This is a genomic window from Gluconobacter cerinus, assembly GCF_025961355.1.
GTDB classification, from domain to species: domain Bacteria; phylum Pseudomonadota; class Alphaproteobacteria; order Acetobacterales; family Acetobacteraceae; genus Gluconobacter; species Gluconobacter cerinus.
On sequence record NZ_JAOQNM010000005.1, the window covers coordinates 1 to 40,758 of the forward strand.

The following is a 40,758-nucleotide window of genomic DNA, read 5'->3' on the forward strand; positions in this document are numbered from 1 at the left end:
CCTACTGCTGATGGAACATTCTTTTGTGTTCCAACTTCTATTTTTTTGTTTGGGGATTTAATGAACTCAATAATCATTCTGTTCTCCTTTCTCTTTCCTGTATTTAGAAACAAAAAAGGGAACCTCTCGGCTCCCTTTAATGTATGTAGTAACTTTGTAGTTTTTAGCCGTTGCCGGTTCCTGTAGTTTTCGCAGTACCAATACCTGTCGCAGTTGAAACTTCGCCTGATGCTGGTTGAGCATAGAAGGTGTTGGAGTTATCAGTAGGTGTAACAAGTCCTTTAAATTCCAAACGAGTTAGAGAAACATCGTTTGTTAGAGCAGTAGCAATAGAATCAACTAGTCTATATGCTTGTCCTACTTGTTGGATAAGGTTTTGAGTACCAACTGTACCAGCATTGAAAGATTCAAAGCTGTAGAAGTTACCGTTACCTTGCCATACCTTATCTTTAGCAACGAGATAACCCGGAGCAATATCTGTAGAAGCAGTTGCGCCAGTTACCAATGAACCTTCGTTTGTTGAAAGGTTGTTAGAACCACGAATTGGAGGGATCGAAGAACCGTTGGTTGATGCGCCTGGCTCGTGATTTCAGGCTTTTGGCGATTTGATTGACGGTTTTTGGGGGAGCTTTTGATCTGCGTTTTGAGCAGATCGGGGACTGCTCTCCCGCTGGATGACTATGCGCTCGCGTTCAATCTTTCGAGGAAGAGGAAGCGGCGCATGTTGTAGACGATATTGGCCAGCCCGATCCTCATGGTGGCCCGGGTGATACCGACAGTTCGGATGAACAATCCCGTCTGTGATTTCTGGTCGGCAAAGACGTGCTCGACGCGCGATCGGATCACGGACTTTCCAGCATTCGATTTCTGGATATGTCGGGGCATAGGCTTGAGATGCGGCTTTTTTCTGTGAACCTTTGAGACAAAACCCTCTTTGTCCATGAAGTCCTCATTCGCTTTCGAGCGATAAGCTGTATCAGCCCAAACGCTTGAGGCCGTATTGGTTTTATCTAACAGCCCCTCTCTCAATCGCGCACCATCACTGGCGGCGGCATCCGTCGTCTTCCATTTTCGGATGAACCGAAACTTCCGGTCGATGGAGACGTGGGATTTGTAGCCAAAGAACGGGATGGCGAGATCGCTCGACGGTATGGTTCCATCGTCCTGCCGCTTCGCCTTCGTGAACTTAAGTGTCCATCGTGCATGACGATCCTTATGCGACATCTTTGCGGGCTTGTCCTGCCAGTCTTCTGGAATACGTCCTGCCCGGAGATCCGCTTTCTCAGCCTTCGTATTGCGCTGCTTTGGAGCAGCCACCAGTGTTGCATCCAGGATCTGGCCGGACATCGGGAGATAACCGGCGTTCCGCAGGGTCGCGTCAAATCGGTCAAACAGCCTTTCAATGGCACCCGCCTGTGTCAAACGCTCACGAAACAGCCAGACCGTTTTGGCATCCGGCACGCGGTCCGACAGCCCCAATCCCAGAAAGCGCATGAACGACAGGCGGTCGTTGATCAGATACTCTGTCCGTTCATCAGACAAAGTGTTCAACGTCTGGATGACCAGAATTTTGAACATCAGCACCGGATCAAACGGCGGACGTCCGCCTTTACTTCCGTCTGAATAGGCCAGAGCCAGCTCCAGATCAGGGCGGAACACCTCAAAATCCACAGTCCGGGAAAAGGCCTCCAGCTGATCGCCAAGCCCGCTCAGCCGAGCAAGGCGCTCTTCAACATCAAAGAAACCAGGCTGCTTCATCTTCCACCATCCCCAATCAACGCCGAAGAAATGGAATCACACAGAACAGCTCAGAGCCAAGGGTTTTTCGAACCCTCCAATTTCAATACCGAAGAAGCCACCATCAAGAATGTTTCCAAGTGAATAATCACCAGTCATCATTGCTCTTGAGCGTAGTTTACCCAAAACTGTTTCTGGAAGAATCAACACTAGATCAGAATATTCACCAGCTTGTCTCATGACAGCTTGTGCGTTCATAACCATATCTGAAAATTGTTGAACGATAGAAAAAGAAGTTGCTGTATCGTTTCCAGTTAATGAACTGAAATCAGAAGTTGAAATGTTCTGTGTTTCTGATGTGTAACCTTTAAAACCAAGTGGTGATAGAGTACCATCAGTACCGTTAAGAATGATTTGTTCAACAATCAACTTGTGACGTGTTTGCATTTCTTCTGCGATAAGGTCTTCAAGAATACCACCAGAGAAGTGCAATGCTTGAGCAGTTGTATTGATGATAGAACCGTAGAACTTACCTTCAAGGTTCTTAACGTCAGTACCGATTGAAGTAGTTGAGATCAAACCGTTTTCAAGATTGAAAGAACCAGTTGAACCACTGATCATTCTTGGAGCAATAAGGTTGTTATTCTCAAGTTGAACTTGTCTTAGAACACCGTTAGTTACGATACCCTTGTTCAAAAGTGGGATTAACATATCTGGTCTGTAGTTAGGTGCTTGGAAGTTCAAGGAACCCACTGTCATTGGAGATGCTTTGATTTGTGTATCAAATGCTTCTCTGCCGTATGATTTAATGAATCTTTCTTGTGCGCCTTTAACGCCAACAGAAGGATTTTCAGCCCATGCTCTATAAGCAAGGTGACGAGCAGCACATTTAAGCGCATTGCCCATATCTGCTTTTTGTCCGACATAATGAACTGGATTGATCTTTAAAGACTTTTCAGAAGCTTCAACTTCTTCTGGGTCGATATCATCTTCTTTATCTTCTGCGTCTTCGATCTCTTTGATTCTTTTAGCAAGTTTAGACGCTTTTGATTCTAGTTCGTCTGCTTCTGCTTCCTTATCAGCACAATCTTCACCGTTTAGAATTGCTTCGTCAATGTCGTCAGTAAGTTCTTTTCTACGAGCATTAATATCACTTAGTTTCTTCTTAAATTCTTTTATGGAAACTGCCATAAATGTTTTTCTCCTATAATGTTTTTTCCTTTTCGAAAAGGTTTTGTTTATTTAGTAGATTGAAATTTTACGTTTTCTATTGATATTCAGTTTTAGTTGTTTTTCACTTACTGAATCATCTTGAACTTTTTTATCTTCTTCTAATTCGGTTTCTTCTGAATCGTTTTCTGATATGTCTTGTTCTTCTTGTTTATTTAGTGAACGCTCTATCACTAATGCTTCTTGGTTACATGGTATTGTAACAATACTAAATTCCGTTAGTTCTGTTTTAAGGTAGTTAATTCCGCCTTCGTCATTGAACTCGAATTCAAGTGGTCTGAAACCAATTGAAACGGCGTTTAAGAATCCTTGTTTTACAAGCTGCTTAACTGCCTCTGCTCTTGGTCCTGCTAACGGAACATCCCCATCAACATATTCGATAGTTGCTTCCCACCCATTTCCAACTCTTTTTAGTTCCGTACATTTAGCAATAGGGAACTCGTCTGATTTATGGTTTTCAAGAACTACTGGATTATTCAAGTAGTTTGTTATGATCAATCCATCAGGATCAACAATATCAGCAACTCTATCTTGTGCGTCCGTTGTTATGATGAATGTTGATGTGTTGTCGTCAAAAGATGATATTTGGAAGTCTTTAGTAACTACTGGATTATCCATGTATTTTTCTTGTTTTAGATTCTCCCTAAACGCCTTTGTTGTATAGATGTTATTCTTCATCCTTTTTTGGTTCTCCTATGTTGTGTGATCCTGTTCCGTCCTGTTGGGCTGTGTAGGTAGGTGAAAGGAACGTATTGCCTTGCCCGTCTGGGATTGGTGCGTATCCTTCAAGTTCTCTAACTTCGTCCTTGCTCATAAATCCGTTTGTGATTGCGATTGCGTAATATTGTCCACGCTCAAGCATGTCTGGAATTACAAGTTCATTGAAATCAAACTCGAACTTTATCTTGTTAAAGTCTGATCTAAACAAAATCTTTGTGTTAAACTGTTGTTCAATCTGTTTTGTAATACAGCTTAAAGCACCATTTACATATGATCTTTCTTGCTGAGATAAGTTCGCTGCTTTTTCTGAATCACCAAACCCTAACTTATGAAGTGGTACACCATACATTCTAGCAATGTCTTTTGTAATTTGTTCTCTTGCTTCAAGAAGTTGAAGATCAACAGGTGATGCGCCCGTGTTAACGAAATCAACTCCGGATGGAACAACAGGTATTTTACCTGCGTTAGTTACTGATTGTTGTGACCTATTCCAGTTTTCCTGAAGTTGATCTTGTTTGTTTGAGTTAATTTTTGTTCCTTCTTGAACTTTCAAATATCCCTGAAAGTAAGAACCGTTGTTGAATGCTCGCGCTGCTGTTTCCTGCGCTGCCAATCCCAACCCAAACACTTCACCAGCAAGATTAATCGGGCTATTGCCTCTTGTTGTATCAACAATGTTGATGGACTGGATATGGATCATATCCTCTTCTCTTATTCTTCTGTTGATTCCTTTTTCTGACTTAATGGAAGTTCTGTAATCAGACAGAAGTCTTTCGGTGACATGATAAACTCTATCACCGTTGTTTTTTTCTTCTATGTTAACATTCCACGGATCAACAGGAACTAAGTTGATTGCTGCTCCTGTTTTATCTCTTATAATAACAACATATCCATTTCCAGAAACCATGTACGCAAATACAAGCGTTTGAAGCATTGTAAGTGTTGTCTGTCTTTTGTTCGGAAAGGCCAGAAGTTCTAAGTAAGGCGTGTTCTCAAGATTTTTCCATCCGCCATTGTCTGACTTCTTGACGTTGATGGGCAATCCAGAAATGTCTTTTGTTATCAGGTTGATACATGTGTAAGCCGCTGATAATTGAAGGACCGTTCTTTCTGTGACGGTCACACCGCTTGCTGTTGTCTGTCCAATAATTCCCGGCAGAAAGGACAAATTATCAAGTGGTACTTGTGGAATGGTACCCGCATCGGCTTTTGTTTTTGGCTCATGCTTTTGTGGTTTAGCCCATTCAGAAACAGCCTGTTTTTTAATTCTTTCAAATAATGCCATTTAGTTCTCCGTTTTATATTCTCCTATTTAATGTTGTTCCTAAAATACTTATGAGCAATGTTAGCATTATAATATTTGAATTCACCTTGATCATCTTTTGATCTAAGAACATCATATATGATCTGCTGTTCAAGTTCTGTGTAGTTACATTCTGTTCTGGTCCTATGGATTGTCAGAATTTCTTTCTTAAAATTTTCCATACCAAACATTTGAATATCTTGTGTAAGTGACTCACATGACCCTGAGTACGTTTTCCAGTCGCTTATTTGTTTAGTTTTTTTCTTTTTACCTTTTATAATTTTAGTTCTTTTTGAGTAAACGAACTTCTTTCCGATATACTTTTTGTTAGTGATTAGGTTTGTTATTAAGTAAACAAAACCTTCACTTTCTAGTATATCTTTTTCAGTTATATCCTTTGGTAATATCCATTCCATATAATACTCCTTTTTGGAGTATTTAAGGAATCAGACTAGTCCTGAACCCATTGTAGGTGTTCTTGCTTGTTTTATAGTAGGAGCATTAATTTTAACGCCACTAGAACTATCTGTTTTAGCCGAAGCGGTCATTCCTTGTGGTGCGTTATTGAAGTTCACATCAATGGAATGTTGCCACGCTAACGCCTTTTGTGTGCGCCATTGCTTTTCTTGTCCAAGTGCGTCTGCTGACCTTTCGTTCAGTTTGTTCACTAAACCAGCCGCATCACTAACAGACATATCCTTGTTTTTAAGCATCATCTGATATTGCTTTTGTGCGCCTCCATCGCCGTGCTGCATCTCCCATACAGCGGCCTTCACTTGGTCATTATAACCCGCTGTACGCACATCAACGCCTGTCCCTTTATAAATCTGCTCCACGCGGTCTTTGTGCCATTGCATCAAACCAAACGCTTTCCCTCCATCCCCTCTTGCTGAGGCGTTGAAGTTTGATTCCTGCGCTATGTTCCCCATAAAGCCCGTAGCTTGGTTCTTCGTAAGGCCAGCGTTCATCAGTTGCTGTTGTAGATACTGCGCTCTTCCTGCTCTTTGCTTGTCATTCAGAATTTCAGGGTGAGGTGTTGAAAGCCAGTCACCAGCCATCGCGCCAGCTTTACCACCAAGCCACGCACCCGCCGCACCACCTGCTACTGTTCCTGCTGGCCCTAGAACTGATCCAAGTGCGCCACCTGCTACCGCACCAACGGCTTGCCCTATATGCTTTCCGTATGCTTCGTGCCTGTCATAAGTGTTCTGAATTTTGGAATCTTGGAACAAGTCATATCCGGTCTTTATGACGCCAAGCACGGCGGCAATTCTGGTCAGTCCTTTCAGAACTCCACCAAGAAAACCCAACATTCCTGAACCTGCTTTTAGTCCTACGAAATCCTTTAATTTTCCAAAGACTGAAAGTTTGCCGATATTGGATAATGCGGAGAACAGTTTGATTGCGCCTATTGCTGCTCCGCCAAACCAACTAGCCAGCTTCAAGCCGATTAGGATTTCAACAATCCCTTTGAAGCCGCCAAGCCATTTGTACCACTCAGCGATTTTGTCACCGACGCCTTTCCAATCTACCTTTTGAAGCCAATCAGCCAGCTTCATCACACCATCAACAATTGCGTTAATCGCTTTGTCTGCTTGTGGTCCAGCTAACCAATTTGCGAACTTGTCGAGTAGTGGAGATAGCTTAGGAGCTAGTCTTCCTATAATTGTTTGTGTAACGCCATTTACGGCAGTCAGAACGCCTTGATATGACTCTCTGAGTTTGTTGGCGTTCTTTACGTTGTCCTCGTTATATCTTCCTAAAAATTTTGCTCTCTGTTCTGCTTGTTCAACCTGCTTTGAACTCATTCCCATATAGTCAGTCGTGCCAAGCATCTTTTGGGAAAGTTGTCTCAAGATAGCAGGATCAACATCACCCGCTGTTAGGTGGTTATGAACGTAATCAAGCGTTCTGTTTCTGACTGTGGTTGCTGAATCACGCTGTGAGAGATGAAGCTTTTGATAGATGGTTTGAAGGTCTCCATCACCGCCAAATCTCATTGAAAGTTGGTTGTTCTGAATTGTTTGAAGCATGTTCCCCATCGAACTGGAGCCAGTGCCAAGCAATCTTCCTGCGTCCTGTAATGTTTGTAGTTTGTTTGTAGCTACTCCAAGAGATGCTGCTGTTCTCTGGATTTCGTTAGAAAGGGCAGCAAACTGCCTTGTTGTCGCAATGATGCCAGCGATTGAACCCATACCAAACAAGCCAGCGAATAGCTTACCGGCTTTTTCAATGGGGTTTAGAAGTGCTGTGGTTTGCTGATGTAGCTTTGATATTCGTGTTACCTTACCGAACCTATCCATCTGCTTCTGTAGCTGATCCATAGGTTTTCTTGCTGCGGCTATTTGCGCGTTTATCTTTGCTAGTCCTGATGATGCGTTATCCACCAAACCAACAGAAAGTTTAAATGATCCTTGTTGTGCCATTCGTTACTCCATAATCTTTAGGAGTATTTAGAGACGCAAAAGCCCTCTAACCGAATTGCTAGAGGGCTTTTATGTGAAATGATGAACAGTGTGGCCAAATGTGAGAAACGCCACATTTTTATTTAGCTAATCTCTCCATAACTCTTGTTACTGCCAGTGCGATTTCATCAAGAATTATATCTCTTAGTTCTTCTTGGTCTAAGAAAGATTGCGCGTGTATGTTCAAATCAGGAAGTTCGTTTGTTCTGTTAAGTGCTATGTCCATTTCATACTGAATTTCTTCTGGTATTTCTAATGATCTTAGTTTTCTGTTTCGCTTAATAGCATTTTCAATCCATTCCGCTTGTTTTTGTGTAAGAGAGCCATAGTTAGAGAAATTTCTTTCTAGGTCTTGAGGTATCTTTCTGTAGTTCTCTTGTGTGTTGTCTATTACGTTTTTAAAAAATTCATCTACTGTCATATATGACTCCTTAAATTATCTTATTTTAGATTTGTAAGTTTTGTTCTTACTGAATTATTTAAAGTCAATATTCTTTTAGTTAACTACTAAGTTTATAAGGAATTAAATACTAGAAATCATTAGGAGTAAAAAATGGAACAACAATTAAATGCGCTATGCGTTATGGAAGTTAAAAGACTAACTTCTGAGCTATCAGGAAACAAACAAGCATTAGTATCTTTATACAGGTCTTACCCTGATTTTTCTAAAATGTATGAACAGTTCAGTTCTGATAAAACAGGAACATATGATCTTCTTTGTTCATTATGCGCTGCTTACATAGCATGTTCGAACAACTTAATCAGTGATCGAAAAGCAGTTGAGTTATATCAGGAGTTGAAAGCAGAATATGAAGAAAAAGAAGATACCAGTTTGGAAGCCAAAGAAGTTGGTAGTTCAACAGAAACCGAAAATTGAAACTGAACAAAGAACTGTTAACAAACAACAGTATGATCATAAATGGCGAGAAGTTTCTAAGACATTTAGAAAGAACAATCCGTTCTGCGTCGAATGTCTTAAATCAGGAGTTTATAACTCACAGCATTTGCATGTTGATCATATTGTTCCGTTAGTTGAAAAGCCTGAGTTGAAGTATGAATTGTCTAACTTACAGGTGTTATGTCGGCCTTCGGGTCGCCATTCTATGCGCTTCGCACCACTCCAAAAAGACATATCGAGAAACACTAGGTCAGTCTTTGGCTAAGAAAAAACCCACTTAGAATTGCTCTAGTGGGTTTCTTTTTGGCTGCATCTTTTCATATGTCTCATACCATTGGTTGATTTCTGGAAGAGGTGCGTTCCAAAGTGAAAGTGGGTCTTGCTTGTGTTGGTAAGGCCATTTCATCAGCACGATTAACTGTTGAATAGCCTGGTCGATCTCAAGCCATTGTTCAGCAGTTATTCCGCTGTAGGTGTGATAAACCCCAAAACCGCATTTGCTACTGGTTCTGGTAGTTCCATAAACTCCTCAATTGTTAAGCCAGTCTTTTTAACTGCCAGTTTAACCATTGAGTTAAATGAATCTTTTGTTGATGGGTTTTCAGGAAGTGCTTCAATCAACAAATATCTGTCTTGGAATGCTGGTGCTTGAACTGTTAAAGACTTAATTTTTCTTTGTGTGCTTTTAAATTCGACCTCTTTGAATGTAAATGTTTTTTCTATTTCATACTTAATTTCCATATGTTTCTCCTTTTATGATGTTTTTGTATGTGCTTCTCAATTCTGATTGGGACTTGTTCCTATTTTCTTTTATCTTTTCTATCCGTTTTGTTAGCTCTTTTGTTTTGTTTTGTTCTAAAACTACTTCGTTATATGTACGAACAAATATTTTTATCTTTTCTAGTTCTGAGGCAGTAGAATTTCTAACTGATTCATGGGCGCATTTGATTGGATCAAGTGCTAAAATCTGCTCGTTTATGGTGTCCTGTAAATCACATGTGTTGTACTCATCATAGTATTTTACAAGACCGCCTGTAATTTCTCTAATTATTTTTGTTGAACTTTTATATTCCATATGTTTCTCCTAGTATGGTTTGTTATGTTTTTATTTAGTATGGTTTGTTTGTGATCATATATTTTAGTTCTTCAACAAACTCACTAAAATCAATATTTGTTTGTTGATGTGTATATTCAAGTGTGTTTAAATCAAGAAGAATATTAGGGTACATTCCACATTCTAATTTTCTAATAATGTAATGGCAATTAATCTCTAAAATGGAGTTCTGTATATATGCTGTTACATCATTATTGAGTAAAATTCGTATAGTTGTATCGAAATATGGATAGTATATTGAACTGATTTTTCCTTGTGGTCTTTGCCCTTTTAGATAAACCATTTCATGGTCATGTTCATCTGTATGAACCAATCTCCATATAAGTTCGTGTAGTTCTTGATTATACAAAACAAGTTCTTCACATTTTAAGGTTTTGTAGAATATTTCTTCTTCTGTCATTTTCTAATCTCTCATGTTGTTCATCATGTGAGTATTTATTCGGTCATGAATATCTTCTGTTCAGCGAGCCTTCTTATGAGAAGTCCTTGAACTTGTTTACCACCAGCATGACACCACAAAGGGAATTGCTCAGAAGCTGCTTGCTTCTCCGATAGCTGTAGGAGCGCCCACAAATGAGACGTGAACAGCGCGTTTAATCCTAAGTTGTAGGCAAAATCAGAGAGTGCGATCAGTTCGTTCTGTGAGAGCGTGGAGTGAGCTTTCTGGGTGATGGCGCTCCATATAAGCTCTAACCTACTGGACAGCTCTGTACGAGCTTCTATGAGGGTCATGGAGGTGTCTGCTGTTATGTCAGGGCCTGTGAACCCATAGCCACATGTCCATATGCCCGTGATGTCTTGATAGGCTTGCGCTCTGAATCCTTCGTACTTCTCTACTAATTCTATAAGTTCAATTGGTATGCTCATTAAAAAACCTTCAAGTTGTTATTCATGAAGGTATTTAAGTTTCTTATTTTGCGTTCAGTGAGCCTTTGATTTCTGAAATGGTAACTCTTAAATCACATATTGCTTCTGTCATTGCTTTAGTAGCTTCCGTTGACTGTCCCATTAAATCATCTAGTTTCTTTTCTCTTTCATCTAGTTTTTTGTTAGCAGTTCCTAGATTAACTAATAGGAAAAATATGAATCCAAGTAGGAAACATACAACCACCAAAGGTCCACCTGCTAAAATTGCTTTTGCTGCTAATGCTAAAAGATCATCCATTTAAATCTCCGTATCGTTTGTTGTACAACACGGATATTTAATGGGATGATTTTGTTTTATAAGTTATGTGTTTATGTCAATAATAAAATGAACTATTTCTGTTTAAATGATACTTTTTCCAAGTGATCCATTTTCATGCTTTATAAACCTCCAGTCTTGTTGATATGGATTAGCTGCTTCCTGAATTTGTCTCTGAAAAAGTTCCTGTTCAGTCTTGAAAAACTCAATATGATCAGGGTTTACGCAGTGTTCATTATGACAAGTGTTGAAGTAAAATTCTTCACCCAACCACTTTGAAATTTCTTCTGATGATAAAGTTACATCATTGATCTGGTTCCATATCCAACATGGCGTTGATAGAACCGATGATGTTTTTACTGTGTTTTCTATCAAGAAACACAGTAGGTTACAGCGACGTGCGTTTGATCCGTACTTAACAACAAACTCTTTTTGACAATTTGAGCATATTCTAATTTGTGGTTTCATTCATTTCTCCTTGTTTTCTTTTTGTTTTTTCAAGAATTCCTTCATATCATGTATTTTTTTAATATTTTTTGGTTCGGTTTCAACTAAATCAACTAAACCGTTGTAAGTGATATAGTTTCTTTTTGAAACCGTAGTAACGGAGTAGTCAATCTTAGAATCAGTCGATAGTCTCTTAAAATCTGCAAGAAATATTCTTATGTTTGATGCTTTAGCTGATTTAGTGGCGAACTTGTTTGCCCATGTTTGAAATTCTTCAAAATAATCTTTTGCCATTACACGTCCGGTAAACTCTTGTCCGTACTTGGTATCTTCTATCCACATTTCAACATCAGATTTTGCTCTGTTTTCTTCAACTATTTCAGCAAGTTCGTTTTCATATTTCATAAGTGGAGATTCTAAGTTTTCATTAACTGAGTTCCATAGAGCAACCATGTTTTCGTAAATTATATCTCTTGCATCACGTAAATCTTTTGATATTTCTAATGTAAAGTATAATGGGAAAAATCTTCTACCACCTGTTTCATCTGAAACAACTCCCATATAAGAATTGTTTGTAGCACCAATACATGTTGTGCAATTCCAAATTGTTTTTCTTTGAGAAGTACCAAGAACACGACCAGATATAGTTGTTGATGTGATATTATCTTTTGCTTTATTCCATTCTGTTTTATCACCTCGTGCCATTTCATCGATGAACACAACATAATTGTAAAACAAATCTATAGACCGTGTATCACCAAGTTCTGACATTGAGGATTTTGTTGATAAGAAATCAAGTGGTTTGATTAACTGTTCAATGAAGTATGTTTTACCCGTACCTTGAGGACCAACAAAGATTGGCATTATAATTTTTGATGGAATTTCACCAAGAATTTTTCTTTTAACTGAGTGAATAAAGTTTTGAAGAACGGCTATAACAAGTTCTCGATTGTTTTCTGGATGATTAAAACATGAGTCGTAAAGTTTGTTCCACAAGTCTTCTTCACGAACTACTCTTGATTTTGGAGCAGAATATGCCAACTCACTGATTGTTTCAGCCATAATTTGTGTTTTACGACCCTTAACAATTTCATTTAGATATTTGATGATGATCGGGTGACTATAATGAGTAAATCCCATATCAATTGCTTCAAAAAGAATAGCATCAGCATAATCAATAATGCCTCTATCATTCGCTTTATTGCGAATAGCTTTTCCTTCTGGTGATTTTAAATCGAGATCACTAACATATGTTACATGATTGCCTACTAAGATTGGTGCTGTGCTGTGAATTGTGTCGTTAGATTGTGGAACTAAATTATACTTGTTACAATATGCTCTAACTAAGTCTCCTTCATTCGAGATTGTAGTGCCATATTTTTCTATACATTTTAGTTTGATTTTTACTCTTGATATATCTTTATCAGTGATTTTTCTTATAGTTTTAAGAACTTGAAATTGTTGAAAATGCTCTAATTCATCTGGAAATGACAAAATCATTTCTATTAAGAGTGAATTATCAGCACCATTTGCAATGCCTTCTGTTACCGATTGTGCTAATGTTTTTTCTGTCATTTAAGACTCCTTTAAATTATTTGTTGTGCAAGAAACACAAAACCCCATTCAGAGTGTGGATTTCTGAATGGGGTTTTTCACAAATAATTTAAACATGAAGAAATAATGTTTTTATTTCTTCTTCTTTTATTTAGCAATGATAACATAAAGCATTATCGTTAACTATAATCATCTGTGAAAAATGATCCAATTCAAAGTTTCCACACTTTCGGTTCATTTCGTTTTCTTATTTTTATTTAGCAGTTAAACAGTGAATTTAACTTCTATGTTTATAATTTAGCGTATTATTTAATTTTGTGTCATTATTATTTTCTTGATGTGACCTGAAATCGCAAGTCACACTAGAATTACTTCTTATTTATCCGGAAAGCGGAATATGTCTGATTTTCCCTAAAAAATGACTGTTTTGGTGTGACTTGCGATTTCAGGTCACACCTAAGTCACACCGCAAGTCACACCGGTCACATCTTCATTTTACCTAAAAAAAGACTGAAATAGGGTAATTTTAAACAATTTTGCGTACTTTTTTAGTAAATTTAACCCATTTCCACTATATTTTAAGTTAGATGTGACCGGTGTGACTTGGTGTGACCTGAAATAGTAGCTGTAGGATTCTACAAAAACTTTTTCTGTGGCACTCGATATATCGGTCACACCAAGTCACATCGTCACACCTAGCACTACGATAAAATTCTCTATTATTGTTTTCGCGCAGAAAGATGCTCGTATAGGCCGATTATACGAGCATTGTCTTATGCAACACGCATTTCCTGAACCGAGGTTTTCTTAATAAGACCGGTCTCTAAATACGATTCAATTGTTAAAAATTAAATGTTTCGATTAGTTGTTTCTGAACTTCTGGATCACTCGGATTTTTACCATCGAATGCATTCCATTTGGAATCAGCTTTTTTAAGCTCGATGATAGGATTCAAGGCATCCTTAAAAGACAACTGAGCAGATAGTTGTTCGCCTATCATAACTTGGTACTTCGCTGTAGCGTCTTTATACACAAACAGCATCTCATACATATAATCGCTGGCGCAGTGACCATCACACATTGCGCCTATAACCACACCATCCTTCTGAAAATAAATCCCCTCAGGAAATTGAGGTGAGATAAATCTTGCGTCGTCATCTGAGGGAGTAACAACCCCAGATTGCCAAGCTGATTTATAGATTTCGGGAATTTCAAAAAGCCACGTTTTAAAAGACATATTACGTCCCCTTCATTCAGAAGCTCCTATTATACCACATACTCACAAAAAAGCCCTTATGACTGGAACATAAGGGCTTTCATGTAAATTAATATCTAAGGTGACTTCTATAATGTCATTTCTATTTATCTCTCTAAATACATATAATAACTTGAGAAGAAAAATATGACAAACACATTTCTACCAGTGAATGGTATTTCTAACTTAACAGTACTATATGGGTTTGATAATGGGATAACTACAAACCCAACATTGAACACTCTTTTTTCACGAAAGAGAGAAAAGAAAAGACTAACGATATCTAGTAATAACCAAAACACTTTTAATGTTATCTATAATTCAAATCAAGAGATTGATGTTTACTTAAACGGTCTTCTTTTGGATGAAGAAACTGCATACTCTTTTTCTAATGGAGATACTCTAACTTTGGATAGTAGTTTATCTAGTTCAATTTCAACTGACGATGTACTGTACGTTGTACTATATTGAGGAATCTTTATGAAAGTGAAAATTATAAAAAGACGGATAAAAAATTCAGTTCCTAGAAAAAATTTGTACCCATGTAAAAAATGCGGAAAACTTATAGTGGGAAAAAAATTCTGCTCTATAGAATGCTCTATAAAAGAAAGAATTTACTATAAAGATGGTTGTATCTTTTTAAAAAATAAGAAAAAAAATCAGTCCGTATGGTATGATGGAAAATTTTATCAGGTTAAACAGTTTTTGTTTAGATTACACTTCTCCTACAATTTCACTAAGTCATTATATCTAAACAATACATGTAAGAACGTTAAATGTGTTAATCCTGAACATGCTAGTCACATTCAGAAATAACAACATACTCATATCCCTGTTCATCTAACAGGAACAGTTCATAATCACACATACAAACTAGAACTTCACATACTAAAACTAACTTCATCATACTGAACCCTCCAAGTTCGTATGAACAAACATATGCTCTTGAAAACACGTAATCCACCTAAAAATTACGTAAATTACGTGTTTGACTATATCTTTTAGTGATATTAGAACAAGGATATGAACTTAGATAAGTTCATACAAACCTTGGAGGGTTAGAAACTAATATGTCAGTAGATCAGAACACACTAGCGCACTTCACAGGATCAGAAGGTCTTTATAAGTGCGCTAGATGGAATGTAACTGATGGAGTTAAGTACCTAATAGACAATGGAGCAGCATGGATATGTGATGTGGTGTTCTCATATCAGGCAGAGAGAAAAGTCAGACTTGAGCCATTCCAGTCATGGACCTTCACATGTGATCTTGAAAAACAAACATGCGATGTTCTGGCTACTGATGGGAATGACACTCGCTTGGCAAAGCAGCATGTCCCCTACACAGACCTTACAGTCTCTGAGATAAAGCTTTATCTTGTGGATGGTGTTCTAATGCTCTCAAGCGAGTACTGAGCGCCGGAATAAGATGGTGAATGAATCATTCACCATCTTAATAACCCAAAAAGCATTCACTTTTTACTATTGTTTTCATCTTGCTTTTTTATTTCTTCTATACAAGAATAAAAATCATTAAGCGTCTCTTTATAACCACTTAAACTTATATCAATATTGTTTTTATACATTCCTAACATATTTGTTGTTTTTATATCTTTACTAGATATGTTAATGTTTTCATACATTTGAAGTTCGTCAACAATATCACTTAGTGTTTTTAAGCCAGAATCGTTTGATAGAGTAACTTCATTATTATCGTAACTAACTACGCTATCACTGAAAATTCTAGTTTTATCTCCATATTTTAGTAAAAATGATAAGTCATTTTTAACATAAGAAGAGTCTTTAATAGTCAGATCAATTGTTGATCCAAAACCTTCTGTATAGGCAAACCTAATCGATATATCCGCCTCTCTGTTACCTATAATAGCGCAACCATTTATATAATCGCCTTGATTTAAGGTAAAAGATTCCCATCGACCGTGTTTAACAACTGAATCGGCATAAGCAGAAGGAACGCCAAACAAGCACGCTCCTATAAGAAGTAGCTTCCTCATTCACTCTTACTCTCATACATGTCCATCAGTTCGCACAAAGCCTGCCAGTAGGTCTTATCCATCTCATCACAGATTTTGACGAACCGTTCGAACTGCTCTTCCGGCATTGAGATATTCAAAGCGCGTAGAGGCCCTTTAGTGCGCGTTCTTCTGCCTCTTGGTGTGTTGTATGAGCGCGTAAAGCCATGCTCACGCGAAATCTCATCTAACTTCTGCTCTTCCATCTTTGAGCCAAAAATCTTGTTCGTCATTTCATGCGCTCCACCAGTTCCTGGCACACTTGTTTGGCGTTCTCGATTGCCTTTGTCTGATCCCCTTCCAGTTCATCCATGAATGAGCGATGGAAGAAGATACCTTTGAAAGCTGCTCGTTCGTTCAGTTGGTTAGTGAACAACGCATATCCCGCATTCCTGATTTCCTGCTCAATGGCTTGTTCAATCTTGGAACGGATGATTGGAGACGTGCGTGTAAAGATGAATGCGTGAGGAATAGGACGCTCAAACGCTTCTTCTTCTGCCTGAATAAGCTGAATCACACGGTTAGCTTGAACAGCATCCGGCATTGAAGGCTGCATAGGGATAAGTACGAAGTCAGCTTTGAGAATGGCGCGTGAGACTAGCAGGTTTGCTGTGCCTTCAAGATCAACAAACACATAATCATACTGTTTGCGGGCATCTGCGATTGTGCGGACGATGTTCTGTTCAGAAACACCACCCTGAACCGTGATGTTTTGGTTTGTGCCTTCATGCCAGTTGAGCAGGGTTTTGTTCGGATCACAGTCCACTAGCAAAACCTTTTTACCCTGTCTGGCTAACACCTGAGCAAGAACCAAAGCAGTAGTGGACTTGGTTGATCCACCTTTAATCTGCGCCATCACTATGACTTTGCACGACATAGCCTATCCGCCTCCAAGTTTAAAGCTACATACTTTATAGCTTAAGTTTTGCTTGAGCACTAGCTGGATGTGGTGTTTGAAGGGAGAAACATTTTGAAAGAAACAAAATGAACTACCAAACAATCACTAATCTGGTTCAATACGGAAACCACTTATTTAATACATATCCAACCTTTTTTCACGCTCTTCTCCCTGTAGGAACAATTCTCACCGCCATACTTGGTATGAAGAACAGTCATAGAATTGAGAAACAGGCCAAGCGTCAAATAGATATCGAAATTAGTAAGTATAAACTTGAGCTTTTCGATAAGAGATTTAAAGTCTGGACTGAATTCCAAAGTATGGTTCTAACCCCTCCCGGACCTGTTTTTAACCCAACATATGAACAACTTGGTTGTACTTTAGAAAAAATAAATGAGAATATGAAATATACGAAAAAAGCTATACTCTTATTTTCTCCCGATAAAAATTTTAATGTTTTGCATGATTTTAATGTAACCTCTGCTACTTTCCATAGAATAATAAGCATTGTTATGGGAATACAACTAACAATGGTAAATGCAAAAAGAGAAATGGAAAAAGCACAAGAAGAACAAACTTCTTATGAAGAAGGATCTATTGGTTATATATCAAAGAAATACATATTCGAACAAAAAGAAAAGGTAATTCAACAAGCATATGAAAATATTTACGAACATAATCAAGCACTTATTCGAATTCCAAGTGAATATAACAAACTTCGATTGAAATGTGAGTTATATATGGAATCTCTACTTTCAGCGCCAAAACAGGCGTTTGAAGAGGACGAGAAGGGCTGGATCGGCACCTCATTGGATTACGTTACCAAAACAGGCCCCATACATGGACGGTTTGTAATCTGGCTAGCGCTAGCTGCTTGCGTTCTCTTTCTGGGTATGTTGATCTGTTCATAGCTGCATCCAGAAATTAACGAACAAGATTAGTGATTTGGCGTATAATCTTCATTAAGCCAACTACATTACATGTAGTTACTTTGTAGTGTTATCTTTCATGAAAAACTGGGAGAATCACACTCCCAGTCATCATTAAAAATGATTAATCTTTTTTCAGTTTTGGGCGTCCCCGTTTGCTTTCGGGTATCTGCTTCACCTGTGGTTCACTGGATTTTTTTACCGTGCTTCCCAGACCAATCTCTTTAGCCAGTGAGGATCGTCTTTCAGAATAAGAAGGACAAACCATTGGGTAGGAATCAGGTAGTTTCCATTTTTTCCGGTAATCCGCTGGCGTCATACCGTAAACTGATAGGAGATGCCTCTTGAGCATCTTCAGTTTTTTACCGTCCTCAAGGCAGACGATATAATCAGGGAAGACAGACCTTTTAGGGTTCACAGCCGGAACAGGGGCTTCTTCTACGACAATTTCTGGAACTGACGGTGTTTGAAGCGTCTCATATACTACCTTAATCAGGGCAGGGAGTTGGTCTGCTTCAATTTCATTATGTGAAAGGTAGGCAGCTACGATGTCTGCTGTAAGTTCACGAGTCATTCTTTAATATTCCAAATTTCTAGTTATTTTTTTCACAAAAAAAAGAAAATACTCTTCTTTATACTCAAAATCCACACAATAGGTCATATGATAAAATGTAAGGTCTATCTAGGTTTTTTTATAAAACTTGTGTGAGTATGATCAGCAATATCCTTTGTTAATGCCGCGGCTACAAAGGGAAGAGTTTGTTCTGGGTGCTGTAAGCAATATTCTTTAGCATAATTTATCATAAACTCGTTTGAAACTAATCTTCCTATATTACTTGGTATATGTTGTTTTGAATTCATATATTCTGCTGTGTTGTACGCCGACCAAAAACCCTCAAAATAGTATTTTACAACTATTTTTATGGTCATAGACTCCATTGGTTCATCAGAAGATATATATTTCGTAATTCGTGAGCATGTCATTTCATCACCTAACACTGTGAAGTTATCATCAGCATGAGCAACTGACCCGAACAACAATGGAAGTGCTAGGAGAAGGGACTTTTTCACGTCATACGCTTTCTTCATGAGCAATTTCTTAGTTCTAACACGCTCTTATGTTCACGATCCCACTCTGAGATCATGCTTAGGTAGTTCTGAACAGGCAAATGTGAGCGCCTATCTTCTATAGAAAGACTCTTAGAATTATGTTCTGTAGCAGAATGCCACTTAGAAAAACCGTTGAGAAACTGCTGTTTTTTACGTTCTAAGCACTCACGGAGTTTTTGAGCGCGTTCTTTAGCAAGCTCAATTGCTTGTGAAAGGTCGATCTTTCGCAATGTGTAGAAGTTTGTTCCTCTTACAACTCGACCTGACCTTGAAGCTGCTCTTCTGATTGTTCTTTCAACTAATCCTAGTTCATACGCTTTATGAAGGGTGCGTATGACAGTTGAAACTGAACAACCTGCTTTGATGGCTATGGTGGTATGTGAGGGGAACAACCCTTTATCACCCTCAAACGAACTTAAGGCTTGAAGAACAATATGTTCTTTGCCGGTAAGTTGCTTTGCTTGTGTGAGTTGCCATAGTTGGCTGGAAAACTTCATAACCAAACTTTCATATGTTTGGCGAAGTTTCCTTCTTTCCACTGAAACAGAATGCTTGAACTGATGTTCGAACAAGACTATATTCAGTTTCGGACCCATTGGAATTGGTAGTTCCTCTGGATCAAGTCCACCTTCGCCGCCAGCGAAGAATTTGAAAGGGGTCAGCCTTGCCGGGCGGCCCCTTTCGCATATTCCAAGCATAATGCTTTGAGAATCAGAACATTACAAGCCTTGTCTAAATTCTCTTTAGAGTCGCTTGAGATTCCTGTATGCGTTCAAGTGTGAGTTCGCGCTCACCTAACCTCCAAGTTAGAGAAAAGCCCCTACGTGATCGGATGAAGCTTGGTCACGCAGGGGCTTTTTTTATTAGGCGAGTTCAAAGTGAAGCTTGATGTCGAGAGCTTTCAGAATTCCTACAAAATTTGAGAGTGTAGGATTTCCGCTTTCACTGAACACCTTTTGAATGGCGCTTCGTGAGATCCCTGTCTCATTCGCGATCTGGGATTTGTTCTTCTCCTTATGTTCAGCAATCATTCCGATTGCTCTCATGATGATGGCGCTATCACCTGTCTTCCAAGCGTCTTCTAAGAATGAATCCACTTCTTTTGGATCATCTAACAGGTAGCTAACATCAACTTCTTTGAGGTTTAGCATTTTGGTTATCCTAGTATTGTAGATTAGTTATCTAGCTTTTAGGCGAACTTATCAGAGCTAAAGGTAAGATTTATTTTTTTAACTGTTTTGATAATATTTTTGCTGTTTTTATGTCTTCCTTCTGTGAAGACTTATCACCAGCACAAAGTAGAATGATTAATTCTGATCCTTCTTGCTTCATGTAGATGCGATACCCTGCTCCAACATGAATTCTGGCTTCTAAGATACCTTCACCACAAGGTTTACAGTCCCCTAAGTTTCCAGCTTGAAATCGAAGCACACGAGTATCAATCGCTTTTCGTGCTCTCTGGTCTTTTATGGAATCAACGAATGAGTAATAGGCGTCAGTGCCTAGCACTCGTATTTTTCTGTTCATAAACACCTTACGCTCTGAATGATCAAACGTGCGTTCCTTCAAACGCATGAAAGATTTAGCAAGGCTTACACTATAGTGCAAGGTTTTTATGTGGCTGCCACATATCACATACAGTTTGCAACCCTTTTTAAAATAATTTTGTATCAAAAACGTGAGTTTTCCGCGCCGTAAGCGGATTTCTACCTCCACGTCAAGCTATTTTTTATTAGTGCCTTAATCTTGACACATTCATATGTCAAATTATAACAATCGAAAGACACAGTAATGACGCTGTTCTTTAAGATAAAATCACCAGAAAGTCGCTTTTTAGCGCCATTCTAAGGAATAATTATACCAAGAAAGGTAAATTTTAATCATGAATACAAAACTAAAAGAATTTTCTACAGAAATTACAGAAATTAATGATGCTAACGAGTTCATCATGTTTCTGAGTTTAAATTCAGCCTACAATATCATGTGTGATTGTGACGGCCTAAGTGCTGACATTCATTATGATGATCAAAACATTAAAATTAATGTTCAGTATGATCCTGATATTCAGCGTCTTTATTCTGAAATTTCAGAAATCAAAAATGAATATGACGCTTCAAAAGCACCACGTACATGGGCTTTTGATTTGGAAAAAGATAATCAGTTTAATTTAAAATAAGAACTTAATTTAGACATGCGTTAGTTCGTAAGTGAATATGCATGTCTTTTTTATGAAGAATTTCAACAACAGAAGGAATTTTAAAAATGGATACTCAAGACAAACTAAAATATATCAAGAAATTAAAAGACCGAGAGTTCTTGGATTGCATCATGGCAGCATTGGATCATGAAAAATTTCCTAAGCATGGTGAAGTTATTGTTAAGTGGGGAAATAATGTAGGAAAAATGTACATTGCATGTACCGAACTGATTGATACAAAATTCGATGTGACATACATCGTTGAGAATTCAGGTTCATTCAAAGTGGTATATGACAAAAATAAAAATGCCATAAAAGTAAAATCAGAGTTAACGTATAAAAAAGAACAAATTTACATTGTAGCAGAACATGCAACGATAAAATTTAGTTTTGTTGGTGGTTCGTTTATCGCACTCGACTTCGTTAACGATTACAAAATAACTGATTGTTCTTGTGCGTCAGTTATTAATGCTTATTTGTTCAGAAATCCATATAAGACTTTTAACAAAGAGACAATGATGATACTAGAACTTTCCGAGTTTTAAACTACTCACATAACTGAAAAATTCATGTTTCTAAATATCCTTAGTTGAAATAATTAAGGATATTAGAAATGATAGAACTACTTAAAATATGTGACGTACACAAACCAACAATGTGTCATATGTGGTATGAATCAACACACTTTGCTGTTCGATATGACACACGAGTTTCCGATTATACAGGAATGATAATAGGAACTCATAACTGTACGTTCATACCAAGCACTTACATAATTGATCATGAATCTTTGTTGCCAACAAAACAAAGAAACGGAGAGTTATGTGATTTCTTATATGAGAACTCTGATGTTTCTAAGTGGACTGAGGAACTCATATTCTACATGGTAATGAAGTTCGAGATTGAAAGAAAATGATATTAAGTACCCACTTTTATAAGACCATCATTGAGATTGAAAGAGAAGATAGTTTAAAACTAGAACAAGACATGACCATCACCGAACATGGTAAGTCGCTAAAGTTCAAAGGTGTATCTGTTTTAACGAGTAAGGTTTTCTATGATGTTGTCGAATATTCTGATGATGTTTACATTTTAACAGATAAGAACTCAATGTTTAAGTTCGAACAAGAAACTTATAGATTCCTGTTCGTAAATTATAAAGGGAATAGTACATGCCACTCAAGCATGAAAGAACCAGACATAATTAAAGTATGTATGTACGGTCAGTTTTTATATGAACATGACATAACAGGTTTTATTTTATCGGTAAGAGAAGAGCTAGAAGACATTTTGCCTGAGTACGTTCAAGATATAACAGAAGAGCATGAAATGTACATTATGATGAAAGAGATAATAAAAAAGCCGTTGAAAAATTAACTTCAACGGCTTTTTTATTATTCAGGGATTGAGAAGTAAGTTTGAGTGTCACCCATCACTTGATCATCAATCATGGGACCTAAGCAGTATATAACGCACATCACGCCGTCTATTTTATCGCGTGAGTTCTTCTGTTCCTTATGTGCGTACAGGTTGTTGTTTTTGTCCTCTGAAACTCGCGTGTTCTGACAGTTCCACTCGAATATCTCATTATCGTAAGATACCCTACATTGTAGAATTAATGATTGTAGTTTCTTTGTAGGGTTAGAAAGCAGATAGCCACGTTCAGCATGAAACACAGGCCAGCCGCTCATATCCAACATTCTAAGAATTTCACTTTCACCAGCACGGTCAATGACGTTCGTTTGTACGTCATATTGTTCATTGATCTGAACAATATGGTCATGGATCACTTGAGGCTCGATGATAGGCCCCTGAATGGCTGTTAGAAGCCCCTTAGAGTGCCATGTAGGGTAACGAGCGTTCTTGTGAGATTGAACGGTCTCTTGTGGCAAGAAGTAGTGCGGAAACACATACAACCTATCCTGATCGAAAAAGCATTGTGTGACACACGCCATATCATCGACCATCGCCATATCGACACCAACATAGCAGGGCAAATGTTTGAACTGCTCAGGTGTTAGAGATTCATCATATCCCGTTCTAAGTCTATGAATATCAAAGAACTTATCTCCACCTGATTGCCATTTGTTCAAATGAAGTGTGAGATATGAAGCGCGTTCTGATGAAGTGGTTTCAGCCTTTCTCATCAGGTCTGTGACATACTCTTGATCAAGCACTGACCAACATGGATTGGCTTTTTTAAGTGTCTCAACGGAGTATTCTGGATCAGAGTCATCCGCCTTCCAGATACAACAGAAGAACCGTTCAGCCTGTTTTGAACCGTTCAGGACGTGCCTAGCAAACTCATTCTGAACATACCCTATGCCAGTGAAGTCAAACCCTGCTGTTGTGATGGCTATGATCAACGACTGATTACGCTTACCAGCACCAGTGACAAGCTTATCGTAGGTAAGTCTGTTCGAAATGGCGTGTAGTTCGTCGATGACAGCGCAATGAATGTTCAAGCCGTCTAGCTTATGCCCGTTAGAAGCAAGCGCCTTGTAGGTGCCTTTGTTCGTTCTTCCATTCTTATTCTTTGAAAAGAGAATGTCGTGTGTTCTCGCATTACATCCTAAGTAACGCATGAACTTTGGTTGTGATTTCAACATCTCCAAAGACTTATCAAACACAACACGCGCTTGTTTTTGTGAGGTGGCTGCTGAGTAAACCTGTGGTCCTGCTTCCCCATCCATTGTGAGCATCCATAGATTAAGAGCACTCGCCATGAACGATTTGCCGTTGCCACGCGGCACTTCAACGTGTGCTTGTCTGAATCTCCTATGCCCTTTTTTGGTTTTCCATCCTAAAATTTGACCGAACACAAACATCTGCCACGGCATCAGAATGAAAGGTGTTCCGCCTAATGGACCTTCTAAGTGATGGAAGTGAGAGCAAAACTTCTGAAATTTGAGCGCAGGTTCCGGATCAAACCAGTAAGGATAAGCAGGATCAGTTAGGGATTTTTGGAGGTCGTCTTTAGCTCTTTGACAAGCTTGATGAACTTCCAAACCAACAGCAATATTACCGGCAAGAACTGCATCCACGTATTCATAAAGTTCAAGAACTCTTGGATCATTCATTTAAATCCCCGAATTCTGAAAAGTCTTCTTCTTGTGCTTGTTCTAACTGATCTCTCTTCAAAAGGTTTAAGTCATAAGGCGTTAATCCAAACCTTCTTGATAGTGAAAGCATTTGCTTTTGAGTTTCGCGTAACTGAGCTACTGCTGGATTTGGTTTTGTTAGTCCGCCAGCTTTGTATGTATAACCTTCTTGTTCGATTAGCTGTTTAAGAATACGGTAGTCTTCTACCAAGTCTTCAAACATTTTTATGAAAGGTTCAAACTGGTCTAAGTCAGTTGTATTTGTGTTTTTTAAAATATGTTCTCGTGTTTCCATTTAGTTCTCCTAAAAATTATTTCAAAGTCACCTCATATAAAAAAATGACTAGGGTGTGCGTTTGCGCTTTGTGCTTGAAAGTTTCTAGGGGTGTACCCCCTGAGCTATTCTGTTAGGGATTTCGTAACATCAGAAATTTTTGCTTCGATCAAAGGCATAGCGTCAGAGAGCGTGCTAGCTTCGTTCAGGATCGACGCACCTATGTTTCCTGCCTGATAGAACCTACCTAATGTTTGTCCTATCTGTGTGAGCACTGGATCAAATCCTGAGATGGATTTCATAATCCCTTCACCTGCTCCCATAACAGAAAGTGCTGTTGAACCTATTCCTTGTAGATCAACTGATCCAAGCACATTGGTAGCTCTTTGAACTAATGAACTGAGTGATCCTGATTGCGAAGTTCCTACGGAATAGGACTTGTTGTTCACGACAACTAAAGAAAGCCTTATTTCACAGACACCTTTTCTCATGGCATCTTCCGATATTCCAAGTCCTAAAACAGCACATGTTTTTAATCCCAAAGATGGATGCATGAACAAACCTGTTTTGCTGTTCATCATCTGTGCTCTTAAGAGATTTCTATCGAAGTAAGTACCTGAGTTGTATGAAACAAATCCTTCAACTTCATAAATCTCCGGTCCACGTCCCATAACTTCAACATAAGGTCCGTACTTTCCATTCACTATATCATGTAGAACAACTTGGTTATTATATCCTTGATCAGTTATTGATCTGACATAGAACTCACACCCATTGAACGACGAAATAATAGACATCGTTAAACTCCTTCCCAAACGTATGAATAATCTGTTTTTATTGTTCCTTTTGTAACTTGAACTGTTATATTCAACTTACTACTTTCATATGAACATGTTACTTCATAATCATCGCACATGTTGTATTTCGTTAAAAACTCAAGTGCTTCTGTACAAAAAGATTGTGCGTATGATTCATACTCTGTCTGTGAGTAGTAAATCAGTTGCCATAATCTAGAACCAATGATGTCTTGTGGATAATCTGATTCACCCCACCATCCTTTTTTAGAGGATTTGGTCCAAGATTCATCTGCGGTTCTATCTGTGAACAACGCACACTGAACTAGTGTTTCAATGTCTTTTGTTTGTTCTAACATTGCTTGTTCGCTGTTAAGAACAAAATCATACTGTTGAGTGTTGTTGTCATATTCAACTAAGAGGTCCATTTAAACCTCCTTTTTCCCAAACTTATCACATACAAAAAGGTTATTAAGTCTTTGAACATGATAATTTTCTGATCTGTTAGACATGGTTTTGTTCAGAAATCTTTGTTGGTTGCTTGGATATGTTATTTTTACTCTTACTTCTTTTCCTTCGTATGTAATTACATATCTTTTTGGTATTGGCTTTTCTGTTGTATCTTCAAGAACCACGTATTGGTTGTATGTGTTGTCATATGTAGAAACTATAGTTTTTGATTTAATCTTCATTTTTGTAAATCTTCATGTGTTTTGTCGCATAGCGCATTAATTTCTTCCCAGTCCTGCTCAGTTGGGGCTTCTTTTGATTTGTAGATTTCTATGATTTTCTCAACGACTTGGATGAGTGTTGGGACGTCTTCCACAACGGCAATCAAGATTTGAATAATTTCTGATGCGTTCATGATATGTTCTCCTTAATTTGAAAGTTCTTGTGCTGAGATGATCTTCTTGGATACGAGAAAATCCTCGAAAACCGTGACGGCGGTTGTTGCTGCCAGTGTTTCAGCGGCTGAGATTGTTGTTCCTGCTTGTGCTGCTGTTCTGATCTTCACAATGTCCGCGTAAGCGATGGCGTCATATGCTTTGATGTTTGAGACTGTTTGTGCGTCAGGTGTTCCAAAATCACCCGCAATGTACTGAGCAGAAGCCTTTTCCAGCACGGCCAGAAGTGATTCACCTGAGATAGCTGCTTTTTGTGCTTGAACTTCTGAACAAGCGCCTTGTGTTACTGTTAATGCTAGGCACATTATGCCAAATGCTATTTTTTTAATCATATTTTATCCTTTATGAAGTTGTACTTGTATTTAATTTGCTTAAACCTTGCTTGGCTTCTGTAAGCGTTGATTGTGCTGATGTAAGTAAGTCACTTGATGGCGTCATACTAGATACATCAATTGAAGCAACACATGACTCCATCTCCTGAATCTTGTTTTCCATTGCTGACGAAATTTCTGTAATGTCTGATGTTACTGAAGTGATTTCAGTCATGACTTGTTCATACGCTGTTACGAATGGCTGTACTGTGCCTGTAACCAATTTTCCTAAGAAGGAAACAATCTCAGCCGGATTAGCACCTGGCATAGTAAGAATGGGTAGGTAAGAAGCTAAACCTTCAAGCATCTTCTCAAGTGCTTTTTCTTGAGCCTGTAAAACTTTCTGAACTTCTTGTTCTATGTTTTTTATGTCTTGACATGATAACGAACTATCAATGTCTTTTTTTATCTGATCTGCCCATTGTGACATTCATTTCTCCTAGTTTATTGATGTTATGATTCCTGCTTGAACTATCACTACTTTACCGTTCTGATCAGAGAATGACCCACTAGCACCAGTAGAAACAAGTAAATTTCCTTGTACATAAACAGAGCCATCTTTAACGGAACATACTTCTGTCCCATTAACGGTTATCCTTACAATGTTGTTTGCTGTTATGTTTATGGATGTTTTATCTTGTAGATAAACACACTGTCCTTGTGTATCATATAACTGAACTTCACCTTCTTTAAGATTTTTAGGATGTGTATTTACATCATGAGTGCCAACAACAAATTTGTTGTTGTTCAACCCATATCCAGAAAGAGTAATAGCTTGCGAGTTAACAGGAGGAACTGACGTAAGGCCCCATGTTCCATAGATCGGCCTATCGTTATGAACTTCCTGTCCCTGAAAAGTGGAAACCTGACAGGTATGAACGTCTCCGCTCGTATTCACAGCGTTTGTGATGGTGCCTGTCTTCACCATGTGCTGAATCCTCTGCGCTAAATCTCTAAACATATGTAGTCCCTATGTAGTTTCTTTATATTTATGATGTATGACCACTTGATATGAAGAACTGAATGTTTGGGTGATGAAATGCGTAGAAGAAAATATCCAGTTTGGCCCGAATAGTATGTCACTTCGTTCCCGAGCTGGTCTTGCTAACTTACTGGTTATGTAAAATAGTGCTATTTTTATCTATATATATAGATTATTATCGCGTTTTTTCGCACTAATATTGATATCGGGCCAAACTCATCAGGAACTGGAGTTAGGCAAAGATTGAAGTGCGGGAGATGAACTGAACAAAACTTGAGGTTCAAATGACAATGCTTCTTTCGGGTACAGTGTAAGGGTACATAATGAACCTTGTTCATTTGAGTATGAGTAGTTCACAGCACATATAACCATCTCTGCCGAGTGAACATTCAGGTATGGAAGATCGACAACACACAGTTCATTCACGTCATAGAACGGTTGATCTTCATCTTTCCAATTCGGCAAAGTGATCTGCACTTGTTTTGATCTGCCCCATTGTCTGTTGGCTTCCCAATTCGCCAATCTTTGAGCAATAGAACCTGTTTCATCCGAAGTGCTGTTGATGATGACTTTTGTTCGCTCTGCTGATCCCCATATTCCTGGCTCTGGATCGTAAGCCTTCATTACTGGCGGTAAGCCAGTTTGAGATTGCGTGGTGAATGGCTGCCAATACACATGATAATCTTTGAACCTGTTAGTCAGGTCAGATGAAAATGATGAGCTTGTAATTTGTGTATCGCTGTTGAATGTCATGGAAACAGAACTTGCTACATCATTAACTATTAAAGCACCGTATCCATTGTCATATAGTAGTTTTCCTTCATATCTCGCATATCTTGATATGACTGAAAAAGCAGTATCACCTAAGTTAAATGGTACAGAACCCCATGCAGTTTTATCTTGTGAAGATGACTTGTTGATAAACCCAACGCCATACATTTCAGTAAAAACCTTACATAAGTCACTTATGCCTTGTATGTTGTTAATGGCTGTACCTGCTATTTCAGGGTTTGGATCACATAAATTTCTTAGTTTTGATCTTCCTGATATGGTAAGTGAATGTGCTTGGTTTCCTGATGCATAAACAGAAAACTGCTCCATATATCCATGAAATATCTGTTTCTTGTTTTTGTAGATCATTATCTCTTGATTATCTTTTATCCCACTTGGAAACTCTGAATTATCAAGAGGCAATGTCATCTGAAATGTCGAAGGAACTTGTTCTATATCTCTTGAAAAAGAAAAAGAACTAAAATTACTAAAAACATTAGATTCTATGACAACATATAAGTTGCCATCGTTCGGAACATAATTCTTCTTTGCTGTAACAGTTGTTGTGTCGCTCATGAATTCAGAACCTCAACAGTTAGAGGCATGAACAAAGGATGGGTTACATCTGAGTTGTTTCTAATAATAATCTCATCAGTTCGAGAGCCATCTTGATATAGTTGTTGAGCAATAGAACATGCTGGCATAGATGATTTTGACGTATATGATGTTAACGTAGGTAATCCATATCCATCAGAAAGAATTATGTTTACAGTTTGAGCTTGTAGTTCTGACAGGTACTCGAACACAGACATATCTGTTTGAAAGTCATATTCAGATTCATATATGTCATTTAGTTGGTCAGCTATATTTCTTGAATCAGTTGATGATTGAAACTCGATATCAGACACAACAGAGCCAATCAGAACAAGCGCATAGAACCTGACTACCGCATAATCTGAGTTTGAATTTGTGACTTGTTTGAGTTCGGAATTGTATCCGTACTGCTCGATGATTTTGATAAGAGCTTGAAGCTTCAAAAGCGGCGCTGTGGAAAATTCCAGCATGTTTTGAAGGGCGGTAAGAACGTCCATTCGATATTTCTCCTTGTTTTTCAGATATTTAGGAGAAATATATTTTTCTAGACATTTGTATAGGAAGTTGCTACAAAAAGGGCCTGTTCATTAGAGAAAGATCACTTATCTGATTCCGTCTCTCTAACCTCTTCTTAGCGCCCTGAGATAGAAGCTCACGGCAGAGATATTATGATGTCCACACCGAACACGCCCGATGTTTCTCAAATCAACCTCCGCTTGGACAGCAAGCTGAAGGAGCAGATTTATGCGACCTTAAAAGAACTTGGAACTACGCCTTCCGAGGCGATAAGGGATTACTTTGAACATGTCGTTGAAGCGAAGAAACTCCCTTTCAAGCGTCAAGTGATTTCTCACGAAGACGCTGAACTTCTAGCAATCGCAAAAGAACGTCTGAGAACATTGAAAGACACAGACGTCATCAAAGGCATAACCCCAGATGAGTTATTTGCTCAACATCCTTCCAATCGCAAGAGATGAATATAAAGAGTTAGAACGTAAAGAAGCTGATCAATTAAGAAAAAAGCTTAATAAAATTCTAGAAAATCCTCATATAAAAGCTAACAAGCTTAGGGGTATGCCTAACTGCTACAAGATTAAACTAAGGGCCGCCGGAATGAGAGGCGTCTATCAGGTTAATGACCAAACAGTCACTGTTCTTCTTGTAGCAGTTGGAAAAAGAGAAGACTCAGAAGCTTACGACAAAGCGAAACAAAGAATCTGACTTAGGGGGCTTAAAGCCCCCTTTTTCATAGTTTGTATATCAGAGTCCATTCAACCCTAGATGTCCAAGTCCATGTACCGGCTGTATTTCCATCAGTTGCATGGCTCTTAATGCTTATTGTCGTACCAGATGCTGATAACGACACGGCGAAATTAGAAACACTCCCAAATGAAGTGTAGGATTGTTCTTCAATACTGGATTGAATCTGAGCATTGCCGCCAGTTTGATATACTGAAAAATCATCAAACCCTTGTTGGCATACATTACCTACAGTGCTTGATTGACCGACTGTAACGCACTTAAGCGCATATATACCATCATATGGTAATGTGAATGTTTGAGTAGCAATGTTGTCTGATCCAGATGCGGAAGTCACATCATTTAGATGAATAGTCCCTGTAGTTGGTGTTGATATACTATTAACTACTAGGTTTCCAGAACCATCTGTTGTAATTTTTCCATTATCTAATGTTGTAGGACCTACATTTAAGGCGCCAGCATAAAGAGTTCCATTAAACTCATATAAGTTACCATACTTCAAATTTGAAAAATGAAACCTACCACCAGTGATCTTGTTACCAAGTCCATCAATGCCATCATTCTCTTGCCAGAAGAGATTAACAGAAGAATTGTTCGTATCGGGTGAATGAGTCATAAACTCGATAGATGATGCGCCTGTTGCGCTTCCAATCCCCGGTGTATTCCAAAGTATTATGTTTCCGTTTGATGTTGTGGTAATTTGCCCTGACTCGAATGAAGCGTTCCCACTTGCTGTTACGTCTCCATTTACCGTCAGAGAATTATTCGTAGTTACAGCACCATCAACTGTTAGAGTTGAAGTTATTGTTGAGGGTGCTACAGCCTCAAACCCCTGTAAAAACATTGGCTGTTGTGAACCGGAGAAAATTGCCTGTCCGGTTAGCATTCCACCTGTGAGTGGAAGATACTCAGAACTATTTGCTGGTGTATATCCGAGAGCAGTTTCGATAGATGAGCTTGTGACAGTGGCGTCTGTTCCTGCGGGTCCAATTGGTCCTTGCGGTCCTGTATCTCCTTGTGGGCCTGTCTCCCCGATTGGCCCTTGAGCGCCAGTATCGCCTTTAGGGCCTGTATCTCCCTTGAGTGAGGCTAGCCATTCTTCTGCTGTCCCAGAATATCCATCACCAACAGCAATCTCATAAGCATTCTTCCCGTCAGAACCTGTCGGCCCTTGTGAGCCTTCTAACCCTTGTGGCCCTTGGATACCTGTTAGCCCCTGAGCACCTTGCGCTCCTTGTGGACCAATCAGAGAACCTATTATGTTCCATTCTGAGCCATCAAACTCATAGAGATCGCCTGTTGCGCTGTTGATAAACAGATTGCCTGTAAGGTCATTCGGTTGAGTTTGTGGGACTGATTTTCCAGTTGAAATCTTTGTTCCTGTTACATCACTTAGTGCGATTCTTATTATTTGTTCTACTGAACCAGTTTGTCTAAATGCATAAACAAGGTCAGTTTGTTGTGATGTGTCTATTAGTGTTTGATATAAGTCCATCTAAAATTACCTCTAAGAAAATTATGTCTTGTTTTCTTATTTAAGTGGCATTAGATGAATATATGTTCGTTAGAACATACTAACTTGGAGAGTTAACATGGCAGCGCGTAAACCTACTTCTTCTCTGTTTGCCAATCTTAAGTTCACAAACAAAGATACAGTTTTTGGAACTGCACCGGGCGCTAAGTCCATCAATCCTGTTGATGTTTTTGTTTCTGCTCTTTCAAAGCAGATTGCGCTTGTTCAGTATTTGATTAAGCCAGAGGGGACTGAGCCTTCTGGGCGCGCATGGTTCAAACAGGATCTACAGGGCGTGCATACAGTGTTCCGTTATGGAACGATGCCTTTTGCTCTTCTTCCGAACCAAAAGGACGATGATGCTGTGACGGTTAGCTCTTATGAAGAGCTTCTTGATCTGTACAACAACATTGAAACTGTCGCTTCTGAAACAGCCTTCAAGAGTAAGATTGAAGCTGCTGCTGTGAAAATGTCTTCTGAACGCAAAGCAAAAGCTGAAAAGAATTCATCGGATACAGCATATCAGGAGCGCAAGGCCGCGGCTAAAGCTCGCAAGCAAGAAAAAGAAGCAAAAAAGGCTCCAGAAGCTTCCGAATAATCTTCAAATAGCCTAACGGAAAAAGGCAGGGAAAATCCCTGCCTTTTTTGTGTTTGAGGTTTTATGAAAATTAGATTTTTAGCTGTTGCTGTAGCTTGCATGGGTATTTCTTCAACTGCGTTTGCTGATGAAATGTGTCCTGTACAAATACCTGATTCTTACACATGCCAATCAATGCTTGATAATTTAAATAAAGTACTTGAAATATGTCATAAAGACATTATTTCTTATCAGATAAAAAATAACTCATTTGATAAAAACTTTACTAATGCGATTCTTGCAAACATACAAAATGAATATGCAGACGCAGTATATAAGAAAAATTGTCCGGAAGAAGCAAAAAAGCTTTATCTGAATGTAATCGACACCTACACAGGGTCAGCATACGAATCTGCCCGTGAACACGCCATGATCGGTATTCAAGACATTCGAGATAGCCAAAAGAAGTAAGAGCTAATCCTTACTTCCCACTTGGAGCCGTTGGAACAGGCGCATCAGCACCATTTACAATTGCTATCAATGTCTTTTGATAATCAATCCAATCTTGTGTAGGCACCTCGCCTAACAAGATGAAGTTGTTATGAACATATGATCTAGCTTCATGGAGTAGAGTTTCTGCTCTATGAACTCGATCAATGGCTTGTTCCATTTTTACAAGTTTACCATCAACAACACCAAAACCTATTGGCTCTCTTTTTTCCCATTCCTCATCAGTTAGAGCATGAAGTTCTTTTTCTAATGGAACATTATTAGTGTGAGATAGAGATTGTATATCATACCATCCAGTTACATGTTTGTTCTCTTTGCAAAAACTTGCATAGTATCTTTTCTTATAATTCATTCATTTCTCCTTATTTTGGCCCAATCGCAACTACAAATATAGTTTGAGAAGTTGATTCATTGGAAGCAACTGTAAATCCTGCTGAGTCTTGAGCAGTAACCCACAAATCCAATCGTACAGTGCTATTCATGTTTATAGATGTAGCATTTCCTGAAAATGCTTGAGGATAGTTTACTCTTGATCCAGATGTAATGGTTGTTGTGAAGGTATTAATCCTATGTCCATAGGCTAAGTTTATTATATTTCCAGAAGAGCCAAAATCAGAGTTGTAGGTTGCTGCGCTTACAAACTGACCATTAGCCCATGATTGAGTAGCTACATTTTGTCCATTCCATTGAAATGATGAAGGGGACAACGATGCAAATGAACTTGATCCAACATACCAGACACAGTTGCCATCATTTTGTAACGACATATGGTATGATGAGTCAGAGTTATATGTAAATTGTTGACCTGTCCCACCTAGTTGACAACCTGTGTTAGTGGTCAGTCCGCCATAAATTGTCGTACTATCTCTAAGAACAAGTGATCCTGAGTTTGACTGTATAACGTTTGCATATAACCAAGAATTGTCACCAACATGAACATCTCCTGAAAATATTCCTGTTCCATTAACAGTTAAACCACCTGAAAGTGTTCCTCCTGTAAGAGGAAGATAATTATTACCAGTCCAACTTTTTACATCTGTCTCTGCATTGTTAACATCATTTGTAGTAGCAACTGATGTCCCTTTATATGTGAGAGTTCCTGTTACGTTACCACCAGATAAAGATAGATAGTTTGATGAAACCCATGACTGGAAAGCAAATGATCCTAGATCAGTAGCATCAACTGTACATTTTAATGTACCACCTGATGTAGCCCAACCAATGTAGATAGAGTTTGTTCCTTGTCCTGTACCACCGCCTTGATGAACGGGTGTGTATCCAAGAGAACCAGCAGCAACATAAGCCTGCATGGATTCATAGTTTACAATCGCTCTTCCATCAGATGATGTACTTGTATCAGGACACAGAGGAACACCTGTGAATGTTGGTGATGCTAATGGTGCATATGTAGTATCTAGAATTGTATAAAGTTGTGTATGATTAGTTGAATCTAAAGTTCCACCATTCTTAGTTATGACGTTCGAAATTTCATCATTTACGTTCTGAAACCAAGTAGTAGTAACTAGTGTTCCTGATTGCCCTGTTGCTGGGTTTGGGTTGCTAAAAGTTTCTGATTGCATTCATTTCTCCGAATTATTTTTAACTATTTAAGTAGTATGCTGTTATGTACGCAGGTAAGATTGGATTTAGATATTCACTTAGATTAGAGGTATTAGAACTTCCTGACTGAGACAGACTTAATATTCCGCCATTGCTCCACAACTGCCCTTTAATCTGTGGATCAGCTTTAGGAATCTGCGGCATGAATATTTTGTCTGCTTGAAAAGCGCACCACGTTCTGCCAATCACGGTTTCTGTTAAGTCCTGCTCATCTCCTAATGAAAGAGCGTTTGAACTCTCTGAAACACAAACAACTCCACCATTGTTCCATAACTGACCATTCAAATCAGGGTCTTGCGTTGGAAGTTCTGGAAAGAATATTTCTGTAAATCCGGTAAAATCTACATATGACTCTGTTGTACTGTATAGTATGTTAGAAGTTAGGGACTGATCTACCACTGATGGTGTGTTGTTTGATTGCGAATAACCTATCGTACCACCATTATTCCAAAGTTGTCCTTGTGTGTTTGGATCGGCTGTAGCCAAAGTAGGAAAACGAATGGCTGTAGGTGTGATTTCTAAATTCGTACCATCATAAGATAATGCATCGCTTAGAGGTGCGTTTGCTGCTGATCCAGAAGAAACAATAGTTATGTCAAACTGATAGGAATAATCATCAGTTGTACCTACTGAATCTCCACAACGGTATATCCCACAGATAATTCCTGAATATTCAATAATATCAATATCGTATCCAAGTTGCTTGGCGTAGTTGATATAGTAAGAACGTGCCAATGACCCTTGTTGTGTAAGTTTTGCTACAACTTTGTTTCTTTGCTCTTGTAATGAGTCAGTTCCAGCTTCTAACCCTACTGTTTCTTGCCATATAGGAAGTAAGTTAGTTGAGGTACTTGGGAAAAGTTCATCTATGAGTTCACACGCATTTGTATCTTGTTCTGAAAATACAGTCGCATATCCTTCAAGTGTTTTGTACTGATATGTACTTGAATCAGTATAGCCTTCCCAAAGCTTTCCTGATGGAAACAACTTTGCTATTTGCTCTACATACTGTTTTTGTGTATAAGGAGTCAGAATTGTCATACTATCTCCTTATGAGCTGTAAGTTACAGTACCAAGCGTAGCAAGGTATCCGAGTGTAGTGGTGATATTCGAAGTAGGAGAGGATAGCGTGAAAGTTTCTGTTCCTACTTGTGCCTGTATAGCTGCCGTTATGGCCGTAACGTAAATTGTTGTTCCTAATGGAGTTGCTTCATTTATGAACAGGTTGTTCAGAGCTGTTTGAATGTTCGTTTGTTGTGTGGTTGTAAGGTTAGTCAAACCTGAAATCTCAACATTCACCTCCTGCTTGATAGGTGAGGAAACAATGGAGATCTCACCAACTGGTGTAGATGAGTACATGCCATTTGCGACGGTCAATTGGTCTCCCGTTGCGTTCTGCCATCTCGTTTCTCCTGTTGCCGCACCGTCCGTTCCTTGTGGAAATCCTCCATAGGAATTTGCTCGATCAAACATCACGTATGTAACCACCTCATTCCCTGCTAACGGCGTAGGGTTAGTCCATGCGTAGTTGGCACCTGATGCTAAAGCCCATTTTTCATGGTCAGAGACAGAACCGCCTGATGGTGTTTCTTGGAAAGCTTCGATTACTCGATTTCGTAGGGCTGTATCATCCTCCATATCGGCTCCACTGGTGATGGAGTTTTGAAGGGTCACAGTGCCATCTATGCCGGCAAAAGAGCTGTTCAAAGTGAGAACAGTCCCAGAAGACGTGTTCGCTGCTGATCCTGCTGTGACTGCCGTAATAAGGACTGACGCGCCAATGTTCGTAGCTGTGTTGGTTGTGAATTGAGTGCCATCAGGACGAGAAAGAATTGTCCCTGCCGGAATGATTTGGGTTGAGCTTGAGCCGGTGAATATGACTGATCCAGTCGCGTATGATGCTGTTTTTCTGGTGATATTTTTTAAAGAACCCCATGCTTCAAGCACCAAATCGGTTGAGGTGAATGGAACTCCTTGTTGTTCAATATAGTTGAGATACCCATATTGTAAGTTTATTGCTCTAGCTAGAACAGTAGCTTGTATGGAAACAACAGACTGAGGAACTAACTTAACTCCGATCTGTGCGTTAAGATTATTAATTAAGTTCGTTCTAATTGTTTGGTATGTTGGTTGTGAATATGCCACTCGTAAAAAAACCTCCGTAAATATCTTTTCGGATATTTAGCGAAGGTTTTTAGGTTTAGTTAGGAAGCTACTATTTCTGTAATATCACTTACTGCGAAATTATAAGTAGCTGTTAATGCTACAGGGTCCATTGTCACCACATCAGTGACAGTACAGTTTGTACCAATCACTTGAATACCGGAACGAGTTAAGAATTGGATTGTGTCTATCACTGAACCTGCTGCTGTTGTTGATGGAGTAACACCTGCTCTCCAACGTACTGTGACGTTAATTCTTGCGATAACTGGTGTGTATGAAAACACATCCATCTCAACGCCTTGTAATGAGATTTGTGGTTCACCTGTATGACCACCTACATTCCAAGTTACATTACCAACAACATTATATTGTATGCCATCCATTGAGAACTGCTCTACACCTTGTGTCTGAATTGCCATATTTTACTTTTCTCCTATATTACTTTGTAAAGTTTATGTTGATATCAATTTGACGTAGTTGTTCGATTAATGTGACTGGCGCATAAACTGAAACTACACCGGCTGATTTTATAGTTACTGTTACTGAATTAGCAAAAGTAGTAGCATCAGTTACCAATCCTGCTTGAACCATGTTCTGATAAAGCGAAATCAAAGTAGCTTTGATTGCTGATGGTGTTGCTATGTTCTGACCAGCAATAACTGTTGATGAATCAGGAGATAGTTTCATTCTGTTTGTGAAGAATTTTGTGTTAACACCAGTTCTAAAAGTTTCTGCTACAAGTGTGACTTGTGGTAGTGTTTCAGTATCTTGATATGTGTTGTCTGATACACCATCGGCATTTGTTTGATATGTGGTTCTTGATCTTTCAAGATACACATCACCTGCTGAATCTTCTTTCGTTGTAGTTAAACCAGCATTGAACAAAGATAGTCTGTCTGGAATGGTGAACGCATTGCCAGAAGCCGCTACATCAAGATTCATAAGCTGAATTGGCAAAGAAGGATCACTAGCCAATGAAGGCGCTATAACCGCCGCTAGTGCTGCTGCTTTAACAACATCGTCATCAACTGAGCCTTCTGAGAAAGCGACAACAGTTGAGTATTCGGAATTAACAGTTGCTCCATACTCAATTAAGTTAGAAACAGTATCAGTTTTAGATGTTATGTGAATGCCATACAGTTCAGAAGCATAGCCATATCTTACGTCGAAATATGTTCCAAAAGCTTTTACAGAGCCGCTTGAGTTAAATGGTGAAGCTATAAGACTGAAGGATGCTTCTGGAATTGAATTCAAACATGCTGTTATGTCCGCTGTTGAATCAGAAGCTGCTGCGATTACATAAACAGGAAGTGTTATATCAACGGCTCTATATCTCGCATACATTCTTGAAATGTCAGAAGCAGTTCCAAACAAGCCATCTACTGTTGATTGTGAATCAGCATAAGTGAGCGTGTTCACTGGGCCAGTGATAGTTGTGGTTGCGATCGGTGAAATATTTGTGCTGCTTGGATCGGACTTTAATGCCTGTGTAGTAGCTACAAAGTTTGTAGTGATTATTGCGCCAGATGAGTTTATGGATGTCACTGTTACGGTTGCGCCTGTGAGAGTGAAAACGTCACCAACATGATAGCCCGAACCTTGTGCGTTAACTTCCACACCTGAAACAGCATAAGAGTTCAGTGTATTTGAAGTTATATCGAAGGTTGCTCCTGTACCTGATCCGCCTGTTCCTGAAACACCAGTAGCCGCCATGTTTGACACAAGCGCCTCTGTTGAAAGAGATGATGTAAATGTTGAAATAGCACCAGAAGTATCGACTTTAGTAACTGTTAATGTGCCTACGTTGTTCAGATTTATAATGTCATTCACAGCATAGCCTGTGCCTGATGCGTTAATCGCTACTGTTTTTGGTGTGTATGTAGTTGTGCTTTGCGAGGTAATGTCAAAAGTGACGCCAGACCCTTGTGTTAAGGATGTTGAGGCAGCCATCAAGATAACAGTACCAGCATTAGAAGTTGCTGAACCTGTACCTTGAATTGTCACGAATGTACCAGGTATTGTAAATGAACTTGGAATACTTGTCATATCGTTCTTTTTTCTCCTATAATTTTAAAAAAGATTTTTTGTATTTAGTTTATGTCTTGTTGTAGTTCATACACTTCATTCGAATCTTTGAAGTATTTACTGTCTACATCTATCTCTTGTAATGATTCGTATTGAGGTATGAAGCCGTCTTGTTCTGTTAATTGTTGTTCAAGTTCAAACCTTGCTTCGTAAACAATCCTAGAACCTGTCATTGTCATGTATTGAGAACCTAGATAACTCATTGGCATGACTGATATATCATTAGGAACCCAGTTCATAAGACATGACTTCAAATCGTTAGTACAAGTAGTCCATGATATGTTCATTCCTGTTGAACCTGTTAAGTCTTCTTGTTCTGATAAAACTATGAAAACTGAAATTTCTAATTCTTCTATGGACATATATCCATTTAATGATTCATTTTCTGTTGTATTTGAAGATTTGAAGCAAACAAAACATGCTGGCATTTGTGGTTCATATGTTATCGCTTCATCTAGTATTCTTTGTAGTTCAGCTACGAAACCAACTGTTTTGAATACCTTTGTATATTTTTTAATCTGATTAACAATGTCTAAAGGTGTTATCATTCAGTTCTCCTTATTTTGTTGTGATGCCTTCCATAACTGCTTTAGTTAATCTTGCTGTTATCTCATCGCGCATTTCATCAATCACTTTAGACATGAATGGTCTTTCTAGGATTGTTCCGCTCTTGCTCTTGCCTGTGCCTTTCGCTCCCACTTCCAAGAATTTTGAGTAATAAGCGCCATCAGTGATCGTCACTTTGTTCCCCTTCACTTTGTAAGTGATAGAGTTGGCTAGAAGCCCGTCTATGAGGGCTGGCGCTTGTCCGGGTGCTGACGCTGTATGAGAACCTCGACGCTCTCCAGAGGGCTGAGATTGCTTTAGAAGAGCGATTGTCTTCTGCTTGATCTCTTTCGCTATCAAACGGAGTTCACGTTTGAAGGGCTTCTTGTTTAGTTTCAGCATGAACTCATCTAATTCAATCTTCATCCGTTGCTCCTGCCGTCACTTGTGTCGTGTCAGTAGTAACAACATTTCCGACTGAACCTGTTTGACCTGCTGTGACGATTGCGCCTGTGTTCTGCGGAGTTTGAATTGATGTTTTCTCAAGTGTTAGATGTGAAATTATGTATCTGTTTTCTTGTCCAACCAACTGAATATCATTAACTTTGAATTGTTCCGTGTATGTTGTTTCGTAGTCGCTTGATAAGCATAATCTTGTTACGGATGTGAATGAAGATATATCCGTTCTAAATCTTGTATAAAGAATATGAGTTGATTTTCTTATATCTTCGTTTCCTGCGTTTATGAGCGTTGTAGGGTTCAGTGGATTCAAAGAACCGTACTCTTGCCTTGGATTAAGAAGTTGTTCTGTCATACCACCAGAGCCATTCAGTTTTGGAACTGATTGTGTATCCCAGAAAGTGATGATTGTTTTGTAGTCGTCAGTCCTGTTGTTCATCGTGAACCACCAAAACCAATTCTACGGTAATTAGAAAGCAAGAACTCAACACCATCATCAATCAGTGATCCGGTTTCTGATCTTCCATCAAACAGTTTCTTTGTGATTATTTTGATAGCTAGTTTGATTGCTTCTGGTTCTGATCCACTCGGAGAAATACCTCCTGTATAATCAATGACCATATGGTCATAATTATTGAAGTAGTCACTGAACACACTGTTATATGAGAATGTAAGACGTGCTGGATCAGTTGTTAGATCAACCGCATAATCAGTTCCAAGTGTTAGATTAACATCGTCTTTGCCCCATATTCCCAGCGTACAAGATTCAATGGAGGTTGCTGCCGTTGGGAACTGTACCCACTGACCAGAGATCGCATTGAGATTGACGCTGACCATTGCTCTCGCTGAAAGCCATGAACGAAAGAACTCATCTGTTTTCTCTGATTCACCTCGCGCAGCCACCCATCTGATTGATCTTTGTGTGATGAAGTCACCTAAGTAGGTTTCAACTGCGTCTTGTGCTGCCAAAGCCAAGCCAGTGAGAAGCCCTAACTGATTAGGATCAAGACACGCACAAAACTCAATAAGTTCCTGATTAGTGACAATAGGTTGTGTGTATGATGAGGATGAAACTCTATTAAGCATCTTTAGTCACTACCTCACTTGAATCTTTATCTTGTGAGATAATTTTCGCATATCCATCTATGACAAGTTTCTGTT

Annotated in this window: 57 protein-coding genes; 12 read left to right on the plus strand and 45 right to left on the minus strand. The window is 38.8% G+C overall.

The window, feature by feature from the left end; genetic code table 11:
- Nucleotides 1-163: 163 nt before the first annotated feature.
- The 8 genes from M2305_RS15890 to M2305_RS15925 all read right to left on the minus strand — a co-directional run bounded on the left by M2305_RS15890 (nucleotide 164) and on the right by M2305_RS15925 (nucleotide 7,876).
- Nucleotides 164-505 carry a hypothetical protein gene (locus M2305_RS15890; RefSeq protein WP_264650016.1) on the minus strand — a complete coding sequence of 114 codons (342 nt, stop codon included), beginning with the start codon at nucleotides 503-505 and terminating at the stop codon, nucleotides 164-166.
- 173 nt (nucleotides 506-678) lie between these two features.
- Nucleotides 679-1,758: an IS5 family transposase gene (locus M2305_RS15895; protein ID WP_015075063.1), complete on the minus strand. Its 1,080-nt coding sequence runs from the start codon at nucleotides 1,756-1,758 to the stop codon at nucleotides 679-681.
- 36 nt (nucleotides 1,759-1,794) lie between these two features.
- Entirely contained in the window at nucleotides 1,795-2,928 is a 1,134-nt protein-coding gene (locus M2305_RS15900) for a hypothetical protein (protein WP_264650017.1), read from the minus strand.
- 51 nt (nucleotides 2,929-2,979) lie between these two features.
- A complete protein-coding gene (locus tag M2305_RS15905; RefSeq protein WP_264650018.1) occupies nucleotides 2,980-3,645 on the minus strand; it encodes an HK97 family phage prohead protease in 666 nt (221 codons plus the stop codon).
- The gene (locus tag M2305_RS15910) at nucleotides 3,635-4,972 is read right to left on the minus strand and encodes a phage portal protein (protein WP_264650019.1); all 1,338 of its coding nucleotides are present in this window, start codon (nucleotides 4,970-4,972) and stop codon (nucleotides 3,635-3,637) included. Before M2305_RS15910 ends, M2305_RS15905 begins: the two co-directional genes overlap by 11 nt.
- A 23-nt stretch (nucleotides 4,973-4,995) precedes the next feature.
- Nucleotides 4,996-5,406 carry a hypothetical protein gene (locus tag M2305_RS15915; RefSeq protein ID WP_211514763.1) on the minus strand — a complete coding sequence of 137 codons (411 nt, stop codon included), beginning with the start codon at nucleotides 5,404-5,406 and terminating at the stop codon, nucleotides 4,996-4,998.
- Nucleotides 5,407-5,436: 30 nt separating this feature from the next.
- Nucleotides 5,437-7,416, minus strand: coding sequence for a phage tail tip lysozyme (locus tag M2305_RS15920; RefSeq protein WP_264650020.1), 1,980 nt, complete (start codon nucleotides 7,414-7,416; stop codon nucleotides 5,437-5,439).
- A 118-nt stretch (nucleotides 7,417-7,534) separates the two neighbouring features.
- Complete coding sequence (locus M2305_RS15925) at nucleotides 7,535-7,876, minus strand: hypothetical protein (protein ID WP_264650021.1); 342 nt, start codon at nucleotides 7,874-7,876, stop codon at nucleotides 7,535-7,537.
- Nucleotides 7,877-8,008: 132 nt separating this feature from the next.
- Here M2305_RS15925 and M2305_RS15930 point away from each other — a divergent pair, with 132 nt between their 5' ends.
- Both M2305_RS15930 and M2305_RS16390 read left to right on the plus strand, forming a co-directional pair.
- Nucleotides 8,009-8,332, plus strand: a complete 324-nt coding sequence (locus tag M2305_RS15930) for a hypothetical protein (protein WP_264650022.1) — start codon at nucleotides 8,009-8,011, stop codon at nucleotides 8,330-8,332.
- Nucleotides 8,265-8,618 (plus strand): HNH endonuclease, encoded by a 354-nt coding sequence (locus M2305_RS16390; RefSeq protein WP_408871499.1) that lies wholly within the window; start codon nucleotides 8,265-8,267, stop codon nucleotides 8,616-8,618. The genes M2305_RS15930 and M2305_RS16390 overlap by 68 nt, the downstream gene beginning before the upstream one ends.
- A gap of 194 nt (nucleotides 8,619-8,812) precedes the next feature.
- On the opposite strand, the gene M2305_RS15935 is transcribed toward M2305_RS16390, so the two are convergent.
- From M2305_RS15935 to M2305_RS15970, 8 genes are all read right to left on the minus strand, one after another.
- Nucleotides 8,813-9,094 (minus strand): hypothetical protein, encoded by a 282-nt coding sequence (locus M2305_RS15935; protein WP_264650023.1) that lies wholly within the window; start codon nucleotides 9,092-9,094, stop codon nucleotides 8,813-8,815.
- Nucleotides 9,084-9,428, minus strand: coding sequence for a hypothetical protein (locus M2305_RS15940; protein WP_264650024.1), 345 nt, complete (start codon nucleotides 9,426-9,428; stop codon nucleotides 9,084-9,086). Before M2305_RS15940 ends, M2305_RS15935 begins: the two co-directional genes overlap by 11 nt.
- A gap of 34 nt (nucleotides 9,429-9,462) precedes the next feature.
- Nucleotides 9,463-9,867: a hypothetical protein gene (locus tag M2305_RS15945; protein WP_264650025.1), complete on the minus strand. Its 405-nt coding sequence runs from the start codon at nucleotides 9,865-9,867 to the stop codon at nucleotides 9,463-9,465.
- A gap of 35 nt (nucleotides 9,868-9,902) precedes the next feature.
- Nucleotides 9,903-10,334, minus strand: a complete 432-nt coding sequence (locus tag M2305_RS15950) for a lysozyme (RefSeq protein WP_264650026.1) — start codon at nucleotides 10,332-10,334, stop codon at nucleotides 9,903-9,905.
- A gap of 43 nt (nucleotides 10,335-10,377) precedes the next feature.
- A complete protein-coding gene (locus M2305_RS15955) occupies nucleotides 10,378-10,632 on the minus strand; it encodes a hypothetical protein (protein ID WP_211514771.1) in 255 nt (84 codons plus the stop codon).
- Between the two features lie 102 nt (nucleotides 10,633-10,734).
- The gene (locus tag M2305_RS15960) at nucleotides 10,735-11,118 is read right to left on the minus strand and encodes a hypothetical protein (protein WP_264650027.1); all 384 of its coding nucleotides are present in this window, start codon (nucleotides 11,116-11,118) and stop codon (nucleotides 10,735-10,737) included.
- Nucleotides 11,119-12,672: a virulence-associated E family protein gene (locus tag M2305_RS15965; RefSeq protein WP_264650028.1), complete on the minus strand. Its 1,554-nt coding sequence runs from the start codon at nucleotides 12,670-12,672 to the stop codon at nucleotides 11,119-11,121. It lies immediately after the preceding gene.
- Between the two features lie 820 nt (nucleotides 12,673-13,492).
- A complete protein-coding gene (locus M2305_RS15970) occupies nucleotides 13,493-13,888 on the minus strand; it encodes a hypothetical protein (protein WP_264650029.1) in 396 nt (131 codons plus the stop codon).
- Nucleotides 13,889-14,053: 165 nt separating this feature from the next.
- On the opposite strand from M2305_RS15970, the gene M2305_RS15975 reads away from it, so the two are divergent.
- Together M2305_RS15975 and M2305_RS15980 are read left to right on the plus strand one after the other, a co-directional pair.
- Entirely contained in the window at nucleotides 14,054-14,377 is a 324-nt protein-coding gene (locus M2305_RS15975) for a hypothetical protein (protein WP_264650030.1), read from the plus strand.
- A gap of 599 nt (nucleotides 14,378-14,976) precedes the next feature.
- Complete coding sequence (locus tag M2305_RS15980; protein ID WP_264650031.1) at nucleotides 14,977-15,321, plus strand: DUF6876 family protein; 345 nt, start codon at nucleotides 14,977-14,979, stop codon at nucleotides 15,319-15,321.
- Nucleotides 15,322-15,377: 56 nt separating this feature from the next.
- Here the strand turns inward: M2305_RS15980 and M2305_RS15985 are convergent, their stop codons facing one another.
- From M2305_RS15985 to M2305_RS15995, 3 genes are read right to left on the minus strand one after another with little or no spacing between them, the layout of a single operon-like run.
- Nucleotides 15,378-15,890 (minus strand): hypothetical protein, encoded by a 513-nt coding sequence (locus M2305_RS15985; protein WP_264650032.1) that lies wholly within the window; start codon nucleotides 15,888-15,890, stop codon nucleotides 15,378-15,380.
- Between the two features lie 26 nt (nucleotides 15,891-15,916).
- Nucleotides 15,917-16,171, minus strand: a complete 255-nt coding sequence (locus M2305_RS15990; RefSeq protein ID WP_211514777.1) for a hypothetical protein — start codon at nucleotides 16,169-16,171, stop codon at nucleotides 15,917-15,919.
- On the minus strand, nucleotides 16,168-16,815 hold the full coding sequence (locus tag M2305_RS15995; protein ID WP_211514778.1) for a ParA family protein: 648 nt from the start codon (nucleotides 16,813-16,815) through the stop codon (nucleotides 16,168-16,170). Before M2305_RS15995 ends, M2305_RS15990 begins: the two co-directional genes overlap by 4 nt.
- Nucleotides 16,816-16,922: 107 nt before the next feature.
- Here M2305_RS15995 and M2305_RS16000 point away from each other — a divergent pair, with 107 nt between their 5' ends.
- Entirely contained in the window at nucleotides 16,923-17,747 is an 825-nt protein-coding gene (locus M2305_RS16000) for a hypothetical protein (RefSeq protein ID WP_264650033.1), read from the plus strand.
- 142 nt (nucleotides 17,748-17,889) lie between these two features.
- On the opposite strand, the gene M2305_RS16005 is transcribed toward M2305_RS16000, so the two are convergent.
- The 5 genes from M2305_RS16005 to M2305_RS16325 all read right to left on the minus strand — a co-directional run bounded on the left by M2305_RS16005 (nucleotide 17,890) and on the right by M2305_RS16325 (nucleotide 20,591).
- Nucleotides 17,890-18,339 (minus strand): MucR family transcriptional regulator, encoded by a 450-nt coding sequence (locus M2305_RS16005; protein ID WP_264650034.1) that lies wholly within the window; start codon nucleotides 18,337-18,339, stop codon nucleotides 17,890-17,892.
- A gap of 104 nt (nucleotides 18,340-18,443) precedes the next feature.
- Complete coding sequence (locus M2305_RS16010) at nucleotides 18,444-18,854, minus strand: hypothetical protein (protein WP_264650035.1); 411 nt, start codon at nucleotides 18,852-18,854, stop codon at nucleotides 18,444-18,446.
- The gene (locus M2305_RS16015) at nucleotides 18,851-19,471 is read right to left on the minus strand and encodes a helix-turn-helix domain-containing protein (RefSeq protein ID WP_264650036.1); all 621 of its coding nucleotides are present in this window, start codon (nucleotides 19,469-19,471) and stop codon (nucleotides 18,851-18,853) included. Before M2305_RS16015 ends, M2305_RS16010 begins: the two co-directional genes overlap by 4 nt.
- Nucleotides 19,472-19,738: 267 nt before the next feature.
- A complete protein-coding gene (locus M2305_RS16020; RefSeq protein ID WP_211514783.1) occupies nucleotides 19,739-20,026 on the minus strand; it encodes an addiction module antidote protein in 288 nt (95 codons plus the stop codon).
- A gap of 70 nt (nucleotides 20,027-20,096) precedes the next feature.
- Complete coding sequence (locus M2305_RS16325) at nucleotides 20,097-20,591, minus strand: type II toxin-antitoxin system RelE/ParE family toxin (RefSeq protein WP_264650037.1); 495 nt, start codon at nucleotides 20,589-20,591, stop codon at nucleotides 20,097-20,099.
- Between the two features lie 166 nt (nucleotides 20,592-20,757).
- Between M2305_RS16325 and M2305_RS16030 the strand changes: the two genes are divergently transcribed.
- From M2305_RS16030 to M2305_RS16040, 3 genes are all read left to right on the plus strand, one after another.
- Nucleotides 20,758-21,051: a hypothetical protein gene (locus M2305_RS16030; protein ID WP_264650038.1), complete on the plus strand. Its 294-nt coding sequence runs from the start codon at nucleotides 20,758-20,760 to the stop codon at nucleotides 21,049-21,051.
- An 86-nt stretch (nucleotides 21,052-21,137) separates the two neighbouring features.
- On the plus strand, nucleotides 21,138-21,617 hold the full coding sequence (locus M2305_RS16035; protein WP_264650039.1) for a hypothetical protein: 480 nt from the start codon (nucleotides 21,138-21,140) through the stop codon (nucleotides 21,615-21,617).
- Between the two features lie 367 nt (nucleotides 21,618-21,984).
- A complete protein-coding gene (locus M2305_RS16040; RefSeq protein WP_264650040.1) occupies nucleotides 21,985-22,449 on the plus strand; it encodes a hypothetical protein in 465 nt (154 codons plus the stop codon).
- Nucleotides 22,450-22,466: 17 nt separating this feature from the next.
- Here M2305_RS16040 and M2305_RS16045 read toward each other — a convergent pair whose 3' ends face one another.
- From M2305_RS16045 to M2305_RS16090, 10 genes are all read right to left on the minus strand, one after another.
- The gene (locus tag M2305_RS16045; RefSeq protein ID WP_264650041.1) at nucleotides 22,467-24,152 is read right to left on the minus strand and encodes a terminase large subunit; all 1,686 of its coding nucleotides are present in this window, start codon (nucleotides 24,150-24,152) and stop codon (nucleotides 22,467-22,469) included.
- Nucleotides 24,145-24,468 carry a P27 family phage terminase small subunit gene (locus M2305_RS16050; RefSeq protein ID WP_264650042.1) on the minus strand — a complete coding sequence of 108 codons (324 nt, stop codon included), beginning with the start codon at nucleotides 24,466-24,468 and terminating at the stop codon, nucleotides 24,145-24,147. The genes M2305_RS16045 and M2305_RS16050 overlap by 8 nt, the downstream gene beginning before the upstream one ends.
- 104 nt (nucleotides 24,469-24,572) lie before the next feature.
- A complete protein-coding gene (locus tag M2305_RS16055; protein WP_211514955.1) occupies nucleotides 24,573-25,244 on the minus strand; it encodes a DNA circularization N-terminal domain-containing protein in 672 nt (223 codons plus the stop codon).
- Between the two features lie 2 nt (nucleotides 25,245-25,246).
- Complete coding sequence (locus tag M2305_RS16060; RefSeq protein ID WP_211514956.1) at nucleotides 25,247-25,669, minus strand: phage GP46 family protein; 423 nt, start codon at nucleotides 25,667-25,669, stop codon at nucleotides 25,247-25,249.
- A gap of 260 nt (nucleotides 25,670-25,929) precedes the next feature.
- Complete coding sequence (locus tag M2305_RS16065) at nucleotides 25,930-26,106, minus strand: hypothetical protein (RefSeq protein WP_211514957.1); 177 nt, start codon at nucleotides 26,104-26,106, stop codon at nucleotides 25,930-25,932.
- A gap of 12 nt (nucleotides 26,107-26,118) precedes the next feature.
- Nucleotides 26,119-26,478, minus strand: coding sequence for a hypothetical protein (locus M2305_RS16070; protein WP_264650043.1), 360 nt, complete (start codon nucleotides 26,476-26,478; stop codon nucleotides 26,119-26,121).
- Between the two features lie 10 nt (nucleotides 26,479-26,488).
- Nucleotides 26,489-26,947 (minus strand): hypothetical protein, encoded by a 459-nt coding sequence (locus M2305_RS16075; RefSeq protein WP_264650044.1) that lies wholly within the window; start codon nucleotides 26,945-26,947, stop codon nucleotides 26,489-26,491.
- A gap of 9 nt (nucleotides 26,948-26,956) precedes the next feature.
- Complete coding sequence (locus tag M2305_RS16080) at nucleotides 26,957-27,445, minus strand: phage baseplate assembly protein domain-containing protein (RefSeq protein WP_264650045.1); 489 nt, start codon at nucleotides 27,443-27,445, stop codon at nucleotides 26,957-26,959.
- A gap of 273 nt (nucleotides 27,446-27,718) precedes the next feature.
- Nucleotides 27,719-28,846: a phage baseplate assembly protein gene (locus M2305_RS16085; RefSeq protein WP_264650046.1), complete on the minus strand. Its 1,128-nt coding sequence runs from the start codon at nucleotides 28,844-28,846 to the stop codon at nucleotides 27,719-27,721.
- Nucleotides 28,843-29,361: a hypothetical protein gene (locus M2305_RS16090; RefSeq protein WP_211514940.1), complete on the minus strand. Its 519-nt coding sequence runs from the start codon at nucleotides 29,359-29,361 to the stop codon at nucleotides 28,843-28,845. Before M2305_RS16090 ends, M2305_RS16085 begins: the two co-directional genes overlap by 4 nt.
- Nucleotides 29,362-29,532: 171 nt before the next feature.
- On the opposite strand from M2305_RS16090, the gene M2305_RS16095 reads away from it, so the two are divergent.
- Together M2305_RS16095 and M2305_RS16100 are read left to right on the plus strand one after the other, a co-directional pair.
- Nucleotides 29,533-29,841, plus strand: coding sequence for a type II toxin-antitoxin system RelB/DinJ family antitoxin (locus M2305_RS16095; RefSeq protein WP_264650047.1), 309 nt, complete (start codon nucleotides 29,533-29,535; stop codon nucleotides 29,839-29,841).
- The gene (locus M2305_RS16100; protein WP_264650048.1) at nucleotides 29,801-30,085 is read left to right on the plus strand and encodes a type II toxin-antitoxin system RelE family toxin; all 285 of its coding nucleotides are present in this window, start codon (nucleotides 29,801-29,803) and stop codon (nucleotides 30,083-30,085) included. Before M2305_RS16095 ends, M2305_RS16100 begins: the two co-directional genes overlap by 41 nt.
- 25 nt (nucleotides 30,086-30,110) lie before the next feature.
- On the opposite strand, the gene M2305_RS16105 is transcribed toward M2305_RS16100, so the two are convergent.
- Nucleotides 30,111-31,619 (minus strand): collagen-like protein, encoded by a 1,509-nt coding sequence (locus M2305_RS16105; protein WP_264650049.1) that lies wholly within the window; start codon nucleotides 31,617-31,619, stop codon nucleotides 30,111-30,113.
- Between the two features lie 97 nt (nucleotides 31,620-31,716).
- On the opposite strand from M2305_RS16105, the gene M2305_RS16110 reads away from it, so the two are divergent.
- Both M2305_RS16110 and M2305_RS16115 read left to right on the plus strand, forming a co-directional pair.
- The gene (locus M2305_RS16110) at nucleotides 31,717-32,235 is read left to right on the plus strand and encodes a hypothetical protein (RefSeq protein WP_211514871.1); all 519 of its coding nucleotides are present in this window, start codon (nucleotides 31,717-31,719) and stop codon (nucleotides 32,233-32,235) included.
- A gap of 63 nt (nucleotides 32,236-32,298) precedes the next feature.
- A complete protein-coding gene (locus M2305_RS16115; protein WP_264650050.1) occupies nucleotides 32,299-32,685 on the plus strand; it encodes a hypothetical protein in 387 nt (128 codons plus the stop codon).
- A gap of 10 nt (nucleotides 32,686-32,695) precedes the next feature.
- Here the strand turns inward: M2305_RS16115 and M2305_RS16120 are convergent, their stop codons facing one another.
- The 10 genes from M2305_RS16120 to M2305_RS16165 are packed head-to-tail and all read right to left on the minus strand — an operon-like array spanning nucleotide 32,696 to nucleotide 40,683.
- Complete coding sequence (locus tag M2305_RS16120; RefSeq protein ID WP_211514869.1) at nucleotides 32,696-33,076, minus strand: hypothetical protein; 381 nt, start codon at nucleotides 33,074-33,076, stop codon at nucleotides 32,696-32,698.
- Between the two features lie 10 nt (nucleotides 33,077-33,086).
- Entirely contained in the window at nucleotides 33,087-34,304 is a 1,218-nt protein-coding gene (locus M2305_RS16125) for a hypothetical protein (RefSeq protein ID WP_211514868.1), read from the minus strand.
- Between the two features lie 19 nt (nucleotides 34,305-34,323).
- Nucleotides 34,324-35,385, minus strand: a complete 1,062-nt coding sequence (locus M2305_RS16130) for a putative phage tail protein (RefSeq protein ID WP_211514867.1) — start codon at nucleotides 35,383-35,385, stop codon at nucleotides 34,324-34,326.
- Between the two features lie 9 nt (nucleotides 35,386-35,394).
- The gene (locus tag M2305_RS16135) at nucleotides 35,395-36,489 is read right to left on the minus strand and encodes a baseplate J/gp47 family protein (protein WP_211514866.1); all 1,095 of its coding nucleotides are present in this window, start codon (nucleotides 36,487-36,489) and stop codon (nucleotides 35,395-35,397) included.
- Nucleotides 36,490-36,548: 59 nt separating this feature from the next.
- On the minus strand, nucleotides 36,549-36,926 hold the full coding sequence (locus tag M2305_RS16140; protein WP_211514865.1) for a phage tail tube protein: 378 nt from the start codon (nucleotides 36,924-36,926) through the stop codon (nucleotides 36,549-36,551).
- A 19-nt stretch (nucleotides 36,927-36,945) separates the two neighbouring features.
- Nucleotides 36,946-38,553 (minus strand): hypothetical protein, encoded by a 1,608-nt coding sequence (locus tag M2305_RS16145; RefSeq protein WP_264650051.1) that lies wholly within the window; start codon nucleotides 38,551-38,553, stop codon nucleotides 36,946-36,948.
- A 44-nt stretch (nucleotides 38,554-38,597) separates the two neighbouring features.
- Entirely contained in the window at nucleotides 38,598-39,140 is a 543-nt protein-coding gene (locus M2305_RS16150) for a phage tail terminator protein (RefSeq protein ID WP_264650052.1), read from the minus strand.
- 10 nt (nucleotides 39,141-39,150) lie between these two features.
- The gene (locus M2305_RS16155) at nucleotides 39,151-39,564 is read right to left on the minus strand and encodes a hypothetical protein (RefSeq protein ID WP_264650053.1); all 414 of its coding nucleotides are present in this window, start codon (nucleotides 39,562-39,564) and stop codon (nucleotides 39,151-39,153) included.
- The gene (locus tag M2305_RS16160; RefSeq protein ID WP_211514982.1) at nucleotides 39,554-40,036 is read right to left on the minus strand and encodes a hypothetical protein; all 483 of its coding nucleotides are present in this window, start codon (nucleotides 40,034-40,036) and stop codon (nucleotides 39,554-39,556) included. The genes M2305_RS16155 and M2305_RS16160 overlap by 11 nt, the downstream gene beginning before the upstream one ends.
- Nucleotides 40,033-40,683, minus strand: coding sequence for a hypothetical protein (locus tag M2305_RS16165; RefSeq protein ID WP_264650054.1), 651 nt, complete (start codon nucleotides 40,681-40,683; stop codon nucleotides 40,033-40,035). The genes M2305_RS16160 and M2305_RS16165 overlap by 4 nt, the downstream gene beginning before the upstream one ends.
- Nucleotides 40,684-40,758: the final 75 nt, after the last annotated feature.

What these genes read in the sequence shown, in the direction of transcription:
- M2305_RS16145 (WP_264650051.1), bottom strand. Translation starts at nt 38,553, where the DNA reads ATGACAAGTATTCCAAGTTCATTTACAATACCTGGTACATTCGTGACA.
- M2305_RS16100 (WP_264650048.1), top strand. Translation starts at nt 29,801, where the DNA reads ATGAGTTATTTGCTCAACATCCTTCCAATCGCAAGAGATGAATATAAA.
- M2305_RS15995 (WP_211514778.1), bottom strand. Translation starts at nt 16,815, where the DNA reads ATGTCGTGCAAAGTCATAGTGATGGCGCAGATTAAAGGTGGATCAACC.
- M2305_RS15925 (WP_264650021.1), bottom strand. Translation starts at nt 7,876, where the DNA reads ATGACAGTAGATGAATTTTTTAAAAACGTAATAGACAACACACAAGAG.
- M2305_RS15970 (WP_264650029.1), bottom strand. Translation starts at nt 13,888, where the DNA reads ATGTCTTTTAAAACGTGGCTTTTTGAAATTCCCGAAATCTATAAATCA.
- M2305_RS16390 (WP_408871499.1), top strand. Translation starts at nt 8,265, where the DNA reads ATGAAGAAAAAGAAGATACCAGTTTGGAAGCCAAAGAAGTTGGTAGTT.
- M2305_RS16105 (WP_264650049.1), bottom strand. Translation starts at nt 31,619, where the DNA reads ATGGACTTATATCAAACACTAATAGACACATCACAACAAACTGACCTT.
- M2305_RS16000 (WP_264650033.1), top strand. Translation starts at nt 16,923, where the DNA reads ATGAACTACCAAACAATCACTAATCTGGTTCAATACGGAAACCACTTA.
- M2305_RS15930 (WP_264650022.1), top strand. Translation starts at nt 8,009, where the DNA reads ATGGAACAACAATTAAATGCGCTATGCGTTATGGAAGTTAAAAGACTA.
- M2305_RS16045 (WP_264650041.1), bottom strand. Translation starts at nt 24,152, where the DNA reads ATGAATGATCCAAGAGTTCTTGAACTTTATGAATACGTGGATGCAGTT.
- M2305_RS16090 (WP_211514940.1), bottom strand. Translation starts at nt 29,361, where the DNA reads ATGGACGTTCTTACCGCCCTTCAAAACATGCTGGAATTTTCCACAGCG.
- M2305_RS15920 (WP_264650020.1), bottom strand. Translation starts at nt 7,416, where the DNA reads ATGGCACAACAAGGATCATTTAAACTTTCTGTTGGTTTGGTGGATAAC.
- M2305_RS15975 (WP_264650030.1), top strand. Translation starts at nt 14,054, where the DNA reads ATGACAAACACATTTCTACCAGTGAATGGTATTTCTAACTTAACAGTA.
- M2305_RS16080 (WP_264650045.1), bottom strand. Translation starts at nt 27,445, where the DNA reads ATGGTGAAGACAGGCACCATCACAAACGCTGTGAATACGAGCGGAGAC.
- M2305_RS15900 (WP_264650017.1), bottom strand. Translation starts at nt 2,928, where the DNA reads ATGGCAGTTTCCATAAAAGAATTTAAGAAGAAACTAAGTGATATTAAT.
- M2305_RS16040 (WP_264650040.1), top strand. Translation starts at nt 21,985, where the DNA reads ATGATATTAAGTACCCACTTTTATAAGACCATCATTGAGATTGAAAGA.
- M2305_RS16035 (WP_264650039.1), top strand. Translation starts at nt 21,138, where the DNA reads ATGGATACTCAAGACAAACTAAAATATATCAAGAAATTAAAAGACCGA.
- M2305_RS16110 (WP_211514871.1), top strand. Translation starts at nt 31,717, where the DNA reads ATGGCAGCGCGTAAACCTACTTCTTCTCTGTTTGCCAATCTTAAGTTC.
- M2305_RS16010 (WP_264650035.1), bottom strand. Translation starts at nt 18,854, where the DNA reads ATGAAGAAAGCGTATGACGTGAAAAAGTCCCTTCTCCTAGCACTTCCA.
- M2305_RS15950 (WP_264650026.1), bottom strand. Translation starts at nt 10,334, where the DNA reads ATGAGCATACCAATTGAACTTATAGAATTAGTAGAGAAGTACGAAGGA.
- M2305_RS16125 (WP_211514868.1), bottom strand. Translation starts at nt 34,304, where the DNA reads ATGCAATCAGAAACTTTTAGCAACCCAAACCCAGCAACAGGGCAATCA.
- M2305_RS15960 (WP_264650027.1), bottom strand. Translation starts at nt 11,118, where the DNA reads ATGAAACCACAAATTAGAATATGCTCAAATTGTCAAAAAGAGTTTGTT.
- M2305_RS16130 (WP_211514867.1), bottom strand. Translation starts at nt 35,385, where the DNA reads ATGACAATTCTGACTCCTTATACACAAAAACAGTATGTAGAGCAAATA.
- M2305_RS16075 (WP_264650044.1), bottom strand. Translation starts at nt 26,947, where the DNA reads ATGTCACAATGGGCAGATCAGATAAAAAAAGACATTGATAGTTCGTTA.
- M2305_RS15935 (WP_264650023.1), bottom strand. Translation starts at nt 9,094, where the DNA reads ATGGAAATTAAGTATGAAATAGAAAAAACATTTACATTCAAAGAGGTC.
- M2305_RS15945 (WP_264650025.1), bottom strand. Translation starts at nt 9,867, where the DNA reads ATGACAGAAGAAGAAATATTCTACAAAACCTTAAAATGTGAAGAACTT.
- M2305_RS16030 (WP_264650038.1), top strand. Translation starts at nt 20,758, where the DNA reads ATGAATACAAAACTAAAAGAATTTTCTACAGAAATTACAGAAATTAAT.
- M2305_RS15990 (WP_211514777.1), bottom strand. Translation starts at nt 16,171, where the DNA reads ATGACGAACAAGATTTTTGGCTCAAAGATGGAAGAGCAGAAGTTAGAT.
- M2305_RS16140 (WP_211514865.1), bottom strand. Translation starts at nt 36,926, where the DNA reads ATGGCAATTCAGACACAAGGTGTAGAGCAGTTCTCAATGGATGGCATA.
- M2305_RS15965 (WP_264650028.1), bottom strand. Translation starts at nt 12,672, where the DNA reads ATGACAGAAAAAACATTAGCACAATCGGTAACAGAAGGCATTGCAAAT.
- M2305_RS16155 (WP_264650053.1), bottom strand. Translation starts at nt 39,564, where the DNA reads ATGAAGATTGAATTAGATGAGTTCATGCTGAAACTAAACAAGAAGCCC.
- M2305_RS16020 (WP_211514783.1), bottom strand. Translation starts at nt 20,026, where the DNA reads ATGCTAAACCTCAAAGAAGTTGATGTTAGCTACCTGTTAGATGATCCA.
- M2305_RS15905 (WP_264650018.1), bottom strand. Translation starts at nt 3,645, where the DNA reads ATGAAGAATAACATCTATACAACAAAGGCGTTTAGGGAGAATCTAAAA.
- M2305_RS15915 (WP_211514763.1), bottom strand. Translation starts at nt 5,406, where the DNA reads ATGGAATGGATATTACCAAAGGATATAACTGAAAAAGATATACTAGAA.
- M2305_RS16085 (WP_264650046.1), bottom strand. Translation starts at nt 28,846, where the DNA reads ATGAGCGACACAACAACTGTTACAGCAAAGAAGAATTATGTTCCGAAC.
- M2305_RS16150 (WP_264650052.1), bottom strand. Translation starts at nt 39,140, where the DNA reads ATGATAACACCTTTAGACATTGTTAATCAGATTAAAAAATATACAAAG.
- M2305_RS16055 (WP_211514955.1), bottom strand. Translation starts at nt 25,244, where the DNA reads ATGTCTATTATTTCGTCGTTCAATGGGTGTGAGTTCTATGTCAGATCA.
- M2305_RS16050 (WP_264650042.1), bottom strand. Translation starts at nt 24,468, where the DNA reads ATGGAAACACGAGAACATATTTTAAAAAACACAAATACAACTGACTTA.
- M2305_RS16005 (WP_264650034.1), bottom strand. Translation starts at nt 18,339, where the DNA reads ATGACTCGTGAACTTACAGCAGACATCGTAGCTGCCTACCTTTCACAT.
- M2305_RS16115 (WP_264650050.1), top strand. Translation starts at nt 32,299, where the DNA reads ATGAAAATTAGATTTTTAGCTGTTGCTGTAGCTTGCATGGGTATTTCT.
- M2305_RS16065 (WP_211514957.1), bottom strand. Translation starts at nt 26,106, where the DNA reads ATGAACGCATCAGAAATTATTCAAATCTTGATTGCCGTTGTGGAAGAC.
- M2305_RS15895 (WP_015075063.1), bottom strand. Translation starts at nt 1,758, where the DNA reads ATGAAGCAGCCTGGTTTCTTTGATGTTGAAGAGCGCCTTGCTCGGCTG.
- M2305_RS16120 (WP_211514869.1), bottom strand. Translation starts at nt 33,076, where the DNA reads ATGAATTATAAGAAAAGATACTATGCAAGTTTTTGCAAAGAGAACAAA.
- M2305_RS16095 (WP_264650047.1), top strand. Translation starts at nt 29,533, where the DNA reads ATGATGTCCACACCGAACACGCCCGATGTTTCTCAAATCAACCTCCGC.
- M2305_RS16160 (WP_211514982.1), bottom strand. Translation starts at nt 40,036, where the DNA reads ATGAACAACAGGACTGACGACTACAAAACAATCATCACTTTCTGGGAT.
- M2305_RS16015 (WP_264650036.1), bottom strand. Translation starts at nt 19,471, where the DNA reads ATGGGTCCGAAACTGAATATAGTCTTGTTCGAACATCAGTTCAAGCAT.
- M2305_RS15980 (WP_264650031.1), top strand. Translation starts at nt 14,977, where the DNA reads ATGTCAGTAGATCAGAACACACTAGCGCACTTCACAGGATCAGAAGGT.
- M2305_RS15940 (WP_264650024.1), bottom strand. Translation starts at nt 9,428, where the DNA reads ATGGAATATAAAAGTTCAACAAAAATAATTAGAGAAATTACAGGCGGT.
- M2305_RS16165 (WP_264650054.1), bottom strand. Translation starts at nt 40,683, where the DNA reads ATGCTTAATAGAGTTTCATCCTCATCATACACACAACCTATTGTCACT.
- M2305_RS16060 (WP_211514956.1), bottom strand. Translation starts at nt 25,669, where the DNA reads ATGGACCTCTTAGTTGAATATGACAACAACACTCAACAGTATGATTTT.
- M2305_RS15910 (WP_264650019.1), bottom strand. Translation starts at nt 4,972, where the DNA reads ATGGCATTATTTGAAAGAATTAAAAAACAGGCTGTTTCTGAATGGGCT.
- M2305_RS16070 (WP_264650043.1), bottom strand. Translation starts at nt 26,478, where the DNA reads ATGATTAAAAAAATAGCATTTGGCATAATGTGCCTAGCATTAACAGTA.
- M2305_RS15955 (WP_211514771.1), bottom strand. Translation starts at nt 10,632, where the DNA reads ATGGATGATCTTTTAGCATTAGCAGCAAAAGCAATTTTAGCAGGTGGA.